We start from the raw sequence: 57,671 nt of genomic DNA on the forward strand, positions 1-57,671 counted from the left end.
GCGATTAATTTCCTAAAATTAAGAGCAAGCTGGGGTCAGGTAGGTAATCAAAGTATTAGACCATTTCAGTATCTAGCAACGATAAAATCAAATAATACTAATTATATTTTTGGTAATACCGAGGGAGCTAATAATCTTGTACCAGGGGCATATCCTGACAGATTATCAAATCCGAATTTAAAGTGGGAAACTTCTGAGCAGATTAACTTTGGTTTTGATGCGAGATTTTTAAACAATGCTTTGAATGTAACTTTTGATGTTTACAAAAAGACAAATAAAGACTGGTTAATATTAGCTCCTGTGTTAGCAACAGCAGGTGCAGAACCTCCATATATAAATGGTGGTGATGTCGTAAATAAAGGGGTTGAACTGAGTCTGAATTACCAAAACAACATTGGTGATTTTAATTACAGCATTAGTGCAAATGGTGCTTATAATAAAAATACAGTTGGAGAAATACCTACAACAGACGGTATCATTCATGGATTAAGCAATGAATTATATGATAACGCAGGTGAATTCTACAGAGCGCAAAACGGATTTCCATTAGGATATTTCTGGGGCTATAAAACGAGTGGTGTTTTCCAGAATCAGGAGCAAATTGATAATTATAAATCGGCTAATGGTGTTGTATTACAGCCTGGTGCTGCTCCTGGGGATATCATCTATGCAAACACGAATGGTGATGATAAAATTGATGCTGATGATAAAACCAGTATTGGGGATCCTAATCCTGATTTTACTTATGGATTTTCTTTATCGGCAAACTACAAAGCTTTTGATTTTTCATTGATGGCAAATGGAGTAGCTGGAAACCAAATCGTACAATCGTACAGAAATCAATCGGGAGCTTATGGAAATTATACTTCCAGAATATTAAGCCGTTGGCATGGAGAAGGGTCTTCGAATTCAATGCCAAGGGTAACGGAAGACAACAGAAACTTTACACAATTTTCAGACTTATATGTTCAGGATGGTGATTTTTTGAGAATTAACACCATTACTTTAGGATTTGATTTAGCCAAAATGAATAAATCTAAATCATTCTTTGCAAGCCAGTTCCGAATTTACTTTTCAGTGTTGAATCTTTACACTTTTACGAAATATGACGGTATGGATCCTGAAATTGGTTTCGGATCTTCAAATGATGATCAAAAATTTGCTTCAGGTGTAGATGTAGGATATTATCCAAGACCAAGAACCTATATGTTAGGATTAAATGTTAAACTTTAATAAATAAGATAATGAAAAATACATTTATATATATTTTCTGTTTGAGTTTATTGTCTTTGGGTTCATGTAGTTTAGAAACGGAACCGCTAACACAGCAAACAGATACAAATTTTTATAAAACAACTGAAGACGCCTATTCTGCATTGGTTGGTTGTTATGACGGAATGCAGGTCGCTACAGGAGCATCTGGTAAGGGGGTGCCAGTTGCAAGTGAGATCATGTCAGACGATTGTTTTGGAGGTACCGGTGCTTCCGACAAATATGATTGGGCAGCAATAGATGAGTTCGATATTTCACGAGCACCAGCTGAAGTTGATTTGTTTAATGATAATTGGAAAGCTTATTATAAAGCAATTTATCGTTGTAATATTTTCTTATCTAAAATGGATCAGATTGACTGGGAAGGGGATACTGTGTTAAGAAACACTTATGAGTCTGAGACTAAATTCATCAGAGCTTATCTGTATTTTGAAATGGTACGCTTGTGGGGAAATATACCTTTATTAACGGTTCCTTCTACAGACAATATTCCACAGGCAGCCCCTGAGGAGGTTTATAAAGTAATCGCACAGGATTTGGTTTTTGCTGCAGACAATTTACCATCAACCGCATATACAGCTTCACCAGGTGGAAGGATCACCAAATGGGCTGCAAAATCTTTATTAGGTCGTGTGTATTTGTACTATACAGGATATTATGGAAAAACAGATTTGGCAGGGATAGTAACAAAAGCACAGGCTTTAGTACATTTAGAAGATGTTATCTCATCAAGCGGTCACGGTTTGGTTGATGATTTTTCTACTTTATGGCCAGCGGCTTCGGTAGATAAATATGCTGGAGAGAGTAACAAAGAATTCATCTTTTCTATAAAATATACTTATACAAGTGATTATAACGGGAACACAGACGGTAATCACTGGATGGTAATGTTCGGAATGAGAGAGTTCTCCTCATACCCTTACGGACGTGGTTGGGGAGTTACAGTAAATTCAAAATTATATGATGCATACAATGCTAATGATACAAGACGTACTGCAACCATTATTGGAATCGAAGAAGAAGATATAGAATTCGACAAAATAAACAACCAACGAGAATATACAGGTTATTATAACAAAAAATACTCGCCAATGGTAGATAAAGACGGAAAAGATCTTCCGCTTGTTTTGGGTAGCCAGTTTTGGGATATCAGCCAGTTTCAGGATTATGTAGTATTAAGATACGCAGATGTTTTGTTAATGGCAGCTGAATTAGGCAGCGGAAGTGCCCAGTCTTATTTTGATCAGGTGAGACAAAGAGCATACAAAGCAAACTTTGCTTCATTACCAGTAACCCAGGATAATATTATGAACGAAAGACATTTAGAATTTGCTCTTGAAGGAGTGAGATACTGGGACTTATTGCGTCAAGGCATCGGAAAAGCTTCTTCGACTATCGCAGAAACTACAACTTTGTTAAGTGGTGGAGTTTCAGGAACAAAAACAATATCGGCTGCTAAAATTCAGGAAACAAAAGGATTGCAGCAAATTCCTAATACTCAGATTACATTATCGGGGAATGTTTTAAAACAAAATGCCGGCTGGTAATTTTAACTAAAAACTAAAGAAAATGAAAAATATTAAAATAGTAATTACAACATTTTTGACATTAGTACTTCTACTGTCATCTTGTTCACCAGACACTTATTCGTTAGATGCTGTGACTGATAAAGCGGATATTCATTATGATATTAAACAAGATTTTGCTGTAGATCCGGGAGGAAATACTGTAATATTAACTAATAAAACCCCAGGAGTTGTACTAACCTGGGATTATGTTACAGGAAAATCAAATAAAGCTACAGAAACTGTCAAATATGCTTTTAAAGGAAATTATACCATTAAAATCACAGCAGTTACAGGTGGGGGAATTGTTGAATTAGACCCTGTTACAGTTACAGTTACACAAGACAACCTAAACTATGTAGACGACCCTCTTTGGAATTTACTTTCCGGTGGTGTTGGAAATTCTAAAACTTGGCTTTTGGATTTAGATGCCAATGGTGTTTCGAAATATTTTATGGGACCTATGTATTTTTACGGTACTAGCAACGGATGGCTAGAAGGAGGGGATAATGGCTGTTATGGTGCAGATTGCTGGAATTGGAATCCAGAATGGAAAGGAAATACCTGGGTTGCTGCTCAGGGCGATTACGGAAGCATGACATTTAGTTTGAAAAATGGTCCATTTTTAACGACAGATCATAAAATGATGCCAGGTTATGGTCAGGAATCAGGATCTTACTTTTTAGATGCTACCGCAAAAACATTGACAACATCAAATGCGACTATTTTGCACACTAATGAATATGAAAATTGTGTAGACAATTGGTATTCTATGAAGATCATGTCTTTAACTGAAAATACATTACAGGTTGGTGTTTTAAGAAAAGGAAGTTGTGATGGAGCAGCAACATTGGTTTATAATTTTATATCAAAAGAATATAGTGATAATTGGGTACCGGCAGTTGTTGTAGATCCAAATCCTGCAATTGATCTCAACGGAGGTACTGTGGATGATTTGTTATCAACGACAACGACAACAACTAAAACCTGGGCCTTAAGCAAAGATACCCCTTTTAACTGGACAGATTTGAATGGTACATTTCTAAATAATTGGAATTCAGTTGCTGATTATGAAGCCGCAGGATGGCCAGGATATGTTTCGGGTGATCAGGCTACAGTTGTTAAAAACAAAATAAGTTTCTCAGACAATGGTAATATAAAAACTGTAGATAGCAATGGTGTTGAAAAATCAGGTACTTATTCTACTAGTACAGACGGTACTAACATTATTACATTTAACGGTATTTCTCCTTCATTTCCAATAGGCAGCTCATGGGCAACAGTTTCCACAACCGATAAGAATCAATGGAAAATTGTTAAAACTGCAAAAACAGGAAATGTAGTTACCGATATTTGGTTTGGTAAAAGAGATCCAAACAAGAGTGAATATATGGTTTTCCACTTTGTGTTAACTAATTAGTAATCTTAGGATTTTGAATTAAAACCACTTTTTTAATAATTAAGTCATCTCTAAATACAATCTTAGTACTATTTTTTTGAAAGAAAGTGTTTAGGGATGTCTTATTATTTTTTACTTTTTTGACAAAATCAAATCAGGTTAAGATTAAAAAGTACAATAATAATTATATGAAAAATGATAATTTACATGCCCAGTAATTAGTTGAAATAATTATCGGTAAATTTATTTTTGAACTAATCAAAACAAAAGATGAAACATTTGAATTTTTTAAAGACATTGCCAATTTTGGGACTTTTTGTAGTTTTTAGCTGCAATAAAAAAAATACTGATTTTGAAAACAGAAAAGTCTCTTTTAATTCAGACTGGAGCTTTCATCTTAACGATAGTATCGTCGATAAAGATACCATCGGAGCATCCACAAAATGGAGAACTTTAGACGTTCCTCACGATTGGAGTATCGAAGGAAAATTTAATGAAAAAAGTTCTGCAGGTTATGGCGGAGGATCACTTGACGGAGGTTTAGGCTGGTACAAAAAAACATTTAAAGTTGCTGCAGAAGACAGCACAAAAATAACTTCAATCACTTTTGACGGTGTTTACAAAAACAGCGAAGTCTGGGTAAACGGGCATTATTTAGGAAAACGTCCAAACGGATATATTGGTTTTCAATATGAAATTTCTCCATATTTAAATTACGGAGACAAAAACAACGAAATAATTGTTAAGGTTGACAATTCAAAACAACCCAATTCACGCTGGTATTCGGGTTCAGGAATTTTTAGAAATGTCTGGCTTGAAACAACCGATAAACTTCATGTAGGACAATGGGGAACATATATTACAACTCCAAAAGTTACTGCAGAAAAAGCTTCTGTAAGTATTGAAACAACAATTAAAAATCAATACAAAGAAGGTAAAAAAGCAAAAGTAACGACAACTATTTTTAAAGATGATACCAAAGTAACATCGGTTACTCAAGATATAACGATTAACGCCGACGAAAACCAAACTCTGAATCAATCGGCAGAAGTTGAAAATCCAATTTTATGGTCAGACGAAAAACCTGAATTGTACACAGCAGTTACCGAAATTTCGCTTGACGATAAAATCATTGACCAATACAAAACCACTTTTGGAATCAGAGATTTTAAATTTGATTTGAACAAAGGTTTTATTTTGAATGGAAAACAAGTCAAAATAAAAGGAGTTTGCATGCACCATGATTTAGGTCCTTTGGGGTCTGCAATAAATACTCGTGCCATCGAACGCCAGTTAGAGATTATGAAAGAAATGGGAGTAAACGGAATCCGAACTTCTCATAATCCGCCTGCCCCTGAACTTTTGGATCTTTGTGATAAAATGGGTTTCATTGTCATGGATGAAGCTTTTGATATGTGGAAACAAAACAAAACGAAATATGATTATGCAAATGATTGGGATAAATGGCATAAACAAGATCTAATCGATCAATTGCTTCGCGACCGAAATCATACTAGTATTTTTATGTGGAGCATTGGAAATGAAATTCCGGAACAATGCAATGAAACAGGTATCGAAATTGCAAAAGAATTAGTGGCGATTACTCGTGAATATGATAAAACTAGACCAATTACTGCAGGAATGAATCCGCCAGTAAATATGAATATTGATGATGTGACTTTGCAATTTGAGAAAAAGAATGTTTCAATTAATCCACTTGCCGGATCTGGAGTTTTAGATTTAATCGGATACAATTATGCGCATCAGACTTTTGAACATCATTTGCAAAACTTCCCGAAAACCCCTTTCATAGCAACCGAAACAACTTCAGGTTTGCAAACTAGAGGTTATTATGACGCGGTTTCAGACACCATCAAAAAATGGCCGGTTAGTTGGGATAAAAAATTTGAAGGAGGAAATCCTGGAAATACAGTTTCAGCTTACGATCAGGTACAGACACCTTGGGGATCTACGCATGAGGCGACTTGGAAAATCATTAAAAAACACGATTTCTTAGCTGGAATGTACGTTTGGACAGGTTTCGATTACATCGGAGAACCAACTCCATACGAATGGCCATCGGTAAGTTCATATTTCGGAATTGTCGATTTAGCCGGTTTCCCGAAAGATGTGTATTATATGTACCAAAGCGAATGGACAGATAAAACCGTTCTTCATATTTTCCCACATTGGAATTGGAAAGTTGGACAAACGGTTGACGTTTGGGCTTACTATAATAAAGCCGATGAGGTAGAGCTTTTCGTAAACGGAAAATCGGTTGGAAAAAGAAGTAAAAAAGGAGATGATTTACACGTCATGTGGAGAATTCCTTTTGAAGCAGGAACTCTAAAAGCAGTTTCTCGTAAAGATGGAAAAGTGGTTTTAGAAAAAGAAATCAAAACGGCTGGAGATCCTTCGCAATTGAAATTAACCGCTGATAGAAGTACCATCAAAGCTGATAAAAATGATTTGTCATTTATTACCGTTAATATTTTAGACGAGAAAGGAACGTTAGTACCCAATGCGAATAACGAAATTAATTTCTCTTTAAAAGGAAACGGAAAAATCGTAGGTGTTTGTAGCGGAGATCCAGTTAGTCATGAATCGTACAAAGGAAATAAACATACGGCTTTGGCTGGAAAATGTTTGGTCGTTGTACAATCTGGAGATAAATCTGGAAGATTGGAATTAACCGCAAAATCAAACGGATTGAAACAATCGACAATTGTAATTACAGCTGAATAATTTTTGAAATTTTAAATATAGCCACAGATTAAAAGGATTAAAAAGATTTAAATCTGCGAGAGAAAAAAAAGAAAAAAAATCCTTTCGAATCCTTTTAATCTGTGGCAAAAAAATAAAAACTAACCCATGAAAAACTCACAATTAACCGCATTAGTTTCTGCTTTTGTTTTGGGATTTCTAGCTGTGCCAAAAGCGACTGCACAAATTCAAAATGCAGATGTGCTGAACGCACCAATCGATATCAGTAAAGATTTTCAGAACTATCTGAACACTTTTTATTTTGCAGACGAATTGGCTTCTTTTGATCCTGCAACAGGAAAAGGAACAATCAAATACCTGCGATACAATTATAAAACGCGTCAGGCTTTCAACAACATGATGATGAAACCGGATGTGGAAAAAGCAAACGAATTTCCAACGACAGAATACGCAGAATCTCCTGTTCTGCCATTCGAAATTCAGTTTGTATCGGATAGAACAGTTCGTATCAAAACGACCTCTGGTCCTCAGTTTCATCCTCAGGCAGCATCTTTAATGTTGGTTGATGGCGTTGCACCAAATCATCCGGAATTATGGAAATATGCTAAAATCGAAGGCGGTCACAGCTATACAAGCAAACACGGAAAAGTGGAGATTTTGACAAAACCTTGGCATGTTAAAATTTACGATGAAAAAGGAAAAATGCTGACAAGCACACTTCACGATACCGATTTTAAAAATACCTATACCCCAACGCTTCCGTTTTCTTATGTTCGCAGAAACAGCGATTATTCAAGAAGTATGGGCGCGGCTTTCAGTTTAGAACCAGACGAAAAAATATTTGGTTGCGGTGAATCATTTACACAATTCAACAAACGCGGTTCAAAAGTAGTTTTATGGACAGATGATGCAAACGGAATCCAAAACGAAACCATGTACAAACCAATTCCGTTTTACATGAGTAGCCGTGGTTATGGAGTTTTCATGCACCATTCAACACCAATTACGGTTGATTTTGGAAAATACTTTTCAAGTGCCAACGAAATGTACATTGGAGATGATGAAGCCGATTTGTTTTTCTTTATCGGAGAGCCAAAAGAAATTTTAGATCAGTACACGAATCTGACAGGAAAAGCTGCTATGCCGCCACTTTGGTCTTTCGGTTTCTGGATGAGCCGTATTACGTATTTCTCAGAAAAAGAAGGAAGAGATGTTGCGAGAGATTTGCGTAAATACAAAATCCCAACAGACGTAATTCACTTTGATACAGGCTGGTTTGATGTAGATTGGAGAAACAACTATGAGTTTGCAAAGTCTCGTTTCCCTGACGCTACAAAAATGATGGCTGATTTAAAGAAAGACGGATTTCAAGTTTGTTTATGGCAGTTGCCTTATTTCACACCAAAGAATACTTTGTTCCCTGAAATTATGGATAAAAACTTAGCCGTAAGAGACAGAAAAGGAAATCTTCCTTACGAAGATGCGGTTTTAGATTTCTCAAATCCTGAAACAATTTCTTGGTACCAAGGAAAATTGAAAAAGTTATTTGATGAAGGAGTTGCAGTTTTCAAAGTAGATTTTGGAGAAGCAGCACCGCCAGACGGAATTTACCATTCGGGAAGAACGGGTTTCTATGAGCATAATTTATACCCATTACGTTACAATAAAGCGGTTGCAGAAATCACTCAGAAAGAAAAAGGTTATACTTTAATCTGGGCAAGAAGTACCTGGGCAGGATCGCAGCGTTATCCGTTACATTGGGGAGGAGATGCCGAAACTTCAAACGGAGCAATGTCGGCAGAATTACGCGGCGGACTTTCTTTAGGTCTAAGCGGATTCAGTTTCTGGAGTCATGACGTTGGAGGTTTTGCAACAAAATCACCTGAGAATTTATACAGAAGATGGGCGCCTTTCGGAATGTTTACTTCACACGTAAGAAGCCACGGAGAACCGCCTCGCGAACCTTGGTTGTACAGCAAAGAATTTTTAGAAGGATTTAGAAAAGCTGATAATATGCGTTACGAATTAATGCCATATATCTACGCTCAGGCAAAAGAAAGTTCTCAAAAAGGACTGCCAATGATGCGCGCTCTTTTTGTAGAATATCCAAATGATCCGGGAGCTTGGTTGGTTGATAACGAATATTTATTTGGATCAAGTATGTTGGTAGCACCGCTTTTTGAAGAAGTAGAAGAAAGAGACGTTTACCTTCCGGAAGGAACCTGGATCGATTATCAAACAAAAAAAGTGTACCAATCTGGGTGGCATAAAATCAAAGCGGGTGAAGTGCCAATTGTAGTTTTAGTAAAAGACGGAACAGCGATTCCACATATCGGTTTAGCACAGTCTACAAAAGATATGGATTGGAGCAAATTGACTTTAAAAGTATTTGTAAGCGACAAAACCACTTCGGCAGCAGCCAAAGTATTTTTACCAGAAGGCGATGCAGTTCAAGAAATAAAAGTGAACAAAAACGGAAACAGTTTTGAAGTAGCTGCAAATCCATTAAACGGAAAAACCACTTTTAAAACTGAGTGGGCAAAATAAAAAATAGTTTGCCAAAGATTGCACAGATTAAAAGGATTAAAAATTGAGGATTAAAAATCTGCTTAAATCTGTTGAATCTGCGTGAAAAAAAATATTTAAACACATAGAAACATAGTCTTTGTTTGTGAATAAAGAAAGCAAAAAGAAACTAGTTTCTAACACATAGAAAAGCTATGTGAATTTAAACAAGTGAAACGCCTTTTTTAAGTTTCCAAAGAGCTATGATTCTATGTGTTTAAAAAATATAGCCACAGTTTTAAAATTCATTTAATCCTTTAAATCTGTAGCTAAAAAAATATAATTCCAAAAACATGAAAAACTATCTAATTCTTCCAGCCGTACTGTTTTCAATAGCAGTTGGCTACAGTCAAAAAACAAAAAACGCTTACGAACTGGCATCGCCAAACGGACAAAATAAAATCAAATTTGAGCTGGTAAAAAATGCTCCAAAATACGCAGTTTCTCACGGAAAGACAGAAGTGATTTCTCCGTCTGATATGGGATTTGTATTGAAAGGAAACGAAGACTTAAGTTCAAATTTTGAAATAAAAGGAGCCAAGACTTCTACGTTTGACGAGACTTGGGAACAAGTTTGGGGAGAAAAGAAAAACATCAGAAATCACTACAATCAATTGGTGGTTGATTTAGAGCAAAAAACAGGAAACAAAAGAAAATTACAGATTCAGTTTCGTGCTTTTGACGATGGAGTAGCTTTTAGATACGTTTATCCAAAACAAAATGTAAAAGACAGTATTTTCATCATGGATGAAAAAACGACTTTCAACCTAAAAGAAGACGGAAAAGCATGGTGGATTCCTGCAAACCGACCAGATCGTGATGAATATTTATTTAAAGATGCGCCAGTAAGTACATTAGATACGGTTTTAACTCCATTAACAATCGAAAGTAAAAGCGGATTGGCTTTGAGTTTTCACGAAGCAAACCTGGTAGATTTTGCCAGTATGACTTTGGTTAATAATAAAGGAACAGAATTAAAATCAGATCTTGTGCCTTGGGCAGATGGTGTAAAAGTTCGCGTAAAAGATTCGTTTACATCTTCTTGGAGAACAATTCAAATTGGAAATAATCCAGGAGAATTGATTACTTCTTACTTGGTTTTAAACTTAAACGAACCAAACAAATTAAAAAACACAAACAGTTATTTCAAACCATACAAATATTTAGGAATTTGGTGGGGAATGCACATCGGAAAATATACTTTCTGGGAAAGCGACAAACAAGGCGCAACGACAAAACACGCCGAAGAGTATATTGATTTTACTGCAAAAGAAGGTTTCCACCATTTACTGATCGAAGGCTGGAACAAAGGCTGGACGCCAGCTTGGTATGAAAACCGTATGCACATGTTCAGCTTCACGAAAAGTGCTGACAATTTCGACTTAGAAAAAGTAGTGGAGTACGGAAAGAAAAACAATGTTGAATTAATCGGTTACCACGAAACAGGTTCCAACTTAATTAACTATTTAAAAGAAGTTGACGAAGGTTTTGCTTTGTACAAAAAACTAGGAATCCACACAGTCAAAATTGGGCATGTAGGTTCTAAACTGAATATGAAACAAATGCACTTCGGGCAATTTGGAGTAAACTATTTCAGATACATTTTAGAAAAAGCAGCGCAATATGATTTAGCCGTTTTATATCATGAATCAATTAAAGATACAGGAGAAAGAAGAACTTTCCCAAACATGGTTTCGAGAGAAGCAGCACGTGGACAAGAATATAACGCTTGGAGCGAAGGAAATCCGCCAAACCATTTGACTATTATTCCTTTTACAAGATTACTTTCTGGTCCAATGGATTTTACGCCTGGAATTTTTGATGTTGAGGTAAAACAAGGTTATCCAGGAAAAAGAATTCAGGGTACTGTGGGGCAGCAATTGGCATTGTATGTGGCGCTTTACTCTCCAATTCAAATGTTGGCAGATCTTCCTGAAAACTACGAAGGAAAACCTGCTTTACAATTCTTAAAAGATGTTCCAACAGATTGGGAAGACACTAAAATCTTAGAAGGAAAAATTGGTGAATACATTACAACAGCAAGAAAAGACAGAAACAGTGCTGATTGGTATTTAGGAACTTTGACTAATGAAAAAACAAGAAATGTAGAGGTTTCATTATCATTCTTAGATCCAAATGCCACTTACGAAGCACAGATTTATGTCGATGCAGAAGGAACAGATCAAACACATAATCCGGAAGCAGTGGCCATTTCGAAAAAAACGGTAAAAACTTCGGATAAATTGCAATTGAAATTAGGAGGAGCTGGCGGTGGAGCAGTAAGATTCAAGAAATTATAATCCACAAAGATTTTCTGTAGAGACGCACTGCAGTGCGTCTAACATATAGTTAGAAAATAAAATATTTAGTCACAGATTAAAATGATTAAAAAGATTTTTATGTTCTCGCAGATTTAGCAGATAACGCAGATTTTTTATTCTAATTCTGTGTAAATAAAATATGCACACAGTTTAAAAAGATTTAAATCTGCATGATCTGCTAAATCTGCGAGAGTAAAAAAAGAAAAAAATCCTTTCGAATTCTTTTAATCTGTGGCAAAAAAATAAATAAAACCATTTCCAGATGAAAAAACTTTTAATAGCAGCAGTTTTATTTAGTTCAGTCCATTTGATGGCACAAAACCGAACGATAAAAGTGGATTATAAAAAAGAAGCAGGAAAATTAAACACCATGTTCAAAGAATGCATTGGAGCTGGAAGAGCAAATGAAGGTCTTCGTGCAGACTGGCAGCAGCAATTGAGATTGGTAAAAAAAGAATGCGATTTTAAATACATCCGTTTTCATGGTTTATTGACCGATGACATGGCAGTTTACCGTGAAGACGAAAAAGGAAATCCAGAGTACAATTACCAATATGTAGACGTTTTGTTCGATTACATTGTGAGTCTGAAAATGAGACCATTTGTAGAATTAGGTTTTATGCCGAATGCTTTGGCGAGCGGAAAAGAAACTATTTTTTGGTGGAAAGGAAATGTAACGCCTCCGAAGGATTATAAGAAATGGGAAGATTTAATTAAAAACTTAACCCAGCATTTCATAGAAAGATACGGAGCAGAAGAAGTAAAAACATGGTATTTTGAAGTTTGGAACGAACCGAATTTATCACCGGGATTTTGGACAGGAACGCAGACAGAATATTTTAAATTATATGAATATAGCGCTCGCGCAATAAAAAGTGTAAACAAAGCTTATAAAGTCGGCGGCCCTGCAACAGCAGGAGCGGCTTGGGTTCCTGAAACAATTGATTTTTGTGCAAAAAACAATGTGCCAATGGATTTTGTTTCAACACATACTTATGGTGTAAAACATGGATACTTGGATGAATTTGGGACTTCAGGAACGATTTTAAGTCAGGATGAATTCAGCGTAAGCGGCGATATTTTAAATTCAAGAAAACAAATTGCAGCTTCGGCAAAACCAAATTTAGAATTGCATTATACAGAATGGAGTACCTCGTATACGCCAGCAGATCCAATTCATGACAGTTATCATTCGGCAGCCTATATTCTGCAAAAAATAAAGCAAGTCGGCAATGCAGCAAACTCAATGTCGTATTGGGTTTTTACGGATATTTTTGAAGAAGCGGGGCCAAGATTTACACCTTTTCACGGCGGTTTCGGATTACTGAATACACAGGGGATTAAAAAACCGGCTTATTTCGCGTATTATTTTTTAAACAAATTAGGAGAAACAGAACTGCAAAATACAGATAAAGCTTCATGGGTGACTAAAAATACAAAAGGCGATGTGCAGGTTTTATTGTGGGATTTTACGAATACCCATCCGGGAGATAAAGAACTGAATCAAACGTATTACGTAAAAGACCTTCCATCAAAAGAAAAAGGAACAGTAAAAGTGGAAATTGATGAAATGCAGAAAGGAAAATATCTTTTAGAAATTTATAAAGTGGGTTACAAAGTAAATGACGCTTATGCGGATTATTTAGCGATGAATAAGCCAAGTCAGTTAACGCGCCAGCAGGTTAATTCAATAAAAGAAAAAAATAACGGCGCGCCAATTTCAACAGAAAAAATAACGATAGGTGTTACGGGAACTTTTAGTAAAAAAATTAACGTGAATGAGAATGATGTTGTTTTGTTAAATTTTATAAAACAATAATTAAATAATTGATTTATATACAATTAAAAAAAGCAGGTAATGAAAAATGCAATAAAATATTTTGTTATAGCAACTTCAATTTTTGGATTGGTAGATAGTAACGCTCAGGTAAACAAATCAAAAGTGGCACAAAATACATACATAGGGAAAGATATGAAAAACGATAACGATGCCGAAATAGATAAGTTAATTTCGCAAATGACGCTTGAGGAAAAAATTGGTATGTTGCACGGTAATAGTATGTTTACTTCGGGAGGTGTTGCACGTTTAGGAATACCGGAATTAAAAATGGCTGATGGTCCATTAGGAGTTCGTGAAGAAATTTCCCGTGATAATTGGTCACCGGCCGGGTGGACTAATGATTTTGCGACCTATTATCCTGCGGGAGGTGCTTTGGCAGCAACCTGGAATGATGATATGGCTTATATTTTTGGGAGTAGTTTAGGAGAAGAATTACGTGCCAGAGATAAAGACATGCTGCTTTCACCGGCAATCAATATAGTAAGGACACCACTTGGAGGAAGAACTTATGAGTATATGTCTGAAGACCCGTTTTTGAATAAAAAAATTGCGGTTCCTTTAATTGTTGGTTTACAAGACAAAGATGTTATGGCGTGTGTGAAACATTATGCGGCTAATAATCAGGAGACGAATCGTGATTTTGTAGATGTGCAAATTGATGAACGTGCGCTACGCGAAATCTATCTTCCTGCTTTTAAAGCGTCTGTTAATGAAGCCAGAGCTTATAGCATAATGGGCGCTTACAACAAATTCAGAGGTGAATATTTGTGTGAGAATGATTATATGCTGAATAAAATACTTCGTGACGAATGGGGCTTTAAAGGGATTGTAGTTTCAGACTGGGCAGCAGTACATTCAACAGGAAAAGCTTTAAAAAATGGTTTAGATATCGAAATGGGAACACCAAAACCTTTCAATGAATTTTTCTTAGCCGATAAATTAATTGCAGCAGTTAAATCAGGAGAAGTTTCAGAAACAGAAATTAACCTGCATGTAAAACGTATTTTACGAACTCTGTTTCAGGTAAAAGCAATGGGAGGCGGAGAACGTGCAAAAGGAAGTATCGCAACAGAAGTACATTATCAGGATGCATACAAAATTGCAGCAGAAGCAATAGTATTATTAAAGAACGAAAATAATGCCCTGCCGTTAAAAGTGGATGGAATAAAATCAATTGCAGTAATCGGAAACAATGCAACCAAGAAAAATGCATTGGGTGGATTTGGTGCAGGGGTAAAAACCAAAAGAGAAATCACTCCGTTAGAAGGTTTGAAAAACAGATTGCCTTCATCAGTTAAAATTAATTATGCAGAAGGATATTTAGAACGTTACGAAGAAAAAAACAAAGGGAACTTAGGAAACATTACTTCAACAGGTCCGGTAACAATCGATCAGTTAGACCCGGCAAAATTACAAGAAGCTATAGAAGCAGCTAAAAATTCAGATGTAGCTGTGGTTTTTGCAGGTTCAAATCGTGATTACGAAACAGAAGCTTCTGACCGCAGGGATTTAAAATTACCATTTGGACAGGAAGAATTAATTCAAAAAGTATTAGCTGTTAATCCAAATACCATTGTGGTTATGGTTGCCGGAGCTCCGTTTGATATTGACACAGTAAGCAAAAAAACGAAAGCCTTGGTTTGGACCTGGTTTAATGGTTCCGAAGGAGGAAATGCTTTGGCAGATGTATTGTTAGGAAAAGTAAATCCATCAGGGAAATTACCTTGGACAATGCCTAAAAAATTAATGGATTCACCTGCTCATGCAACCAAGAGCTTTCCAGGTGATAAAGTCGTTAAATACAAAGAAGGAATTTTGGTAGGATATCGCTGGTTTGATACTAAAAAAATTGAACCATTATATCCTTTTGGTTACGGATTGTCATACACCAATTTTACTTTAGATAATGCTAAAACAGATAAAGATTCTTATAGTTTAACAGATAGAATTGTAGTTTCTGTTGATGTTAAAAACACTGGAAAAGTGGATGGAAAAGAAGTAGTACAATTGTATGTATCTAAACCAGATTCAAAAGTTCTCCGTGCAGCACAGGAATTAAAAGGTTTCCGGAAAGTGGATGTTAAAACAGGGGAGACTACTACGGTAAAAATTATTCTTGAGGTTAATGAGTTAGCCTATTATGACACGGAATCAAAAAAATGGGTGCTGGAACCTGGAAAATATACTTTGAGACTTGGGAATTCTTCTAGGGATATCCAAAAAGAAATTGTAATAACCATTAAATAAAAACTCACATTAGATTTAAATGTATTTAGTGTAAAACAAAAACAACTTTATTAACTATAACAACCAAATTAAAATGAAACAAATAGTGAAAAGATACTTGCTAAGCACAATATTGTGTTTATTCTGTATAAGTTTCTGGTCCTGCAGTTCAGATAAGGAAGCCCCTGAAGAGACAGAGCCAATAGTAAAAACCCTTACCGTTGATGTCAATAAAGTTGACCTTGATAGCAAAGCTAACAGTGCAGATGTAATTATAGCAACAAACACTACAGCCTGGTCAGTAAGTACATCAGATGCAACCTGGATAAAATTTACACCCGGAACAGGGGTTTCGGGCAGAACAACAGTTACGATTTCTGTTTTAGAAAATACCAGTTCTGTAACAAGAACGGCAGATGTTACAATTAGCTCCAGTGATGTGGCTTCTGTAAAAATAACAGTTACTCAAACAGGAAAAACAAGTTTGTATCCGAGCTATAATACGAATCCAATTGCGGCAGATGCAACAGGTATGAGCAGTACTGCAGTGCAATTGGCTGCTAAAATGAAACTGGGCTGGAATATCGGAAATACATTAGAAGTAACACCTGGAAGTGAAACAAGCTGGGGAAATCCAAAAGTTACTAAGGCCTTGATTGATCTGGTTAAAGCTAATGGATTCAACGCCATCCGAATTCCTTGCTCCTGGAATCAGTATGCTAATGGTACAACAGCAAAAATAACTGATACCTGGTTAGCCAGAGTAAAAGAAGTGGTAAAGTATTGTACAGATAATGATATGTACGTAATTGTAAACATCCACTGGGACGGAGGATGGCTAGAAGAAAACTGTATTGAAGCCAAAAAAGAAGCAAACAATGCGAAACAAAAAGCATTTTGGGAACAAATAGCAACTAACCTGCGTGATTTTGATGAGCATTTGCTTTTTGCTAGCGCAAACGAACCTCACGTAGATGATGCGACTGAAATGGCAGTGTTAAATTCGTATCACCAAACTTTTATCGATGCGGTACGTTCTACAGGGGGTAAAAACGCTTATCGTACGTTGATCGTTCAGGGGCCAGCTACAGATATAGAAAAAACAGCTAAACTGATGACTACTTTGCCTACCGACAAAGTTGCAAACAGAATGATGGCTGAGGTACACTTTTATCCGTATCAGTTTACACTTATGGATAAAGATGCAGACTGGGGTAAAATGTTTTACTATTGGGGAGCAGGAAATCATTCAACTACAGATACTGCACACAATCCTACCTGGGGAGAAGAGGCGTTTGTAGATGAAGTTTTTTTATCAATGAAAACGAAGTTTGTAGATAAAGGAATTCCGGTAATTTTAGGAGAGTTTGGTGCAATCAGACGTGATTTAACCGGGGATGCGTTAACATTGCATTTAAAATCTAGAGCTGCTTTTTTAAAATATGTTGTAAAACAGTCCAAAGCAAACGGTTTAGTTCCTTTTTACTGGGATGCTGGAAATTTAGGGACAAATACAATGTCTTTATTTGACAGAAGCAATAATACCGTATATGATTCTCAGGCATTAACAGCGTTGCAGGACGGATTGAAATAAAAAATGTTTTTAGTATCTGCAGTTGGTTTTATATATTGAAATTTTAAAATAAAAAATATTTTTCGATAGATAAAATTAACTGCAGATTCCTTTTTTAGTATCATTTTAAAATACCAAAAAATAACAGATTCCAGTTGAATTAAGTTTTTATTATTTTAATGTTTAAGAGAAAATTAAATAGTATGAAAAAAGCATTTATGGATTGCCAAATAACAGTTTTTCTGTGTTTGCTTTTATTAGCAAATTTATCCTGCAGTAATGATATCCCTGAGCAAAAAATCGCAGCAGATACAAATTCAGTTGTTCAGGTCTCAACGTCAAAACTACCTAATTATAATACAAGTCCATTGCCTGCAGATCCTTCAGGTATGGGGAGTGATGCCAAAACAATTGCATCAAAAATTAAAATAGGATGGAATATCGGTAACACTATGGAAGCCACCGGAAGTGAAACTGCCTGGGGAAATCCAAAAGTTACCAAAGCATTGATAGATTTAGTAAAAACAAAAGGCTTCAATGCGGTACGTATCCCGTGCTCATGGAATCAATACCTAGCCAATTCAACTACGGCTCAAATAAAATCAGACTGGATGAACAGGGTTAAGGAAGTGGTAAAATACTGCAACGATAATGCAATGTATTGTATCGTAAATGTACATTGGGACGGCGGATGGCTGGAGAATAATGTTACTGTAGCAAAACAAGCTGAAAACAATGAAAAACAAAAAGCATTTTGGGAGCAGATTGCAACAAATCTTAGGGAGTTCAACGGATTGTTACTTTTTGCAAGTGCCAATGAACCTAATGTAGAAAATGCAGAACAAATGGCTGTACTCAAATCGTATCATCAGACTTTCATTGATGCGGTGCGTTCTACCGGAGGAAGAAATGCCTACAGAACTTTGATCATTCAGGGACCGGGAACAGATATTTTAAAAACAAACCAATTGATGACTTCTTTACCTACCGATAAATTAGCGGGACGCATGATGGTAGAAGTACATTATTATGCACCATGGCAATTTGCCGGCCTGACTCAGGACGAAAGCTGGGGCAAAATGTTTTACTATTGGGGAAATGGCTATAAATCTACAACTGATACAGGCAGAAATGCAACCTGGGGAGAAGAGGCAGCAGTAACAGCCGATTTTAAATTGATGAAAACTCAGTTTGTAGATAAAGGAATTCCGGTAATTTTAGGAGAGTTTGGAGCTATTAGACGTTCGTCATTAACAGGTGATAATCTGACGAAACATTTAGAATCACGTGCTTATTATTTAAAATTTGTTGTTCAACAGGCTAAGGCCAATGGTCTGGTGCCATTTTATTGGGATGAAGGCAGTATATCAAATAATGGATTTGGAATCATTAACAGAACTAACAATACTGTTTTTGACACCAAAGCACTTACGGCTTTAATGGATGGTTTAAAATAGATTTATAAAAATTGAAATGAAAAAAAACATAGTAACCTTCATATTGTTTTTTTCTGTACTAGCAAATGCTAATGTCAGAATGCCTTTGCTGTTTTCTGACGGAATGGTGCTACAGCGCAATAAGGAAATTCCGGTCTGGGGCTGGGCTGATACCAATGAAAAAGTAACGATTCATTTTAATAAACAAACCAAAACCATTCAGGCTGATAAAAACGGGAAATGGATGGTTAAATTAGATTCTGAAAAAGCTGGTGGTCCTTTTGAGTTAACTATTGCCGGAAAAAACAAAATTGTTATCAAAGATGTTTTGGTAGGAGAAGTATGGATTTGCAGCGGACAATCGAACATGGAATTTCAGATGTATAAATTGCCCGATTTTGAAACTAAAAAAGAGCAGGCTAATTATCCGATGATTCGTCAGTTTGGAGTTGTGCAAGATTTAAGTGGGACTCCAAAAGAAGATTTAAAAGCCGGAAAATGGGCGGTTTCTAATAAAGAAAATATTCGTGATTTTACTGCGGCAGGTTTCTTTTTTGCGAAAAAATTATATGATGAATTAAAAATCCCAATAGGAATTATTAATACTTCCTGGGGCGGAACCTGTGTAGAAACCTGGACAAGCCGTGAAGCATTCGAAAAAAGTACTGCTTTTAAAGATATGATTGCCGAAGTTCCAACTGTAAATATGGATGAAATTTTCGAAAATTATAAAAAATCACTTTTAGGAAATATTAAAAAGATTCAGGGTTTTGATGTAACACTGGACAACGAAGATCAGTTTAAAGCATTTGAATTTAATGATACCAATTGGCCTGAAATTAAAGTGCCTTCCCTTTGGGAAAACCAGCAAATAGGTAATATTGACGGAATTGTCTGGATGCGAAAAACAGTTGTTTTAACTGCTGAACAGGCGAAAAGGAATGCTGTTTTACATCTGGCAAAAATTGATGATGAAGATATAACCTACATCAACGGAGTTCAGGTTGGGACTAACAATATTTGGGAAAAACTAAGAGTGTATAAAATTCCGGCTGGTGTTTTAAAAGAAGGAAAAAATGTAATAGCTGTCCGAATTACCGATTATACCGGAGGTGGCGGAATTTACGGAGATTCTACCGATTTAAAAATTCAATTTAAAAACAGCAACGTAGCACTTGAAGGACTTTGGAAATTCAATGTCGTTCAGGTAAAAATTTCAGTTTCGCCAAACAGTTATCCGTCACTATTATACAATGCTATGGTAAATCCGTTGGTTCCGTATGCGATTCAGGGTGTTTTGTGGTATCAGGGTGAAGCAAATGTATGGAGGGCAAATCAATACAAAAAAGCTTTTCCTTTGATGATTCAGGATTGGAGAACAAAATGGAATCAGGGTAATTTTCCTTTTTATTTTGTACAATTATCAACTTTTGATGAATTTGGCGGGAATAGTAAAAAAGGAAGCCGTTGGGCAGAACTTCGCGAAGCACAATTTGAAACTTTAAAAGTATCCAATACCGGAATGGCTGTTACTACCGATATCGGTAACGCAAAAGACATTCATCCAACTAACAAGCAAGACGTTGGATTTCGTTTGGCAGCAATCGCATTAAATAATGTGTATGGTAAAAAACAGGCTTTTAGTGGACCAATATATAAATCTCAGGAAATAAAAGGAAACCAAGTCATTCTGACTTTCGATAGTGTAGGAGGCGGACTTACAACACCAAATATTACTGCATTAAGAGGTTTCGAAATCGCCGGTGCCGACAAAGTTTTTTATTCTGCAAAAGCGATAATTAAAGAAAATAAAATAATTGTTTCCGGGGAAAATGTTCCAAATCCGGTTGCAGTTCGTTACGGATGGGCAGATGATGATACAGAAATCAATCTTTTTAATAAAGAAAAATTTCCGGCATCGCCCTTTAGAACCGACAATTGGGAAATGATTACGGCCAATGAAAAATATAAAATAAATCCGTAGGTAGAGACGGGTTTGAAACCCGTCTCTACAAAACCCGTCTGTACTGAATGTCTATATGAATTCGTCTGTTCGGTAAAAAATAAAAGTTTATGAAATTTCTAAAATCAAAAATCCAGTTGTTATTGTTTTTCTTATCGCTTATCGTAAATGCGCAACAACAAAAGGACAATATAAAAGACGGATTTTATCAAAACCCGATATTTGTAGGTGATTATCCTGATCCGTCTATAATAAGAGATGGTGAGGATTACTATATTGTACATTCGTCATTCAATTATTATCCCGGATTGTTAATCTGGACATCAAAAGATCTGATTAACTGGAAACCTGTTACACATGCGCTCAAAAAAAGCGTGGGTTCAGTCTGGGCGCCAGATTTGGTGAAAATCAATAATAAATTTTACATCTATTTTCCGGCAAACGAAACCAATTATGTCATTTGGGCTGATTCGATAAACGGTCCGTGGAGCGATCCCATAGATTTGAAAATCGGAAATATCGATCCCGGACATTTTACAGACGAAAAAGGAAATCGTTATTTGTATTTCAGTAACGGAAGTTATGTTCCGCTTTCAAAAGACGGTTTAGCAGTTTCGGGAGCAAGCAAACACGTTTACGATGGCTGGAAAATTCCGTCAGAATGGTCGATCGAGTGTTTCTGCATGGAAGGGCCAAAAGTTTTTAAAAGAGGCGATTACTATTATTTAACAACAGCCGAAGGAGGAACCGCCGGACCGGCAACAAGTCATATGGTAATTTCGGCAAGGTCAAAATCGCCTTTAGGTCCTTGGGAAAATTCGCCTCATAACCCAATTATAAGAACAAACAGTGCTTCTGAAAAATGGTGGTCAAAAGGGCATGCAACTTTAATTGATGATGTGAAAGGCAATTGGTGGATGGTTTTTCACGGCTACGAAAACGGTTATTACAACATGGGGCGCCAAACGTTATTGCAACCAGTAGAATGGACAAAAGACGGCTGGTATAAAATGAAGGAAGGCATTAAAACCGAAGAGCAAATTAAAAAACCGGCAGGCGAATCTGCAAAAAATAATTTCACACTTTCTGATACTTTTACTGGAGCAGAGCTTAATCCGCAATGGCAGTTTTTTGATGAATACGATTCCAGAAGAGCCACATTCTCTGCAAACGGAATAAAAATTATAGGAAAAGGAACGGGCATCGGTCAAAGTTCGCCCTTGTTATGTACACCTTCGGATCATTCATATACGGCTGATGTAGAAGTTGAAATCGAAGGTAATGCATCAGCTGGATTAGTTCTTTTCTATGATACTAAATTATTTACAGGAATCGCTTTTGATAAAGAAAATATCATGGCAATCCTTAGAGTATGGCAATTTCCTACTGTAAAAGGAGTCAATAAAACACATTTGTTTTTACGTTTGGAAAAAAAGGAACAGGTAGTCAATATGTTTTACAGTCTCAATGGAAAGGACTGGCTAAAAATCGAAAACTCGGCTGAGGTAAGCTCTTTTAATCATAATGCACTAAGTGGTTTTATGAGCCTTCGTTTAGGGCTTTCAGCTGTTGGAGAAGGTTCGGTGATATTTAGAAATTTTGTTTATTTACCTATAAAATAAATAATATGGTTAAATTTCAAGCGAAATATCGAATAGAATCTGCCAGAGCTAAATGGTGGAGTTATGAAAATCCAGGAGATTATTTTATCACAATTTGCACCAAAAATAAAACCCATTTATTTGGACAAATAAAGGATGGTGAAATGATATTGAATGAATATGGGCAGATTGTATTAGATTGTTGGCTGGATTTACCGAATCACTATAATAATATTATTTTGGGAGAATTTCAGATAATGCCGAATCATATTCATTGTATCGTTGGAGTGAATGATTCAAAAATAATGATTCCCGATCCGGATAGCGTAGAGACGGGTTTGAAACCCGTCTGTACTGAACCCGTCTGTACCGCAGATAATGCTACGAATGGAAATCCCATTAAAAAAAATCACGGGGTATTTGAATTTATTAGGGCATTAAAATCATTTTCATCCCGGAGAATAAATGAAAAAAGAAATTCAAGAGGAGTTACAAATTGGCAGGAAAGATTTCACGATCATATTATCAGGAATGAAGCAGAATATGATAGAATTAGAAATTATATCATAAATAATCCTAAAAAATGGGATGAGGATTGTTTTTTTAATAGATGATTGTAGAGACGGGTTTCAAACCCGTCTTTATGGATGAATTGAAAAAGGAATCCTGTTTGTACCCGAAGTAGAATTTTTAGATTAAAATCATATTTTTTATGAAAAAGTTATATTTAGTTTTTGTCATTTCCATTTTTTGTGGAAAAATTATAGCACAGTCCAGTCATGTTTTGTGGTACAATCAGCCTGCTGAATATTTTGAAGAAAGCCTCGTTTTAGGAAACGGAAAAATGGGCGCAACCGTTTTTGGCGGAGTGAATTCAGATAAAATTTATCTAAACGATATTACGCTTTGGTCGGGCGAGCCTGTAAATGCAAACATGAATTCCGAAGCATATAAAAATCTTCCGGCAATTCGTGAAGCACTTCAAAATGAAAATTACAAGCTGGCTGAGGAACTCAATAAAAAAATACAGGGAAAAAACTCAGAGAAATACGCACCTTTAGGAACAATAGAAATTACCAGTTCCAAGAAAGGAAAAGCAATCAATTATCATAGAGAACTGGATATTTCGAATGCAATTTCAAAAGTAACTTATGAAATTGACGGTGTAAAATTTACAAGAGAATATTTTATTTCTGCACCAGACCAAATTATGATTATTAAATTGATCAGCAGCCAAAAGGGGGCTTTAAATTTTGATATCAATTTGAGCAGTTTACTAAAATCAAATGTTGAGGTTAAAGACAATGTTTTGTCATTGAACGGAAGGGCGCCAATAAATGAACATGCAGGTTATACTGTTCTTCCAAAATATCTTGAAATAAAAGAAAGAGGAACACGATTTACAACTTTGATGAAAATCAAAAATACGGATGGAGAAATTACTACTTCTGACAAGACATTAGGTATAAAAAATGCGAGTGAAGCTGTAATTTACGTTTCGATTGCCACAAGTTTCAATGGTTTTGATAAAAATCCTGCTACAGAAGGTGTAAACGACAAAGCAATTGCATCAGAAAATCTTAAAAAAGCTTTCACAAAACCATTCGATAAATTAAAACAATATCATATTGCCGATTACCAGAAATTTTACAATCGGGTAACATTAGACTTAGGGAAAACAACTGCTCCGGATTTGGCTACAGACGAACGTTTGTTGCGTTACGCTGACGGAAAGGAAGACAAAAACCTTGAAATTCTGTATTTCAATTTCGGACGTTATTTGCTCATCAGTTCTTCGAGAACCTTAGGTGTTCCTGCAAATTTACAGGGACTTTGGAATCCGTATTTGAGTCCGCCATGGAGCAGTAATTACACGATGAATATTAATCTGGAAGAGAATTACTGGCTGGCAGAAAACACCAATCTTTCAGAAATGCATCTGCCATTGCTGAGTTTCATTAAAAACCTTTCGGTAACCGGAAAAGTTACGGCTAAGACTTTTTATGGAGTTGATAAAGGCTGGGCAGCAGGACATAACTCAGACATCTGGGCAATGACGAATCCGGTTGGTCAATTCGGAAAAGAAGAACCAATGTGGGCTTGCTGGCCAATGGCAGGAGCATGGCTGAGTACTCATATTTGGGAACATTATATTTTTACTCAAGATCAAAATTATTTAAAAAATGAAGGTTATCCGTTAATGAAAGGTGCGGCCGAATTTTGTATGGGATGGCTGGTAGAAGATAAAAACGGAAAGTTAATCACTTCGCCATCAACGTCGCCTGAAAATCAGTATAAACTGTCGGATGGTTTTGTTGGAGCAACCTTATACGGAGGGACAGCTGATTTAGCTATGATTCGTGAATGTTTTGATAAAACAATTAAAGCTGCTAAGATTTTAAACGTTGATGCCGATTTTGTAAAAAAACTAGAATCTGATTTGGCCAATTTACATCCGTATCAAATAGGTAAAAAAGGAAATCTGCAGGAATGGTATTTTGATTGGGAAGATAAAGATCCAAAACACCGTCACCAATCGCATTTATTCGGACTTTTTCCTGGAGATCACATTACGCCTTTGAAAACTCCGGAATTGGCAGAAGCTTCGAAGAAAACATTAGAAATAAAAGGCGACGAAACCACAGGCTGGTCAAAAGGCTGGCGAATTAATCTTTGGGCAAGACTTTGGGACGGAAATCGTGCTTATAAAATGTATCGTGAATTACTTCGTTACGTAGATCCGGACGGAAAAAAAACCGAAAAGCCAAGAAGAGGAGGAGGAACGTATCCGAATTTATTTGATGCACATCCGCCATTTCAAATCGATGGCAATTTTGGAGGGTCTGCTGCTGTAGCCGAAATGCTGGTTCAGTCTGATGAAAACGAAATCAGATTATTGCCGGCTTTACCTGATGCCTGGGAAAGCGGTTCTGTAAAAGGAATCTGTGCTCGTGGCGGTTTCGAAATTGAAATGACATGGAACAATAAAAAGATTCAAAAAATGATTATTTCTTCTAAAAAAGGAGGAAAGACAACATTAATCAACAGTGATAAAAAACAAACTATTACTTTGAAAAAAGATCAAAGGCAGGAAATTAACTGGTAGATAAAATGTTTAAAAATACTTAAACCCGACAGGTTTCAAAAATCTGTCGGGTTTGTTTTTAATAAAGCTATTAACTAAATCAATCCAATTTGTAATTATATCCAATTTGCAAATAAAAAGGAACCAAAGGAGAAGTCCTGAAATCCTCGGTCATTACTTTTCCTGCTCTTATAGTCAGGTCGCTTCTGTTAAACGAATAACCACCCTGAATTCCGAAATTGAAGTTTCCTCCAGTCGTAGGTTCGTACCAGCCATTTTTTACTTCAGGATAAACGTTTTTGTAAATATCCTTATGTTTAAAATGTGTAACAATGGCCTGGTCAAAACCAAATTCACCTGCTGAAAACCATTTAGGTTTGTAATAACCGATTATTGCCGTTGCATCTGCACCAAAATTTTGTAAAGTGACCAACGGATTTCCATAGTGCCTGTAAATTCCGTGAACAGCCACATTAAAATGGAAATTTTCAATCTGGTACAGGTTAATTTGTCCGCCTATTTTGGTTTTAAAATCATCAAATATTACTTCGCCTGAAGCAAAAGAAATAGCGCTTTCCAGTACAATTGGTATTTTGGTTTCTAATTTATAGCCATATCCTATTCCGTATACGAAACCATATTCCCAGCCTGCATTTGCATTCAGGATGTGTTTTTGTTCCTTTTGAATGCTTTTCCAGTTAATAGTCTGTGAGTGTAAAATGTTGAATGTAAAAAGTGAAATGAGAAATGTAATGAGTGTCAATATTGCTTTCATTGCAGGTTATTTTAAATCGTTTAAATAATTCAATACTAAGGGGTGTACATTCTCCCATTTAAAATATATCATTTCGTGTCCGGTACCTTTCACTTCAGCAATCTCTGAGCTTGGAAAAAATGCAGCTTCTTTTTGAGCAAAATGCAAACCGTAGGACTTATTTTTCTCTCCGTATAAAAACAAAACTTTGGTTTTATATTGGCTTAAATTGGTCGTAAAATCAAAACCGTCATTTTCGGCAATACCAATAAAACTATTTAATACTGCTGTGCCCATTCTCCAGAAAGGCGAGGGGCCTTCAATTCCCTCTTCGTTTCCTTTGGCATAAGAAAAACTGGTAGAAATTCCCATTTTATAATCTAGGACTTCATGTTCGTTTTCTTTTCCGGTTAAGAACTGATCCATGTAAAATAAGTCACTTGTGGCTTCAGAAAATAAATTTAATTTTCGGCTTGATTCCCCATATTCATCCAATAACTTTTTATTGAGTCCGCCGGGTTCTGCCAGAATAACTCCGTTTATAAGGGTTGGATAAGAATTTACATAAGCCGCAGCAAGCATGGCGCCCCAGGAATGTCCAAACAGAAACACCTTTTGAGTATTAGAAGTACGGTAATGTGAGATGACTTCTGTAAGATCGTCAAGAACCAACTGAATGGAATAACTGTTTTGGTTGTGCCTTTTGGATAATCCGGAACCTCTCTGGTCGTAAAAAATGATATAATAACCATCGTTTGCCAGTTCTTTTGCATTTAGTGAACTGCGATAATCAGAACCTGGACCACCGTGTAGAAATACCACCATTGGATTGTTCGGGTTTCCGAAAGTTTCAGCGTGCAACTGCGTACCATTAACAAAAATAGAAGGCAGAGATACATTCTGATCTACTGTTTTTGGAACCAGATTTCCGAGTTGATTGGTGTACTTTTCTTCTTCACATCCTAAAAAAAAGAAAAGAGAAAAAGCGATTGCTATCGAATAGAATACTTGATTTTTCATTGCATAGTTTTTTAAAATTTTATGCAAAGATGTATTCTGAAAGGGTATCGGTCGCCCCAACTTGTAAGGTGGTTCTCTTTTATTTCAAATATTCTGATGGAGAAAGACCTGTTACTTTTTTGAAATTGCGGTTGAAAGCAGTTTTAGAATTAAAGCCACATTCAAAAGCTAAAGAAAGCAAAGTAAATTTTTGGTTTTCCGGAAGTGTAATGATTTTTTTAAATTCTTCTACCCGCTGATAATTGATGTAATCATAAAAGTTTCTTTGCTCCACAGAATTAATTACTTGTGAAAGTATGTTGGGATGCACTTTTAATTTTTGGGATAATTCGGCTAACGTCAACTCAGCGTTTTTGTAAAGTTTTTCATTCTCCATGAGGTTAGTTAGATTTTTGTGAATTGCCAAAAGTTCTGTACTATCTAATCCTGATTTTTCATATTTAATTTTCTCCGCTTGAGGTTCCGTCGGAATGTTTTCTAATGCAGAAACTACAGTTTCATTATTTTCAGAAGCAGGTTTATTAGTAAAAATTCCAACCTGTTTTATTCCGAAATAACCAATAAAAAACAAATACAACACAACGGTAGAAAATATATACGGATCATCGCAAAAAATAACTACTACCCAGATCACACCGGATCCTAAGATTAAATAACTCAGCCATCTCAGGTTAATTTTTTCGGTAAAGGAAAATTGCTCGGTAATGTTTTTGCGGTGTTTCGAAAGTTTTTGCAAAGAAAGCAACGCATATAAAATTCCTGAAATAATCACTGTGATGTATACAATGAGAAGTAATTGTTCGTAACCCTTGCCTTCATTTTTATAAATATCTATTTTTTCATCAGAAGACAATCCAAAAAACGGAATGAGTAGCAGTATGGCAATTATAAAAGGGATAAAATGAAGCAGGCTGTATTTTTTATTCTGATTCTGATTCGTTAAAGCTGAAGTATATAAGTATAAAAAAGGTCCCTGAACCAATGGCATCGGAATTTCGAATCCGAGTAAAAAAGGGAATTTTATATGTTCATTATTAAAATGGAGGTAGAATAAAATCAGGTGAAAGCCTGTAAAAAATAACCAAAGCGCTAAAATTTTATCAGCTTCGCTTTTGTTTTTTTTGCTGGTTAAAATAATAACTAAAAAAAAGGTAATTATAATTCCCGTTAAGTAAAGCATACTGTTGTAAGGCTTTTGATTAAACAACTCTTAAGACGAAGCAATATAATTTATTTATACCGGATAATAGTTTTGAAAAGGTAAAATGTTGAACAAAGCATCTCATTAGCAAAACAATAGAATTGATGATTGCAGAACAATCTAATTTTGCTAACTTTGATAAATATATTTTATAGTTATGTCTTACAATCCAACAACAGTTGCGAATTATTTTATAGGGAAATATTCCAAAACCGGAAATCTTACTCCTATGAAAATAATCAAGCTAACTTATATTGCGTATGGCTGGTATCTGGCGCTGACAGATAAACAACAACGCCTGATTGATGAAAACCCGATTGCATGGGATTTTGGCCCTGTTTTTCCATCTTTGTATTACAGTATAAAACAATACAAGAAAGAAAAAATAACAGAAAAAATTCCAAATCCGACTAAGAACGAAAAAATCTCACCTGAAGACGAAAAATTTCTTGATAAAATATGGGATCTTTACGGGAGATATGATGGGATTTATTTAAGTGCATTAACCCATATTGAGGGAACTCCGTGGCAAAAAGCATATCAAAAGGATTCTAATATTATGATATCCGATGATGAGATTTATGAGCACTATAAAACCAAACTAAAACCACTTTCTTAAGATGTCAGCATCATTTGACTTAAGCCGTATCTCAATCGAAAACACTCCGGCAGTTACACCGGAAGATATCACAAATGCCCGTGCACAAAATCAGATTCTTGAAGATCGGCTTGGGAGTGCTAAAATTGGCAGGTTTTTGGAAGATACCCGTTTGAGGAGGTATCTTACCTATATTTTTTCATTTATTATTTTTCTTTGGCTTTCAGCAGTTATTTCGATTTTGTATTTTAATAATAACGTTTTGAATTTGAAATTACCCGAAAACGTTTTGATTACTTTGCTGACAACAACATCAATAAATGTAATCGGGATGATGCTGATTATTCTGAAAAATTTATTTCCCCAAGTACCGAATCAGGATTAATAAACGGTAAAAATTAAAGAAAATGTCAGGCTGAGCGGAGTCGAAGCTTCTCAAATAGGATGAATTATTCTTTTTCTACAGACTTTTCAGCATTAGCTTTTTTTAAACTTTCATATCCTTTTTCAATCGAAGGATATATAAAAGCGGCTACTTTTTTAATTGGATTATAAAAAATATAGTTGTCTAAAGTTTCTTTTTTAGCAAAAGTGTGATTGAAATTAATTTTTTCAAACAGTGCTATAAAAATACTTACGATCAAAACAGTTTTCAAAACCCTGAAAAAGCCCCCGCCTAACTTATTCGGTAATCCTAAATAAGCAAAATCAGCTATTCCGGTTAAAATTTTTGCTAAGAAATAAACTCCGATGACTACTAAAATAAAAGTCAGGATAAAAGCGGTAACCTGAACTGTGTTCGGATTCCAGGAAACATATTTGACAATGATGTTTTTTAGAAAAGAAGAGAATTTAATAGCTATATAAATTCCTAATAGTAAAGAAATAAAAGAAGCAACTTCTACAAAAAGACCATTTTTGATGCCTTTGTACAGGCTGAAGGCCAAAAGTGCCCCTAAAATTATGTCGAAAAAACTCATATTTACAGTTGTTTTAATGAGGCGCAAATATAAAAGAATTTATCAGGGATATGTTCTCAAATTTCAACTCCGTATCTTTGCAAGCTAAATTTTATGGTTTAATTCACAATTCATAATTTATAATTTTTAAAAATGTCAAGGGATACACAACTAAAAGAGCGTTGGGAAAAGCTCGTCGATATATTGTCCAACCAGTTTTCGCAAGGCGAAGATTTAGATTTGGACTCCATAATTTACCTGATCGGAGTTCAGGAACTGGGGAAAGTACATCGTGAATTTAAAAAAGACGAAAAATTAAACTTAATGCATATTGCCATTTGCAGATTATTAGAACCTTACGGGTTTTATGAATTCGAATATTTTGACGCAGAGGGCTGGCCACATTATAAAGTAAAAGAACAGCTGCCTGCATTAAAAGCCGGTGAACAATCGGTTTTGATGAAAGAAGCGATTGTAAATTATTTTTTAGAGAGACAACTTATTGATTAAAAAAAAGATATTAAAGAGAAGATTTTAGATTTTGGTCTGAAAATATAACAGAACTTTAGAAATACTTCTGACTTCTCACACCTAATATCTGACTTTTTTCCTTAAATTTGTACCCTCAATTGAAGAATGAAAATGATAGACAAGATAAAAGAACATATCGAGGAAGCTAAAGCCTTTAATGATAAAAATAAAGAATCTTTAGAGAAGTTCCGTGTTAAATATTTAGGAAGTAATGGTTTGTTGAGGGAACTTTTTACAGAGTTTAGAAATATCCCAAACGACCAGAAAAAAGATTTTGGACAGGTAATAAATACTTTAAAAGCAGTAGCTGAAGAAAAAGTAAGATCTATTCAGGAAGAATTGGAAAGCAAAGAAGAGGTAAAAAGCTTTTTTGGAGACTTAACGCGTTCACCTGAGCCTGTAATTATTGGTTCGCGTCATCCTATTTCGATTGTTAAAAATCAAATTATAGATATTTTTGCCAACATCGGCTTCAACGTTTCCGAAGGTCCGGAAATAGAAGACGACTGGCATAATTTTACTGCACTGAACTTGCCTGAATACCATCCGGCGCGTGATATGCAGGATACGTTTTTTATCCAGACCAATCCTGATGTGCTGTTGCGTACGCATACATCATCTGTTCAGGTGCGTTATATGGAAAACCACAAACCGCCAATTCGTACGATTTCTCCGGGACGCGTGTTTCGTAACGAAGCGATTTCGTCTCGTTCGCACTGTATTTTCCATCAGGTAGAAGGTTTGTACATTGATAAAGATGTTTCTTTTGCCGATTTAAAACAGACGTTGCTTTATTTTACAAAAGAAATGTTCGGGAAATCTAAAATCCGTCTACGTCCATCATACTTTCCGTTTACAGAACCAAGTGCCGAAATTGATATTTACTGGGGTTTAAAAACCGAAACCGATTACCGTATCACAAAAGGAACCGGATGGCTGGAAATTGGAGGCTGCGGAATGGTAGATCCAAATGTTTTGAAAAACTGTGATATCAACCCGGACGAATACAACGGTTTTGCTTTCGGAATGGGAGTAGAGCGTATCGCAATGCTTTTATATCAAATTGGGGATATCCGTATGTTTTACGAAAATGATGTTCGCTTCTTAGAGCAATTCAAAGCAAATATTTAAAAAATAAGTTATTAGTAAATAGTGATTAGTAAAGAGCTTTCTTTCTAATCACTATTTACTTTTTACTATTCACTAAAAAATGAAAAAAGATATAATAATTCCCGAAGTTGAAAACGTATTCTTAGCCGCCGTTCAGGAATGGAGCGACGATTTTATGGAAAAAGTGTGGTACGCTTATCTGGTAAACGACAGCGATTTTAACTTAGATAGTGTAATGGTGGTTTCGAAAGCATTTGGAACTATTGATGGCGAAATGAAAAAAACATCTATCCTTCGACATGCTTTTGTTGAGGTTCCTGCGGTTTCAGTAGTAAAAATCGAAATGATTGAAAAGAGTCTTTTAGTTTTAAACAACGAGTTTATGGTAACTTTCTTCATCGGAAACACTTTATATGACAAGAAATTTATCTTCAAATCAAACTTAATCAACGAAAACAATACCGAAGAAGTGCCGATTCTTTTTGTTGAAGGAATTATGGTGAAATAATTTTCTAAAACCTATAAACCTTCTCCGGCGTTACACAATAATCTAGTTTGATATCCGATTCAAAAACATCATCAATCTGCGCTACAGCTTCAAAAAAAGAAAGCCCTATTTTGATGGTTTCAGGTTTGCATTCGGCTAAAAATTTATCGTAAAACCCTTTTCCGTAGCCAATACGGTTTCCAAAAATATCAAACGCCAAAAGTGGCACAAAAACTACTTCAATAGTTTGAGAAGGGACAGACAAACCATTCATAGGCTCGGGAATATTGTATTCGTTTTTTTTGATTTTGGTATTGTCTGTCAATAAAAAATGAGACATAATCCGGGTTTCAAAATCACTTTTTGAAATCACGATTTCTTTATCTTTTCCAGAAAGCAGATGCAAAATAAACTCAGTATTCACTTCTTTTTGTTCTTCGATAGGAAGAAAAACATGATAATACGTTTTATCCCAAATTGGTAAGGAGATTAACTGATTGCTTATTTCAAGGCTTTTTTCTTCAATATTTTTCTCAGTAAGTTCTTTTCGTAGACTTTTATAGTGTAATCGAAGTTCTTTTTTATTCGTCGGCATTTTTATCAATATTTTTAGAGATATGGTAAATAGCATCACCCTGATAAACTATAGGAGAATGATTGGCGTTGATGACAAAGCCGTCATGAGGTGCCTTTACTTTTTGTTCAAATTTACCAAAAGGGTCTGTAATTATGGCCAAAATAGTTCCTTTGGTAACAAATTGGCTTACCATATTATAATCGTGCAGCAGTCCGGATTGTTTTGCACGCAACCAAACGGAATTTTTAATATAAATAGAAGGATCTTCAGCTTCTTCTGCAATATGTTTTGGACTGAGCATGTTGAGATAATGCAGTAAACGTTTGACACCTTTTATGCCTTCATTAGCAATAGAATCGTTTATATCCAAAGATTTTCCGCCTTCAAAAAGTAGCATTTTGACATTTGCTTTTTCAGAAGTACTTCTAAAAGAACCACTGATATTTTTAGAGTATAAAGTAAACGGAGCGTTAAAAATATCCGCAAGAAGTTTTAATTCGGAATTATTTTGTGTAATTCGGATTTGAGGAGCGTTAAACCTGCTTGCTCCGCCGGCATGAAAATCGACTGCATAATCAATAATAGGTAATATTTGATTCGTAATATGAAAGGCGAAACGACTGGCAAGAGACCCTTTTTTACTTCCCGGAAAAACGCGGTTCAGGTCACGTCCATCAGGGAATTCTCTAGCCTTATTTACAAAACCGTAAATATTGATAATCGGAATGCAGATAATGGTTCCTCTTGTTGGGCGGTTTATTTTTTTGCTGATAATCTGGCGTACAATTTCGACGCCATTTATTTCATCGCCATGAATTCCGGCCGAAAACAAAACTACCGGTCCTTCAATTTTAGATCTTCGAACAATAATTGGGATATTAAGTTTGGTTGTGGTGTGTAATCTGGCGATTTCTACATTTATCGTTTTGTTTTCTCCGGGCAAAATCGATTCGCCAAAAAGAACCATTGGGGCATTGTTTTTCATGTCGAATTTTAAACAGGTCCTAAATATAGAAATTATTCTTTTGATTTTGTAAATTTGAAAAGAATTCAATGTTAAGCTTTTCTAATGTAAATTGGAATGTTATTGACAATGATATTTTTACATTCTTCAGAAATAAAACAGCATGCCAATACCGTCATTAGAACTTCAGATTCAGACCCTGCCGGATAATCCCGGTGTTTATCAGTATTATGATAAAGACGGAAAGATTTTATACGTAGGAAAAGCCAAAAACCTGAAAAAAAGGGTTTCGTCATACTTTAATAAAATTCATGATACGGCAAAAACCAATGTGCTGGTAAAAAAAATCATTACCATAAAACACATTGTTGTCCCTACCGAAACCGATGCGCTTTTGTTAGAAAACAACCTGATCAAAACTTTGCAGCCACGTTATAATGTGCTGCTTCGTGATGATAAAAGCTACCCTTGGATTTGCATTAAAAAAGAACCTTTCTCGAGAATATTTCTGACCAGAAGAATGGTGAAGGACGGATCTGAATATTTTGGTCCGTATACCAATTTCAAAATGGTTCATACGATTTTAGATTTAATCAAAGAACTATACCCGCTTCGAACTTGTAATTATGATTTGAGTGAATCCAATATCAATTCGGGTAAATTTAAAGTTTGTCTCGAATATCATATTGGCAATTGTAAAGGTCCTTGTGAAGGTTTGGAACCTTTGGAAGAATACCAAAGACAAGTCAATGCCATTCGCGAAATCCTGAAAGGGAATTTTAAAGAAAGTTTAAAGGATTTCAAAAAATTAATGAATAATTATGCGCAGAATTTACAATTTGAAGAAGCGCAGAAAATCAAAGAAAAAATAGAAGTTTTAGAAAATTATCAATCCAGATCTACGATTATCAATCCGAAGATTACCAATATTGATGTTTTTTCGATTGTGTCTGATGAAAGCGCAGCCTATGTCAACTTTTTACAAATTTCGCATGGATCAATCATTCGTTCGCATACTTTAGAAATGAAAAAAAAGCTGGATGAAAGTGACGAGGAATTATTAGAATTGGCGATTGTAGAATTACGGGAACGTTTTCAGTTATTATCAAAAGAGATTATTGTTCCTTTTGAACTGGACTTAGGCGAAAACATAAAAATAACCGTTCCCCAGCTTGGAGACAAAAAGCAGATTTTAGATCTATCAATTCGGAATGCCAAATTCTACCGAATTGAGCAACTGAAACAATTACAGATTGTAGATCCGGACAGACATGTAAACCGAATTATGGCCCAGATGCAGAAAGATTTACGTCTTCCGTCTGAGCCCCGGCATATTGAATGTTTTGATAACTCAAATATTCAGGGAACAAATCCGGTAGCAGCCTGTGTCGTTTTTAAGGATGGAAAACCAAGCAAGAAAGATTACCGTCATTTTAACGTAAAAACCGTGGAAGGTCCGGACGATTTTGCCTCAATGACCGAAATAGTATATCGTCGTTACAAAAGACTGCTGGACGAAAACGAACCACTTCCACAGCTTATTATTATTGACGGAGGAAAAGGGCAGTTATCGGCAGCTCTCAAAAGTATTGATGAATTAGGACTACGTGGTAAAATTGCTATTATCGGAATCGCAAAACGTCTTGAAGAATTGTTTTACCCCGGTGATTCGATTCCGCTGTATCTCGATAAAAAATCCGAGACATTAAAGGTTATTCAACAATTACGAAATGAAGCTCACCGCTTCGGAATCACTTTTCACCGTGATAAACGAAGTAAAGCTGCTCTCAATTCGTCTGTAGAAAGTATTCCCGGAATTGGAGAAAAAACAATGCTTACATTAATTCAGTATTTCAAAAGTGTTAAAAGATTGAAATTGGCTACAGAAAAAGAAATTTCTGATGTAATCGGAGCATCAAAAGCCAAAAAAATTGTCGACTTTTACAAAACCAATTAGTATTTTTTTATGCGCCTAATCCAGCTGTACATTTCAAACACTCGGTCAAAAAGCTTTTTTTCTGATGCAAAAAAAGGAGCTTCTATGGTCGCTCTTTTTTTACAGGAAAAAATAGTTTTTTGTTTCTCGTTTTTTTTCATTTCCATCTGGGGCAGGACGTTAGTATGTCTAATGATACTGTCGATTTTTCCGCAAAACTCGTTTTCACAAGAGATAAAACAGGATAGTGTCAAAAGACCAAAAATAGGTTTGGTGCTGAGTGGAGGAGGAGCCAAAGGATTTGCTCATATCGGAGTTTTAAAAGTACTCGAAGAAGCCGGAATAAAAGTTGATTATATTGGCGGAACCAGTATGGGAGCCATAATCGGAGGGCTTTATGCAACAGGATATAATGCGTCACAAATTGATTCCATTTTTAAAAGAACCAATTTTGACGAACTGATTAATGATTATATTCCAAGGGCGTCTAAAAATTTCTACGGCAAACGAAATGATGAGTTGTATGCGCTTGTGCTTCCATTTAGTAACTTTAGAGTCGGAATTCCGGAAGCGCTTTCAAAAGGAATGTATAATTATAACTTGTTGAGTAGTCTGACCCGTAATGTACGCCATGTACGCGATTTTAATCAGCTGCCGACCCCTTTTTTATGTATCGGGACAGATATAGAAACCGGTAAAGAAGTATTGCTGAACAAAGGAAATCTGGCTCAGGCTATGGTAGCCAGTGCGGCTTTCCCATCCTTATTTTCGCCAGTTGAAGTAGACGGAAAATTATTGGTTGACGGTGGTGTCGTAAATAACTATCCGATTAAAGAAGTTCGTGATTTGGGAGCAGATATTATTATTGGGGTTGATGTACAGGATGACTTACTGACAAGAAAAAACCTAAAAAATGCTACAAGGATTTTAGTTCAGATTACTAATCTTCAGTCTATCGAAAAAATGAAGGCAAAAAGAGAAGATACTGATATTTACATAAAACCTGATATTCGTGATTTTGGCGTTATTTCATTTGATAGGGGTGGAGAAATAATCAGAAGAGGAGAAGATGCCACATTTGAGTTATATGAAAAAATCAAAGCACTGGCAAACGAACAGAATTTTTATAAAAAACCTAAATTAAAATTAGCTGCCGATACACTTGAAATCAAGAAAATAAACAATACTAAACTCGAGGATTATACGAAAGAATATATAACAAGTAAACTTCGGTTCAAACCGGGGAGTACAATAACTTATGATGAGCTTAAAAGGGGAATTAATAATATAAATTCGACACAAAATTTTAGTGCCATTTCATATTCGCTTGACCCGAACGGAGACAAGGAAGATTTGAATCTTACCCTGAAAGAAAACCCAACGCATACCTATCTGAAGCTGGGATTGCATTATGACGGACTTTATAAAAGTGCTGTTCTGTTAAATCTGACACACAGAAAAACATTTTTGAAAAATGATAATACTTCTCTGGATATTATTTTAGGAGATAACTTTAGGTATGATTTTAATTACTATGTAGAAAACGGATTTAATATCAGTTTTGGGTTTAATTCAAGGCTTAATCAGTTTAATAGGAATATCACACAGAGTATTAATGACCAATCTGAAGGGAATGATGATAATTTGATTAATGTTGACTTTATGGATATTACCAATCAGGCCTATTTTCAAACCATTTTTGTGCAAAAATTCCTTATGGGAGGTGGTCTGGAACATAAGTTTCTTAAAATTAAATCACCAACATTGGAAACAAACTCAACAATTGATGAGAGTAATTATTTTAGTGTTTTCGGATATTTAAAATATGACTCTTATGATAATAAAAGTTTTCCAAGGTCAGGCTGGTATTTTTCCGGAGATGTTCAGACCTATCTGGCTTCGTCTGATTATACAAATCAGTTTAATCCTTTTTCTACAGCAAAAGCAGAGATTGGAATTGCTAAAACTGTTTTTAACAAAGCAACAATAAAATTTCAGTCTGATGTGGGATTTGCTTTCGGTAATGACAGCGTACCTTTTTTTGATTATATTCTGGGAGGATACGGTTATCAGAAAATAAATAACTTCAATTATTTCTACGGGTATGATTTTTTAAGTATCGCAGGAGATAGTTTTATAAAAGCTGCAATAACTTTTGATTATGAGATATTTAAAAGAAACCATCTTAATTTTTCTGCAAATTATGCCAATTTGGGCGATGATCTTTTCAGTACGGTAGACTGGATTGATATGCCAAAATATTCAGGTTATGCCGTAGGATATGGCTTAGAAACCATTATTGGCCCTATTGAAGTTAAATATTCATGGTCGCCTGAAAATCCAAAAGGGTATACCTGGTTTAACATCGGATTTTTGTTCTGATTTTTAATTTAACTCAATAAAAATTACGATATTTGTTGTGATGAAAACAAAATGGACAGGTTTATTAGAGTATCTTCAATTCCTCATCAAGAGAAATCCTGAGTGAAAACGGCCGAATTGGGATAATTAGTCAATGATACAATTGAGCTGATTGTCTGTTCACACAATTCAAATTTTTCGAATTATCTAATTTATAAATTATCTAATTGAAAAGCCATGCCACTATATCACAAACTCGGAAACTTTCCACAAAAGAGACACACCCAATTCGAAAAACCTGAGGGTGGTTTTTACTACGAACAATTGTTTGGTACCGAAGGTTTTCATGGACATTCTTCCTTGTCTTATCATATTCACAGACCTACACAGGTCAAAGAAATTTTAAACTCGTATTCGGTTGAACCAAAAATTGCAATCGGAAAAAATATAAAATCATTATTGTTTAAAGGTTTTGAATTGAAACCTGAAAATGACTTTTTGGACAGCCGAAAAGCAATGCTGGTCAATAAAGACTGTATTATTGGATTGGCAGCCCCAAAAGAATCACTTCGAAACTATTTCTACAAAAATGCCGATGCCGATGAAATGCTGTTCATTCACAAAGGCAAAGGAAAATTAAGAACAATGCTGGGAAATATTCCGTTTGAATATGGCGATTATTTAATTATTCCGCGTGGTATTATTTACCAAATCGAATTCGACTCTGAAGAAAACAGACTTTTTTACGTAGAATCCTATTCTCCTTTTTATACTCCGAAACGTTATAAAAACCAATCGGGTCAGCATTTAGAACATTCGCCATTTTGTGAGCGCGATTTTATTTTGCCAAACGAACTGGAAACGCATGACGAAAAAGGTGATTTTTTAATTAAAATCAAAAAAGAAGGAATGATTCATGAGGTGGTTTATGCCACACATCCATTTGATGTTGTAGGCTGGGACGGTTACAATTTTCCATATGGGTTTTCGATTCACAATTTCGAACCTATAACTGGTCGCGTTCATCAACCGCCTCCGGTACACCAAACTTTTGAAACGGCAGCTTTTGTCGTTTGTTCATTTTGCCCAAGACTTTACGATTATCACCCAAAAGCGATTCCGGCGCCATATAATCACAGCAATATAGATTCTGACGAAGTACTCTATTATGTTGATGGCGATTTTATGAGCCGTAATAATATTGAGCAAGGCCATATTACTTTACATCCGAAAGGAATTCCACACGGTCCGGCACCTGGTGCAATGGAACGCAGTATTGGCCACAAAGAAACTCAGGAATTAGCCGTTATGGTGGATACTTTCAGACCACTTATGGTTACAGAAGAAGCTATGGGGCTTGATGATGGTCAGTATTACAAGTCGTGGACAGAATAATTAGTCAATGTGCCAATTTGATAATTAGAAAATGCTTTTAAAACCTCACAAGTGAGAAAAATTAAATAATTATTTATGTAAATTTAAACCTACAATTAAATTATTTAATTATCACATTTTCTAATTAACTAATTAAAGAAATGACTTTCAACGAAAAATATAAAGATAACGCTCTTTTAATTAAAACTTTCAATTTCGCATTAAACATTATTGATTATACAACAGAACTTCAAGAACAAAAAAAGTTTGTTATTGCGAATCAATTATTAAAAAGCGGTACATCAATTGGAGCAAATTCAAAAGAGTCTCAAAATGCAGAAAGTAAAGCAGATTTTATTCATAAATTAAAAATTGCAATTAAGGAGGCAGACGAAACGGAGTATTGGTTATTCTTATGTGATGCACATAAAGCGTATCCTGATTGCAAGGATTTATTAAATGAATTATCAGAAATTTTAAAAATTTTAAATAAAATAATATCAACATCTAAGAAGAATTAGAAAATTAGTGAATGTGTCAATTAGAAAATTATTTTAATTGTCGAATTTTCAAATTATCTAATTGATAAATTATCTAATTATGAAACAAGTAAAATCAGTAGAATACGGATTAGAGAAAATATTTGAAGGAGCACAGGATTTCCTTCCATTATTAGGAACAGATTATGTAGAGTTTTATGTGGGGAATGCCAAGCAATCTGCACATTATTATAAAACAGCTTTTGGTTATCAGTCATTGGCCTATGCCGGATTAGAAACAGGAGTAAAAGACAGAGCATCTTATGTTTTGAAGCAGGATAAAATCAGAATTGTTTTGACAACGCCTCTTACGGCAGATTCTCCAATCAATGAACATTTAAAAAAACATGGTGACGGTGTAAAAGTCGCAGCACTTTGGGTTGAAGATGCAACAAAATCTTATGAAGAAACTATAAAACGTGGTGCGCGTTCTTTTATGGAGCCAACTGTTGAAGAAGATGAATTTGGTCAGGTAGTGCGTTCCGGAATTTATACATACGGTGAAACCGTTCACATTTTTGTAGAGAGAAAAAATTACAACGGAGTCTTTCTTCCGGGTTACAAAGAATGGAAATCAGACTACAATCCGGAGCCAACCGGATTAAAATACATTGACCACATGGTTGGAAATGTAGGCTGGAACGAAATGAATACTTGGGTAAAATTCTACGAAGACGTAATGGGATTTGTAAACTTTTTATCATTCGATGACAAGCAAATCAATACAGAATATTCAGCGCTGATGAGTAAAGTAATGTCAAATGGGAACGGAAGGATTAAATTCCCAATCAACGAACCAGCAGAAGGAAAGAAAAAATCACAAATTGAAGAATATTTGGATTTCTATGGAGGGCCAGGAATTCAGCATATTGCCATTGCGACAGACGATATAATTAAAACCGTTTCGCAATTAAAGGCAAGAGGAGTTGAATTTTTATCTCCGCCTCCTCATACTTACTACGAAGCAGTTCCGGAAAGATTAGGCGTTCACATGGATATGATGAAAGAAGATTTAAACGAAATCGAAAAACTGGCTATCATGGTCGATGCTGATGAAGACGGGTACTTATTACAGATATTTACAAAGCCGGTTCAGGACAGACCAACGCTTTTCTTCGAAATTATTCAAAGAATGGGTGCAAAAGGCTTTGGCGCAGGTAACTTTAAAGCTCTTTTTGAGTCAATTGAAAGAGAACAGGAGTTAAGGGGAACTTTGTAAAATTAAGTTTTTTTTACATTATGTAAAAAAATCCCCTGTAAATTGATGATTTTAATGCAAATGTTTTGTTAAACTCACTTTTTGCTATTTATTATTTAAACTTTGTATCTATCTTTGCACTCGCAAATCAGGAAGGGGTGGTTTCCTTCCGAATTGATATAAATTTTCATAATTTATAGTTTTTTGGTTAGTTAATAGCATAAAAACTCAGTCATTCCTTGACTGAGTTTTTTTGTTTTGGTACATTTGGAATAAAATTTGCTTTTATTGCTTCGTAAATAGTAAATACCTTATTATGAAAAAACTAGCTCTATTCATATTCATACTCTCCACCTTAAGTTTTGATACCTTTAAAGAAGATGCCTTTGATGTGGGTGAATATTTTAAACTCAGGATTCACTACGGAATTGTTAATGCAGGTTATGCCACTCTTGAAGTGAAAGAGGCAGTTGTAAACAATAAAAGAGTTTTTCATGCAGTGGGTAAAGGTTACACGACCGGAATGTCTAAGTTCTTTTTTAAAGTAGAAGATTTATATGAGAGCTATTTTGATAAAGAAACGGGCGGGCCTTATCGATATATCAGAAAAATAAATGAAGGCGGTTATACTAAAAATCAGGAAGGTTTTTTTAATCAGTCTCAAAACAGGGTTTTGGTAAAAGACTACAAACGAAAGACCGAAAAAACGATTGTAGTTACTGAAGAGGTGCAGGATATTATTTCATCTTTTTATTATTTGCGTAATCATCCCAACATCGATAAATTAAAATCAGGTGAATCAATTGCAATTGATATGTTTTTTGACGATGAGATCACAAAATTTAAGTTAAAATATATAGGTCGTCAGGATATTACAACTAAATTTGGCACCGTTGCAACTATGGTCTTTAAACCCATGGTACAAACAGGGCGTGTTTTTAAAGAAAAAGAAAGTGTAACGCTTTGGATTACAGATGACAATAACAAAGTTCCGGTGAGAATAAAAGCAGAATTAGCTGTAGGTTCGCTTAAAGCCGATCTTGATGAATACAAAGGATTAAAATATCCATTTAAAGTAAAAAAATAATGAATACCACAGACAATTCTGAATCAATCTTAAAAGAAATAGATCTTAAATTTCAGGCGATAAATCAAAAAACCGATGTGCAGTTAGAAGGGCTGCTTTGGTCCAAGCCAATTACATACTGGGATTATATTCAGACTGATGCTCTTTTAAATCTGCAAATACAAAGAACAACGCTTCCTGACGAAATGGTCTTTATAATGTATCATCAGGTAAACGAGCTTATTTTTAAAATGATTCTGTGGGAAATTGATCAAATTGCCGATACAGAAAATATTCAGGTTGATTTTTTTAGTGAAAGGCTTTCAAGAATTACGCGTTATTTCGATATGCTGACAAATTCATTCAGCATTATGGAAAACGGGATGGAAGTGGACCAGTATATGAAATTCAGAAATACACTTACACCTGCGAGCGGTTTCCAGAGTGCGCAATACAGAATGATTGAATTTGCTTCAACAGATGTTATCAATTTGACAGATAGAAGATATAAAGCTAATTTTGATGAAAACACCGATTTAGAAACTTCTTTTGAACATCTTTACTGGCAGGCAGCAGGTAAAGATTATCAAACAGGTGAGAAATCATATTTGCTTCAGGAATTTGAAAAGAAATATAAAGGACAGTTCCTGCGCCAGATGTCAGATTTTAAAACTAAAAATATCTGGAAAAAATTTACTCAGTTACCGGTAGAAGACCAGCAAAATCCTGAATTGATTAATGCAATGCGTCATTACGATCATACCGTAAATATTACCTGGGTAATGCAACATTTAAATACAGCTATAAAATATATTTTAGAAAGCGGAAAAGGAAACGGTGAAGCAACCGGTGGAAGCGACTGGCAAAAATATATGCATCCAAAATACCAAAGACGCATCTTTTTTCCTAAATTGTGGACCGAAGAAGAATTGTCCAATTGGGGAAAAGAGCCTACAGCTTAGATTTCCAGAAAAAATTAAAAGTTTGAAAAGAGTATTCGTAATTATAATTATCTTATTTTCAATTGTTTCATGTAATAAAACCGAAGAAAAAGTTGAAATTAAAATTAGTAAACCAAAAACTAAAAAGGTAGAATTTGGATTTAATTACGCCGATTTTAATGTAATTCATGATACTGTACAAAAAGGAGATTCTTTCGGATCAATTGTTCAAAGTCAAAATATTGGAAATAAAGAGGTTTATAAAATTGTTGAACAGGTAAAAGATTCTTTTAATGTAAGGACTATTCGATATAATAAACCTTTTACACTTCTCAGAGCAAAAAATAAAACCAATAATCTACAGGTTTTTATATATCAGCCTGATGCACTTACCTATTATGTAGTAGATTTCAGGGATAGTATTGCAAAAGCTTACAAAAAAGTAAAACCTGTTACTTTAAAGCGAAAAATGATTGGCGGTGTTTTAAAAAGTTCACTATCTGAAACTTTAGGAAATAACAGTGTAGAAGCCGCTCTCGCAAGTAGAATTACAAAAGTTTTTTCATGGTCTATCGATTTCTTTAAACTTAAAAAAGGGGATCGTTACGGATTAATTTTTACCGAACGATTTATAAACGGTAAAACATATGATGGAGTAGAAGATCTTGAAGCTGCTTTTTTTGAATACAAAGGAAAAATTATTTATGCTTTTCCGTTTGAAAAAGATACTATTTCAGGTAAAATCGAATATTATGATGACGAAGGTAAGACACTGAAAAATTTCTTCTTAAAAACACCAATTAAATTTAGCAGAATTACCTCGAGATTTACTATGAATCGTTATCATCCTGTACAGCATACCTGGAAAGCCCACAAAGGAACTGATTATGCTGCTCCAAGAGGAACCCCGATTTCAACCACTGCTTCAGGAGTTGTAGAGGCTACAGGTTATACAGCGGGTAACGGAAACTTTGTAAAAGTAAAACACAACGGTACGTATTCGACTCAATATTTACACATGTCTAAAATTCTGGTTCGTCGCGGACAGCGCGTTACGCAAGGACAGACTATCGGACTTGTGGGAAGTACAGGCTTGGCTTCAGGACCTCATGTTTGTTATCGTTTCTGGAAGAATGGCGTTCAGGTAGATGCGCTTCGTTTAAATCTTCCAACAGGAGAATCTTTGACCGGAAATGACAAAAACCGTTTTTCTAAACAAATCGAACCATTAAAAAGAGAGTTAGACAGTATTGGGAATCTTTAATCAACTGTGAAAAATGAAAAACAAACGCATTAAAGAAATTCTTGATGAGACTTTTTCAGATTTAAAGCTATTTTACAGAGATACGAATCTTCCCGAAAACCTGATTTTAAATTATAAAATTGGCCAGATCATTAAAGAAAAAGGTTTTACTGATATGACCAGTATGGGTGGTGGTCTTTTTGGAAATTTCAGGTATTTAATCGCCAGCGCTAATGCAAAAGATTTATCGAAATTCAATCCTGATTCTTCAAAAATCGGGCATTTTCTTTTAGATGAAATTTCATTTTTTAAAGTTTTGGATATTCAGAAAATAGAAAATAAAACACAAGTTTTTTTGCTCCATATTCCCGATAATTCGCTTTCTCTTTTTAAAAATTCAAGTTCTAATCTTGAAGAAGAAATATCTGAAAAGGCAAGACAAAAATTTACTGCTAAAATCAATTCGGCTCTAATTCCGGAATTACAAACCGAAAACTGGAAAGAAAAAACAAAATCACCAATCGGAATGAATGATCAGGGTGAAATGTTCTTCGATGATTCAACCATAAAAATAGAGCAACCAAAAAGAATTGAAGTTAATAAGCATAAAAAGATTATTGAAATTAATAAAAGACCATGGTGGAAAATCTGGTAATTGTATTGATGAAACTTATCCAAAGTTTTTTTGTTTTAATTATTTGTTTTGTATTTGTGTCTTGTAAAACCGACGAAGGACGAACTGGGACAAAAAAGATATTTCTGGAGCCTATTGAGCTTTCTTATGATTGGCAATTAGTAGGTGTAAAAAATGGCATGTCTGAAGATTCTGTTTTATCGAATGATATTGAATTCATTAATGATTCAATTCTTAAAGGAAAATTCAAATTAGACATTTCAAAGTATGAAATTGAAAATAGAAAGAAAGAATGTTATCCTATTAGACTTCAGAAGAAATTGTTCGATGAATTTTACAACGAGGGATTTAATAATTTAGGTGATTTAAATGGAGACAAAAAAGCAGATTCGGTATTCGTTTTGCATGCACTGAATTATTGTGAAGAAGGTGATTCTTATTATTTTACAGATAACACAATTCCACGAATTTTAACCGATTCAAATTGTTGCCATCCATATAGTATTGTAAATATTGGGGATATTGATGAAGATGGAAAAAGCGAAATAGCAGAGTATTATTCTTCATGTGCAAGCAGATACAAAGCCATTACGATATATAGTTTAAAAGAATCCACGTGGAAAGAAATCAAATCATTCTCTTTTGTTTTAAATGATAAGTATTTTATTGAAAAGGACTTTAAAAAACTATTTAGAAAAACATCTAAAAATCACCTTGAATATTATGAAATTTCAGATGTAAATATTGAAGGTGAGGTAGTTGCTAAATGGGAAAAAATAAAAATAGAATAGTTTTATACTTTATAAATCACATAAAACGTTTTCGTAACTAATTGCCCTGCAAAGAAGTATTAAAAGCTAATTTCAGTATTTTTGTGTTTCTAAAAAAACTACAATCTTATTAAAATGGCTTTAAACAAAACAAATCCAACCGGGACTGAAGCGTGGAAAAATCTTCAAAACCACTTCAACGCAATTCAGCAAACTACGATACAGGAACTATTTCAGCAGGATACTGCACGTGTTGAGAAATTCAACCTGCAATGGAATGATTTTTTGGTAGATTATTCTAAAAACAATATTAGTGAGGAAACTATTTCGCTTTTGCTGGAATTGGCGAATTCAGTTGGATTAAAAAATGCGATTGCTGATTATTTTGGAGGAGAAATCATCAATCAGACAGAAAACAGAGCGGTTTTGCATACGGCTTTGCGTGCGCCTGAATCGGCAGTTATAAAAGTAGACGGAGCGAATGTAATTCCGGAAGTTTACGAAGTAAAAAATAAAATTAAAAAGTTTACAAATGAAGTAATCTCTGGAGAAAGAAAAGGTTTTACAGGAAAAGCGTTTACTGATATCGTAAATATTGGTATCGGAGGTTCTGACCTTGGTCCGGTTATGGCAGTTGAAGCTTTACAGTTTTATAAAAATCATTTAAATGTACATTTTGTTTCTAATGTAGACGGTGATCACGTTAATGAGGTAATCAAAAAATTAAACCCTGAAACTACTTTATTTTTAATTGTTTCTAAAACATTCACGACTCAGGAAACCTTATCTAACTCAGAAACTATAAAAGAGTGGTTCTTGAAATCAGCTTCTCAGGAAGATATTGCCAAACATTTCGTGGCAGTTTCAACTAACATTAAAAAAGTAACCGAATTCGGAATTAATCCTGACAACATTTTCCCGATGTGGGACTGGGTTGGAGGAAGATTTTCTTTATGGAGTGCAGTTGGTTTAAGTATCGCTTTGGCTGTTGGTTTTGATAATTATAACGAATTATTAAAGGGTGCTAATGAAATGGATGAGCATTTCAAATCGGCTGAATTTGATCAGAACATTCCGGTAATTTTAGCTTTGTTAAGTGTTTGGTACAATAATTTTTATGGTGCAGAAAGTGAAGCTTTGATTCCATACACACAATATTTACAAAAACTGGCTCCATACCTGCAACAGGCAACGATGGAAAGTAACGGAAAAAGTATTGGTCGTGACGGGAAACCGGTTAACTATCAAACAGGAACCATTATCTGGGGAGAACCGGGGACAAACTCTCAGCATGCTTTCTTTCAATTGATACATCAGGGAACAAAATTGATTCCGACAGATTTTATCGGATTTGTAAAACCATTATACGGCAATAAAGATCATCACGATAAACTGATGTCAAACTTTTTTGCCCAGACAGAAGCGTTGTTGAATGGGAAAAAGGACGCACAGGTTCAGGCAGAATTTGACAAACAAGGACTTTCTGCTGAAAAAGCATCTTATTTATTGCCATTTAAAGTTTTTGCCGGAAACAAACCAACTAATACTATTTTGATTCAAAAGCTGACTCCAAAAAGTTTAGGATCTTTGATCGCTTTGTACGAGCATAAAATATTTGTTCAGGGTATTATCTGGAATATTTTCAGTTATGATCAATGGGGAGTAGAATTAGGGAAACAACTGGCAAATTCTATTTTGGATGAAATAAATACCAAAACAGTAAAAACTCACGATAGTTCTACTACTTTTTTACTTAACCATTTTTTAAAATAAGGAAGGAGTTTTTGTTAACTTTTTATAAAATGCAAACGTCTTGATTTTTCTAAATCAAGACGTTTTTTTGTTTAAATTGTAAGATTAATACAGATTAAATGCTTGTTTTTGTAACTTTAACACATTTTAATCTTGTTTATTTTTATGTTTTTAACAAAAATAGGCGGTTTAAATTTAAAAAACCATTATTTAATTTAATGAAAATAAAAAAAATCATTTTAATGCTCAACAGAATGCATAAAACTTCTGTTTCTTAACACTTTGATAACATTATCTGATTAATTTGTTATAATTTTGCCAAAAACAAATAACGAAACAAACGCAAAAATGAAAAAAATTATTTTTATTTTGATTATTTTTCTAACGGCTCTTGGACATGCTCAGGTAACTGGATCAGCTATGTCGGGAAAAGTTAAATCAAACAAAGGAGAAGCTCTTCCAGGAGCAACAGTGGAGATTATTCACAAACCAACTGGAACAAAGTATTTTTCTACAACTGATTTTGACGGAGGATATTCTGCACAGGGTTTAAGACCGGGTGGACCGTATACTGTTAAAGTAAGTTATGTTGGTTATAAAACAACAGAGATTACTGAAATTAATGCTGCTTTAGGTAGTAATTTGACTGTGAACATTGTGATTGACGAAGAGTCTAACACATTAGAGGAAGTTGTAGTTACTACAAAATCAAAAGGAAATTTTAATAAAGGACGTACAGGTGCTTCTCAACAATTTACAAATAGAGAGATAGCAGCTGTTCCTGTTTTAGGGGCTCGTTCAATTAATACCGTTACAAAATACAATGCGAATGCAGGTGCTAATGGTACTTTTGGAGGGCAGGATTCCAGATTAAACAATTTTACTATCGACGGTTCTGTTTTTAATAATGGATTTGGTTTAGGAAGTGATTCACAAGCTGGTGGTAGAACTGGATCAACAGCAATTTCATTAGATGCTATCGAACAATTGCAGGTAAACATTGCACCTTATGATGTGCGTCAATCAGGATTTTTAGGTTCTGGGATTAATGCTGTAACAAGAAGTGGAACAAACGAATTTGAAGGGTCTGTTTATCACTCTTTTAGAAATAATAAAAAAGAATTTATAGGTACTCATGCCGGAGATGTAACAATTAAACCAGGTAAATTTGATGAGACAATATGGGGAGCACGTATTGGAGCTCCAATTATCAAAGACAAATTGTTCTTTTTTGGTAATTTTGAAACTCTTGAAAATATCAGCCCGGCAACAACCTGGACATCTACAGGATCACCTAATTCTAGCGGACAAATTTCTGCTCCAACTTATGAAGAAATGGCAACTCTTTCTGCTTTTATGAAAGAAAAATTTGGTTACGAAACAGGGCCTTGGGAAAATTATGATGCTGCAAAAACTTCAAAAAAATTCTTAGCCAGAATTGACTGGAATATTAATGATAACCATAAACTTAGTGCTCGTTACGTATTTCATGACTCTTCATCTGATGAGTTAACTTCAAATTCAAATTCATTAGGATTTGGTAATAGAAGGACAAGTGCACTTGCAATGTCTTTTCAAAATAGTGGTTATACTATTATGGATAATACAAGATCTATTGTATTAGAGTTAAATAGTAAGTTAAGCAATTCATGGCATAATAACTTTATTGCTGGTTACGACAAACAAATCGAAGACAGAGGTTTACAAGGAGGAGGTTTGTTTCCTACGATAGATATAAAACAAGGAACAGCTACTTATATTTCAGTTGGATTAGATCCTTTTACACAAGGAAATAAACTTAGTTATTCAACCTTGCATTTTACAGATAATTTAACCAAAACTATTGGAAAGCATTCTTTGGTATTTGGCGCAAACTTTGAGTATTTCAAATCAAGTAATTTGTTTTTCTCTGGATCAAACGGAGTTTATATATTCAACTCTTTGACTGATTTTTATGCCGCTGCTAATGAATCTGTAGCAAATGGAGGGGCACCTTCTTCTGCAACAACAACATCTCCTGCTCGTTTTCAATACAGATATTCTGCTTTGCCAGGTGGAGAAGATCCAATGCAGATAATGAAATCTAATAAATTGGATATATATGCTCAGGATGAGATGAGATTGAGCGACAGATTTAAATTAACTGTTGGATTAAGAGCTACTAGGGTATGGTACGCAGATACGGCAATTGAAAACCCAGTTGTTACTGCTATGACTTTTGCAAATGGAGAAAAATTTAATACGGCTGATATGCCAGATCCTGCATATTTATTCGAGCCTAGAATTGGATTCAATTTAGATTTGAACGGAAATGCTTCGACAATAGTTCGAGGAGGATCAGGGATTTTTACGGGTAGATCTCCAGGGGTATACATATCAAATCAAATTGGAAATAATGGTGTGCTTACGGGATTTGTTGATGTAAGTGGTGCTGCTTTAGCTGCAGGAGGATATGGTTTTACTCCAAGACCAGCAGATTATTTTACTCCGGCGACACCTACAGCTCCATCTTCTTATGATTTATCTTTTAATGATAAAAAATTCAAATCTCCACAAGTATGGAAAACTACTATGGCAGTTGACCAAAAACTTCCTTTTGGATTTGTTGGAACTGTTGAGGGGATTTTGCAAAAAAATATCAATGCAATTCAGTATTATAATGCAAACTTCGATGCTCCAGTAGGTACATTTGGAGGGCCAGATAATAGACCAAGATTTGCACGTAATGACGCTGGTGTGAGAGTAAATGATAATGTTTCAAACGGAATTGTGTTAACTAATTCTGACGATGGATATTTTTATTCTACAACATTTAAGTTAGAGTATCCTTATCAAAGAGGTCTTTGGGGGTCATTCGCGTATACACACTCAAGAGCTACAGATTTGATTTCTCCTGGATCAGTTGCTTCTGGTTCCTGGACTGGTGCAAGATCAGTTAATGGTAATAATGATTTAGAAGTTTCTGCTTCAAATAATAATACTCCACATAGATTGGTTGGGGTTATTGGATATAAAATTGAGTATGGTAAAGGATTAGGAGGAGCAACTTCTATCAACTTAGGATATATTGGAGAACAAGCAAATCCATTTACTTACGCTTATGGAGGAGATATGAATGGAGACAGAATTAATGGAAATGACCTAATTTATGTTCCTAATAGTGCTAACGAACTTCGTTTTGCACCATTATCAGTAACAAATGTTGTTAACGGAGCAAATGTAGTAACTGTATATAGTGAAGCAGACCAACGAGCAGCATTTGATGCTTATATAGATCAGGATAAATATCTTCGTGACAGAAGAGGTAAATATGCTGAAAGAAATGGTGCAATTTTGCCAATGTTACACAGATTAGATTTGTCTGTTACACAAGATATTTATATTAAGATTGCTGGTAAAAAGAACGCATTTCAGGTTAGAGCTGATATCTTGAATTTTACAAATATGTTAAATAGAGACTGGGGTGTAACACAAAGAGCAACAAATGCAAACGTGTTAGCTTATAGCTCAACAGCTACAGGTAATATCCCTGTTTATCAATTAGCTACACAAACGGATGTAAATGGAACTAAAACTTTAATTAAAGATACTTTCCAGAAAAACTCTTCTACATCTGATGTTTGGCAAGCACAATTTACGCTTAGATACACATTTGGTAACTAATATTTGCTAAATAAGAACCAAAATAAATAATAAAAAGCGGCATTGACTTTTAGTTTAATGCCGCTTTTTTTTAACCTTTTTTGTTATATTTGTTTCAAACAAAAAAATAATCTATGTATCATTTTCTACAAAAGTTCCACTCTGGCTGGGCTTATCTGGCATTGCTGCTTTTATTAGTTGCAGTTGTAAATGCTGTACTTGGTTTTACTTCAAAAAAAGAATTTACAGCCAAAGACCGCAAAATTGCCTTATTTGCTTTAATCGGAACTCATACACAATTATTAATCGGATTGATACTTTATTTTGTATCTCCGTTAGGAAAAGATTCTTTTGGTCAAATGTCTAACGCAGCACTTCGATTAACTTCTTTAGAACATCCGCTAATCAATATCATCGCTATTGTGTTAATTACAATAGGATGGTCAAAACATAAAAAGCTAGTCAACAGCGAAGCAAAATTTAAAACTTTTGCTATTTTTTATAGTTTAGGATTGCTACTGATATTAAGTAGAATTCCGTGGAGCCTTTGGTTCCAGTAAATACCAATTAAAGCCCTCCTACAGGGCTTTTTTTATCTCGGCATATTATTTGTACAAACTCCCCAAGTCTGAAAAAAAATAAATTATGAAGAATAAAAAAAATATTATACTTTCTATTCTTTCGGTGACTTTATTTAGTTGCTTTACCTACATTACAAGCCAAAGTAAACAAGTTGAAAATAAAGTGTCTCAGGATACTTTAAAAACTGATATTTTGAAAATTACAACCCCTGTCGACTCTATTTTTAGTGTTAAGGGTTTAAAATTAAAATTGTATAAAAAATCGGCCCATGCTTCCTACTACCATGATCGTTTTAATGGAAGAAGAACTGCAAACGGCAGCAGGTTCAATAATAATAAATACACAGCAGCCCATAAAAAACTCCCTTTTGGAACAAAAGTAAAAGTAACAAACGAAGCGAATGGAAAATTTGTTATTGTTGAGATAACTGACAGAGGCCCATTTGTAAAAACAAGGGATATCGATTTGTCTAAAAGGGCTTTCATGGAAATTACCAGAAGCAAAGGAGCAGGAGCAATGACTGTGACAATAGAAACTATTGAGAAATAAAAAATCCGAAAGTTCTAAACAAACTTTCGGATACTAAATATAATTCCGGTATGGGTACCTTCATGGTAATTATTGAAAGACAATGCATCTTCAACGTTTCGAAGTGTAAAACCCATACTTGTTGTGTATTCTGTATAATTTAAGAAAATTTTATCCGAATAATCTTTTTCGGCCTGATGTAATGTCTCTGAAAGCAATCTTCTGATTTCATCAACTTCTGCTTGTGAAACATCGCCTTCCGGTTTGGATCCTTTTCTATATTTGGTAATAAATTCTTCAGAAACTTTGGATGGCAAACCCGATAGTTTATAAACTAAACTTTGCTGTGCAGATACACAATGAGCTATATTCCAAATCAAATTGTTGTTGAATCCCTGAGGGATTTTGTTTAGTTGTTCTAATGAATGATTGTCTAAAACTTTCAGAAAAATTTCCCTGATTGTTTTTTGTACTTCGAAAACTGAATTCATAAATTTATTTTTTTTAATAAAATTAGGCAATTTTAAGTCGCAATGAATTTTCTTTGTACTGAAATAAATTAAAATTATGAACAAAATATACTACCTGGCATCTTGTGATACGTGCCGAAAAATTATTAAAAGTCTTCCTGAAAATCATAATCTGGTTTTTCATGATATCAAACAAAATCCGATTACTGAGGCTGAACTGGAAGAAATGTATAAACTTTCTGGAAGTTACGAAGCGTTATTCAGCAGAAAAGCACAATTGTATAAATCGATGGATTTGAAAAACAAAGCTTTAACTGAAGCTGATTTTAAAAAATACATTCTGGAGCATTATACTTTTATAAGCCGTCCGGTCTTTATCATCGATGGTAAAATTTACATTGGGAACAGCCAGCAGAATATTTTGCAGGTTATGAAAGCTTTAGAAGGAAAGTAAACCCGAAATTTCTTCAGGACTCGGGTTTGCGTTAGGGATAATAGCGGAAATCCTTTTTTTGAGCTTTTTTGCTCAAAATAAAGATTGGGAGCGGATAGCCCGGCCTTTAGGCAACGCCCATATTTTAAAATTTAGACGTAATAAAACCATAAAACTTCACTGTAAAGTTTTTTAGTATCTTTGCGCCTTTATACTCAATTATATGATACAATCGATGACAGGTTTTGGCAAGGCTTCTTTGCAATTGCCAACGAAAAAAATTACTGTAGAAGTAAAATCCTTAAACAGTAAAGGTTTAGATCTGAACGTAAGAATGCCATCGCTTTACCGCGAAATGGAATTGGGTCTGCGAAATCAAATTTCGACAAAACTTGAAAGAGGGAAGGTTGATTTTGCAATTTATGTAGAAACTACTGCAGAACAGACATCGACGAAAGTAAATGTACCGGTTGTAAAAATTTACATTGCCCAGCTAAGAGAAGTTTATGCCGAGGCAGATGAAACCGAATTGATGAAAATGGCTGTTCGTATGCCGGATGCTTTAAAAACGGAACGAGAAGAAATTGATGAAAACGACTGGGAGCAGATTCAGGTTATTATTGATGAAGCGTTACAAAATATTTTGAGTTTCAGAAAAGACGAAGGGGAATCGCTTGAAAGAGAATTCAATCTTCGAATTGGAAATATCCGTCAGTATATGAACGATGCCCTGGCATTAGACCCGGAACGTATTCAGGCCATAAAAGAACGTTTACAGACGGCAATTTCTGAATTAGAAGTTAATGTTGATGAAAACCGTTTTGAGCAGGAATTGATTTATTATTTGGAGAAATTAGACATCACAGAAGAGAAAGTTCGTTTAACCAATCATCTGGATTATTTTCTTGAAACCTTAAACGGAAACGAAGCAAACGGTCGTAAACTTGGTTTTATCACTCAGGAAATGGGAAGAGAAATCAATACGATGGGTTCAAAATCGAATCATGCGCAGATGCAGAAATTGGTGGTGATGATGAAAGATGAGTTGGAGAAGATTAAGGAACAGGTTTTGAATGTTTTGTAAATTTAAGAATCTTTGTTCTAATAAATTCTTTTAGAATAAAATCTATCCTTGAAATTATGAAAAACATCTCCTTATTAATCTTCATAATACTTCTAACGAACAGTTGTAGTTTTCAGACTAAGGAATTTACTGTTATAGGAAAATGGAAAGCGATAGAATCAAGCGGACTTGATGTATCCAAAATGTTTCATATTGATATTGAAGATGGGGAAGAAATAACTTTTGAGAAAGGAAACATTGCAATTGATCATCTAAAAAATAAAGGCACATATGAAGTTTTTGAAGATAATCTTCATATTGTCTTTCCAAAAGACGAATACTATTACATCATTCATCGTCATGAAACTGACCCTGAAAAAATGTATTTACAACCAGTAGATGAATATGGTCAAATTATGTGCGATGAAGGCTGTTCTACGTTATACAAAAAAATACAATAAACGATCTCAATATAAAATTATATATTGAATAAAGCTGAAAGCATATAGCCGAAAGCCTAAAGCATAAACACACAATGAACAAAGGAAAATTAATTGTTTTTTCGGCGCCATCAGGATCTGGAAAAACAACTATCGTAAAGCATTTATTAGGGCAAGAAGATTTAAACTTAGAATTTTCAATCTCAGCAGCTTCACGTGCACCACGCGGGGAAGAAGTCAACGGAAAAGATTATTATTTTATTTCGCTGGAAGAATTCAAAAAACATATTAAAGCAGAGGATTTCCTAGAATGGGAAGAAGTATACCGCGATAACTTTTACGGCACTTTAAAATCTGAAATTGAAAGAATCTGGGCTTTAGGAAAAAATGTCATTTTTGATATTGATGTTGCTGGCGGACTCCGAATCAAACATAAATTTCCAGAGCAGACTTTAGCTGTTTTTGTAAAGCCTCCAAGTGTTGACGAATTAAAACGAAGACTAAAAGAGCGTTCTACAGAAAGCGAAGATAAAATCAATATGCGTATTGCTAAAGCTTCTGTAGAATTAGCAACAGCTCCTCAATTTGACGTGATTATCAAAAACTATGACTTGCCTGTAGCTTTAGAAGAAGCACATCAGCTTGTAAAAGATTTCGTAAATAAATAATTTTTATTCCGCAGAGATTCACAAAGACAAACGCAAAGATTCGCAAAAGGTTTTTTAAACTTTGCGAATCTTTGTGCTATCTTAGCGACTCTCTGTGAAACTTTAGAAAATGAAAATAGGTCTTTATTTCGGCACATATAATCCCATTCATGTTGGTCATTTAATCATTGCCAATCATATGGCAGAATATGCCGGTTTAGATCAGATTTGGATGGTGGTTACGCCTCATAATCCTTTAAAAAAGAAAGCGACTTTGTTAGACGATCAGCAGCGACTGCAAATGGTTTATCTGGCTACAGAGGATTTTCCAAAAATTAAACCTTCGGATATTGAGTTTAAATTGCCACAGCCCAATTACACTGTGAACACACTGGCTCATTTACAGGACAAATATCCAAACCATGAATTTTCATTGATTATGGGCGAGGATAATTTAAAAACACTTCACAAGTGGAAAAATTACGAAGTGATATTAGCTCACCATGATATTTATGTTTACCCGCGTATTTCAAATGAACCGGAAAATATTGAACTAAAATCACATCCAAAAGTTCATGTTATTGACGCACCAATTGTAGAAATTTCATCTACTTTTATTCGGGACAATATTAAAAAAGGAAAAAACACCCAGCCACTTTTACCTTCAAAAGTCTGGGAATATATTGACCATAATAATTTTTACAAGAAATAAAAAAGTCTGAATTTCATCAATTTCAGACTTTCAGTTTTTAAGCGATTAAATTTATTTTACTTCAGTTCCTTCAAACTTTATTCTCGGATCATTTACATTAACTAATTCGTCCAGTTCGTAGATGTTTTTATAACCGTATCCATAAAGATTGATGTGTGTTGGAATGTTTAGTGCCAGTATAACCGGTTTTCTGTTCGATAGAATTTGTGTTTCTGGATTACTCTTAGGTTTAGCCATTTTAGAAGCAAAATCTATAGGATCTCCATTAAAATTATTATTGCAGTAGATCAATATTCTGGTATTCGGATCCGGAATTAATTCTAAAAGATTTTCCTGTGTGAAATCGGTAAAATCTAAATGAATTGCACCTTTTAAATGTTTTCTGTTGAAACGGAAATCAGAACGTGAGTCTAAGATTACGGTGTTTTTTTCTTTTGCCATTTGTAGAAACACATCCAGACTAACTAAGCGCTCGTCACGTTTTTTTTCTAATTCGCTGACCAGATTTTTAAAATCATCATAATCAACCAATGCTTTTGGATAATGATCTTTTTCCTCTTTCATCTTTTTCTTTGATGCTTGCGAAAGAATAATGCCGGTTATTAAACAGCATCCGGCTAAAATTATAAGGGCTGTGATTTTCATAGTTTATATTTTAGTGTATTATTTACTCTGTTTTATAACCGGCATTTTTAATGTTATGCCTCAACAATTATGTTTGCACTTACAAGCGTTCTGATTTCACTTAGTGATTGATCAACCAAAAGTTTTCCATCTCTAAAAACTTCTTTCAATTCACCTTGTTTTTCTTCTTCCCAAGAAACATTATCAGTTAAATGATACTTGCCGTCGATCAAATCAATTTTCATCAATCCTTTGGCAGATTTTTTAGTTCCATCGTCTGTAATTGGATCTTTGAAGATGGCTCTTCCCTCTCCGTTTACTTCACCGTAAGTCGCTTTCATCGCAAAACCAAAAGTATCTCTGGTATTATATTGATATGTGAAAGATCCGATTCCTAAAACCACATTGGTAGAAGCGAATCCTTTTTCTTTTAATCTTTCGCAAATTTGAGTTGCTCTGGCTACCGTAATACTGTCACCGTAAATAGCTCCGATTTGCGGCACCAGTTCTTTAAATCCTTTTGCATTTGTTGTTCCTCCAAAAACATCCCAAAGCAATTCGATAACACCTTTTTTCTCTTGTTCTGTTTTTCCATTTGGATTTCCGCAGATAATATCAACCGGATCACCACTGTCAGGACGAATTACAACTTTACCTTCTCTTAAAATGATTTCTTCTTTCAATCCTGGCAGATAATCAGTTAAAACTTTCCATAAATCCCAGGTATCAGAAACGATAGAAACGATTCCTTTTGGATAAACTTCTGTAATTAATCTCTTGAAAGTTTCATACTCTCCTTCTGTTGTTCCCATACACATTACAGAATGTTCTGTAGCGGCAACTGAACCTGCCACTAATTCCTGATCTGAATTGGCTTTGTAATATTCTTCTAAGAAATCTATTGCTGGAATCGTATCAGATCCTGTAAAACTCAATAAATGTCCT

General features: G+C 34.8%; 47 protein-coding genes (2 of these 47 cut by a window edge). 38 read left to right on the forward strand and 9 right to left on the reverse strand.

Features of this window, described 5'->3' with window-relative positions:
• The 14 genes from GWR14_RS15120 to GWR14_RS15185 form a co-directional block, all read left to right on the forward strand.
• Positions 1–1,233, forward strand: the end of a protein-coding gene (locus GWR14_RS15120; RefSeq protein ID WP_163409916.1) for a SusC/RagA family TonB-linked outer membrane protein. It extends 1,905 nt beyond the left edge of the window; the window shows 1,233 of its 3,138 coding nt (coding positions 1,906–3,138); its start codon lies off the left edge, out of view; its stop codon occupies positions 1,231–1,233.
• An 11-nt stretch (positions 1,234–1,244) separates the two neighbouring features.
• On the forward strand, positions 1,245–2,819 hold the full coding sequence (locus GWR14_RS15125; protein WP_163409917.1) for a RagB/SusD family nutrient uptake outer membrane protein: 1,575 nt from the start codon (positions 1,245–1,247) through the stop codon (positions 2,817–2,819).
• A gap of 22 nt (positions 2,820–2,841) precedes the next feature.
• Positions 2,842–4,257, forward strand: coding sequence for a hypothetical protein (locus GWR14_RS15130; RefSeq protein ID WP_163409918.1), 1,416 nt, complete (start codon positions 2,842–2,844; stop codon positions 4,255–4,257).
• Positions 4,258–4,506: 249 nt separating this feature from the next.
• Positions 4,507–6,981, forward strand: a complete 2,475-nt coding sequence (locus tag GWR14_RS15135; RefSeq protein WP_163409919.1) for a glycoside hydrolase family 2 TIM barrel-domain containing protein — start codon at positions 4,507–4,509, stop codon at positions 6,979–6,981.
• A 126-nt stretch (positions 6,982–7,107) separates the two neighbouring features.
• Positions 7,108–9,507, forward strand: coding sequence for a glycoside hydrolase family 31 protein (locus GWR14_RS15140; protein ID WP_163409920.1), 2,400 nt, complete (start codon positions 7,108–7,110; stop codon positions 9,505–9,507).
• A gap of 311 nt (positions 9,508–9,818) precedes the next feature.
• Positions 9,819–11,825 (forward strand): glycoside hydrolase family 97 protein, encoded by a 2,007-nt coding sequence (locus GWR14_RS15145; RefSeq protein WP_163409921.1) that lies wholly within the window; start codon positions 9,819–9,821, stop codon positions 11,823–11,825.
• Between the two features lie 283 nt (positions 11,826–12,108).
• On the forward strand, positions 12,109–13,665 hold the full coding sequence (locus tag GWR14_RS15150) for a GH39 family glycosyl hydrolase (protein ID WP_163409922.1): 1,557 nt from the start codon (positions 12,109–12,111) through the stop codon (positions 13,663–13,665).
• A 39-nt stretch (positions 13,666–13,704) separates the two neighbouring features.
• Positions 13,705–15,933: a glycoside hydrolase family 3 C-terminal domain-containing protein gene (locus GWR14_RS15155; protein WP_163409923.1), complete on the forward strand. Its 2,229-nt coding sequence runs from the start codon at positions 13,705–13,707 to the stop codon at positions 15,931–15,933.
• Between the two features lie 73 nt (positions 15,934–16,006).
• The gene (locus GWR14_RS15160) at positions 16,007–17,506 is read left to right on the forward strand and encodes a cellulase family glycosylhydrolase (protein ID WP_163409924.1); all 1,500 of its coding nucleotides are present in this window, start codon (positions 16,007–16,009) and stop codon (positions 17,504–17,506) included.
• 182 nt (positions 17,507–17,688) lie between these two features.
• Positions 17,689–18,942, forward strand: coding sequence for a glycoside hydrolase family 5 protein (locus GWR14_RS15165; protein WP_223150976.1), 1,254 nt, complete (start codon positions 17,689–17,691; stop codon positions 18,940–18,942).
• Positions 18,943–18,958: 16 nt separating this feature from the next.
• On the forward strand, positions 18,959–20,905 hold the full coding sequence (locus GWR14_RS15170; RefSeq protein WP_163409925.1) for a sialate O-acetylesterase: 1,947 nt from the start codon (positions 18,959–18,961) through the stop codon (positions 20,903–20,905).
• A gap of 89 nt (positions 20,906–20,994) precedes the next feature.
• Complete coding sequence (locus GWR14_RS15175; RefSeq protein ID WP_163409926.1) at positions 20,995–22,506, forward strand: family 43 glycosylhydrolase; 1,512 nt, start codon at positions 20,995–20,997, stop codon at positions 22,504–22,506.
• Between the two features lie 5 nt (positions 22,507–22,511).
• Positions 22,512–23,099 carry a transposase gene (locus GWR14_RS15180; RefSeq protein ID WP_163409927.1) on the forward strand — a complete coding sequence of 196 codons (588 nt, stop codon included), beginning with the start codon at positions 22,512–22,514 and terminating at the stop codon, positions 23,097–23,099.
• A 98-nt stretch (positions 23,100–23,197) separates the two neighbouring features.
• Entirely contained in the window at positions 23,198–25,591 is a 2,394-nt protein-coding gene (locus tag GWR14_RS15185; RefSeq protein ID WP_163409928.1) for a glycoside hydrolase family 95 protein, read from the forward strand.
• A 79-nt stretch (positions 25,592–25,670) separates the two neighbouring features.
• Here the strand turns inward: GWR14_RS15185 and GWR14_RS15190 are convergent, their stop codons facing one another.
• The 3 genes from GWR14_RS15190 to GWR14_RS15200 all read right to left on the reverse strand — a co-directional run bounded on the left by GWR14_RS15190 (position 25,671) and on the right by GWR14_RS15200 (position 28,524).
• Entirely contained in the window at positions 25,671–26,345 is a 675-nt protein-coding gene (locus GWR14_RS15190) for a hypothetical protein (protein WP_163409929.1), read from the reverse strand.
• Between the two features lie 6 nt (positions 26,346–26,351).
• Positions 26,352–27,344 (reverse strand): alpha/beta fold hydrolase, encoded by a 993-nt coding sequence (locus GWR14_RS15195; protein ID WP_163409930.1) that lies wholly within the window; start codon positions 27,342–27,344, stop codon positions 26,352–26,354.
• A 79-nt stretch (positions 27,345–27,423) separates the two neighbouring features.
• On the reverse strand, positions 27,424–28,524 hold the full coding sequence (locus GWR14_RS15200) for a helix-turn-helix domain-containing protein (protein ID WP_163409931.1): 1,101 nt from the start codon (positions 28,522–28,524) through the stop codon (positions 27,424–27,426).
• A 178-nt stretch (positions 28,525–28,702) separates the two neighbouring features.
• Between GWR14_RS15200 and GWR14_RS15205 the strand changes: the two genes are divergently transcribed.
• On the forward strand, positions 28,703–29,164 hold the full coding sequence (locus tag GWR14_RS15205) for a Panacea domain-containing protein (protein WP_163409932.1): 462 nt from the start codon (positions 28,703–28,705) through the stop codon (positions 29,162–29,164).
• A 1-nt stretch (position 29,165) separates the two neighbouring features.
• A complete protein-coding gene (locus tag GWR14_RS15210) occupies positions 29,166–29,528 on the forward strand; it encodes a hypothetical protein (protein WP_163409933.1) in 363 nt (120 codons plus the stop codon).
• 64 nt (positions 29,529–29,592) lie between these two features.
• On the opposite strand, the gene GWR14_RS15215 is transcribed toward GWR14_RS15210, so the two are convergent.
• The gene (locus GWR14_RS15215; protein ID WP_163409934.1) at positions 29,593–30,123 is read right to left on the reverse strand and encodes a CvpA family protein; all 531 of its coding nucleotides are present in this window, start codon (positions 30,121–30,123) and stop codon (positions 29,593–29,595) included.
• A gap of 132 nt (positions 30,124–30,255) precedes the next feature.
• On the opposite strand from GWR14_RS15215, the gene GWR14_RS15220 reads away from it, so the two are divergent.
• The 3 genes from GWR14_RS15220 (at position 30,256) to GWR14_RS15230 (ending at position 32,251) form a co-directional block, all read left to right on the forward strand.
• Positions 30,256–30,612: a hypothetical protein gene (locus GWR14_RS15220; protein WP_163409935.1), complete on the forward strand. Its 357-nt coding sequence runs from the start codon at positions 30,256–30,258 to the stop codon at positions 30,610–30,612.
• 132 nt (positions 30,613–30,744) lie between these two features.
• Positions 30,745–31,764, forward strand: a complete 1,020-nt coding sequence (gene pheS, locus GWR14_RS15225) for a phenylalanine--tRNA ligase subunit alpha (protein WP_163409936.1) — start codon at positions 30,745–30,747, stop codon at positions 31,762–31,764.
• Between the two features lie 79 nt (positions 31,765–31,843).
• Positions 31,844–32,251 carry a hypothetical protein gene (locus GWR14_RS15230; RefSeq protein ID WP_025572189.1) on the forward strand — a complete coding sequence of 136 codons (408 nt, stop codon included), beginning with the start codon at positions 31,844–31,846 and terminating at the stop codon, positions 32,249–32,251.
• Between the two features lie 4 nt (positions 32,252–32,255).
• On the opposite strand, the gene GWR14_RS15235 is transcribed toward GWR14_RS15230, so the two are convergent.
• Both GWR14_RS15235 and GWR14_RS15240 read right to left on the reverse strand, forming a co-directional pair.
• Positions 32,256–32,825 (reverse strand): 5-formyltetrahydrofolate cyclo-ligase, encoded by a 570-nt coding sequence (locus tag GWR14_RS15235; RefSeq protein WP_163409937.1) that lies wholly within the window; start codon positions 32,823–32,825, stop codon positions 32,256–32,258.
• Positions 32,812–33,792 carry a succinylglutamate desuccinylase/aspartoacylase family protein gene (locus tag GWR14_RS15240; protein ID WP_163409938.1) on the reverse strand — a complete coding sequence of 327 codons (981 nt, stop codon included), beginning with the start codon at positions 33,790–33,792 and terminating at the stop codon, positions 32,812–32,814. The genes GWR14_RS15235 and GWR14_RS15240 overlap by 14 nt, the downstream gene beginning before the upstream one ends.
• Before the next feature lie 142 nt (positions 33,793–33,934).
• Here GWR14_RS15240 and uvrC point away from each other — a divergent pair, with 142 nt between their 5' ends.
• The 14 genes from uvrC to GWR14_RS15310 all read left to right on the forward strand — a co-directional run bounded on the left by uvrC (position 33,935) and on the right by GWR14_RS15310 (position 52,358).
• Positions 33,935–35,728 carry an excinuclease ABC subunit UvrC gene (gene uvrC / locus GWR14_RS15245; RefSeq protein ID WP_163409939.1) on the forward strand — a complete coding sequence of 598 codons (1,794 nt, stop codon included), beginning with the start codon at positions 33,935–33,937 and terminating at the stop codon, positions 35,726–35,728.
• A 171-nt stretch (positions 35,729–35,899) separates the two neighbouring features.
• A complete protein-coding gene (locus tag GWR14_RS15250; RefSeq protein ID WP_246236328.1) occupies positions 35,900–38,089 on the forward strand; it encodes a patatin-like phospholipase family protein in 2,190 nt (729 codons plus the stop codon).
• Between the two features lie 216 nt (positions 38,090–38,305).
• Complete coding sequence (locus GWR14_RS15255; RefSeq protein ID WP_163409941.1) at positions 38,306–39,463, forward strand: homogentisate 1,2-dioxygenase; 1,158 nt, start codon at positions 38,306–38,308, stop codon at positions 39,461–39,463.
• Between the two features lie 140 nt (positions 39,464–39,603).
• Positions 39,604–39,963 (forward strand): four helix bundle protein, encoded by a 360-nt coding sequence (locus tag GWR14_RS15260; RefSeq protein WP_163409942.1) that lies wholly within the window; start codon positions 39,604–39,606, stop codon positions 39,961–39,963.
• A 76-nt stretch (positions 39,964–40,039) separates the two neighbouring features.
• The gene (hppD, locus tag GWR14_RS15265; RefSeq protein ID WP_163410150.1) at positions 40,040–41,200 is read left to right on the forward strand and encodes a 4-hydroxyphenylpyruvate dioxygenase; all 1,161 of its coding nucleotides are present in this window, start codon (positions 40,040–40,042) and stop codon (positions 41,198–41,200) included.
• A gap of 295 nt (positions 41,201–41,495) precedes the next feature.
• Positions 41,496–42,266, forward strand: coding sequence for a DUF3108 domain-containing protein (locus tag GWR14_RS15270; RefSeq protein WP_163409943.1), 771 nt, complete (start codon positions 41,496–41,498; stop codon positions 42,264–42,266).
• On the forward strand, positions 42,266–43,207 hold the full coding sequence (locus GWR14_RS15275) for a tryptophan 2,3-dioxygenase family protein (protein ID WP_163409944.1): 942 nt from the start codon (positions 42,266–42,268) through the stop codon (positions 43,205–43,207). Before GWR14_RS15270 ends, GWR14_RS15275 begins: the two co-directional genes overlap by 1 nt.
• Before the next feature lie 22 nt (positions 43,208–43,229).
• A complete protein-coding gene (locus tag GWR14_RS15280; protein ID WP_163409945.1) occupies positions 43,230–44,450 on the forward strand; it encodes a M23 family metallopeptidase in 1,221 nt (406 codons plus the stop codon).
• 13 nt (positions 44,451–44,463) lie between these two features.
• A complete protein-coding gene (locus GWR14_RS15285) occupies positions 44,464–45,084 on the forward strand; it encodes a hypothetical protein (RefSeq protein ID WP_163409946.1) in 621 nt (206 codons plus the stop codon).
• The gene (locus GWR14_RS15290) at positions 45,066–45,854 is read left to right on the forward strand and encodes a hypothetical protein (RefSeq protein ID WP_163409947.1); all 789 of its coding nucleotides are present in this window, start codon (positions 45,066–45,068) and stop codon (positions 45,852–45,854) included. The genes GWR14_RS15285 and GWR14_RS15290 overlap by 19 nt, the downstream gene beginning before the upstream one ends.
• A 114-nt stretch (positions 45,855–45,968) precedes the next feature.
• Entirely contained in the window at positions 45,969–47,606 is a 1,638-nt protein-coding gene (gene pgi, locus GWR14_RS15295; RefSeq protein WP_163409948.1) for a glucose-6-phosphate isomerase, read from the forward strand.
• A gap of 327 nt (positions 47,607–47,933) precedes the next feature.
• Positions 47,934–51,248 (forward strand): TonB-dependent receptor, encoded by a 3,315-nt coding sequence (locus GWR14_RS15300; protein WP_163409949.1) that lies wholly within the window; start codon positions 47,934–47,936, stop codon positions 51,246–51,248.
• Between the two features lie 113 nt (positions 51,249–51,361).
• Positions 51,362–51,787: a hypothetical protein gene (locus GWR14_RS15305; protein ID WP_163409950.1), complete on the forward strand. Its 426-nt coding sequence runs from the start codon at positions 51,362–51,364 to the stop codon at positions 51,785–51,787.
• Between the two features lie 85 nt (positions 51,788–51,872).
• Positions 51,873–52,358: a septal ring lytic transglycosylase RlpA family protein gene (locus GWR14_RS15310; RefSeq protein WP_163409951.1), complete on the forward strand. Its 486-nt coding sequence runs from the start codon at positions 51,873–51,875 to the stop codon at positions 52,356–52,358.
• A 14-nt stretch (positions 52,359–52,372) separates the two neighbouring features.
• On the opposite strand, the gene GWR14_RS15315 is transcribed toward GWR14_RS15310, so the two are convergent.
• On the reverse strand, positions 52,373–52,828 hold the full coding sequence (locus tag GWR14_RS15315) for a DinB family protein (protein WP_163409952.1): 456 nt from the start codon (positions 52,826–52,828) through the stop codon (positions 52,373–52,375).
• Between the two features lie 76 nt (positions 52,829–52,904).
• Here GWR14_RS15315 and GWR14_RS15320 point away from each other — a divergent pair, with 76 nt between their 5' ends.
• The 5 genes from GWR14_RS15320 (at position 52,905) to nadD (ending at position 56,102) form a co-directional block, all read left to right on the forward strand.
• Positions 52,905–53,261 carry an arsenate reductase family protein gene (locus GWR14_RS15320; protein ID WP_163409953.1) on the forward strand — a complete coding sequence of 119 codons (357 nt, stop codon included), beginning with the start codon at positions 52,905–52,907 and terminating at the stop codon, positions 53,259–53,261.
• 202 nt (positions 53,262–53,463) lie between these two features.
• Positions 53,464–54,324, forward strand: a complete 861-nt coding sequence (locus GWR14_RS15325) for a YicC/YloC family endoribonuclease (RefSeq protein WP_163409954.1) — start codon at positions 53,464–53,466, stop codon at positions 54,322–54,324.
• Positions 54,325–54,380: 56 nt separating this feature from the next.
• Positions 54,381–54,764, forward strand: a complete 384-nt coding sequence (locus tag GWR14_RS15330; protein ID WP_163409955.1) for a hypothetical protein — start codon at positions 54,381–54,383, stop codon at positions 54,762–54,764.
• Positions 54,765–54,838: 74 nt separating this feature from the next.
• Complete coding sequence (gene gmk / locus GWR14_RS15335) at positions 54,839–55,411, forward strand: guanylate kinase (protein ID WP_163409956.1); 573 nt, start codon at positions 54,839–54,841, stop codon at positions 55,409–55,411.
• A gap of 109 nt (positions 55,412–55,520) precedes the next feature.
• Entirely contained in the window at positions 55,521–56,102 is a 582-nt protein-coding gene (gene nadD / locus GWR14_RS15340; RefSeq protein ID WP_163409957.1) for a nicotinate (nicotinamide) nucleotide adenylyltransferase, read from the forward strand.
• A gap of 51 nt (positions 56,103–56,153) precedes the next feature.
• On the opposite strand, the gene GWR14_RS15345 is transcribed toward nadD, so the two are convergent.
• Both GWR14_RS15345 and GWR14_RS15350 read right to left on the reverse strand, forming a co-directional pair.
• Positions 56,154–56,747: a rhodanese-like domain-containing protein gene (locus tag GWR14_RS15345; protein ID WP_163409958.1), complete on the reverse strand. Its 594-nt coding sequence runs from the start codon at positions 56,745–56,747 to the stop codon at positions 56,154–56,156.
• 53 nt (positions 56,748–56,800) lie between these two features.
• On the reverse strand, positions 56,801–57,671 hold the 3' portion of the coding sequence (locus tag GWR14_RS15350) for a nicotinate phosphoribosyltransferase (protein WP_163409959.1). 599 nt of this gene lie beyond the right edge of the window; the window shows 871 of its 1,470 coding nt (coding positions 600–1,470); its start codon lies beyond the right edge, outside the window; the stop codon is at positions 56,801–56,803.

It is taken from the genome of Flavobacterium ajazii (assembly GCF_010614725.1).
Taxonomy (GTDB): Bacteria; Bacteroidota; Bacteroidia; order Flavobacteriales; family Flavobacteriaceae; genus Flavobacterium; species Flavobacterium ajazii.

Excerpts from the sequence above, each read along its gene's own strand:
- GWR14_RS15125 (WP_163409917.1), top strand. The coding sequence starts at position 1,245 with ATGAAAAATACATTTATATATATTTTCTGTTTGAGTTTATTGTCTTTG.
- GWR14_RS15130 (WP_163409918.1), top strand. The coding sequence starts at position 2,842 with ATGAAAAATATTAAAATAGTAATTACAACATTTTTGACATTAGTACTT.
- GWR14_RS15135 (WP_163409919.1), top strand. The coding sequence starts at position 4,507 with ATGAAACATTTGAATTTTTTAAAGACATTGCCAATTTTGGGACTTTTT.
- GWR14_RS15140 (WP_163409920.1), top strand. The coding sequence starts at position 7,108 with ATGAAAAACTCACAATTAACCGCATTAGTTTCTGCTTTTGTTTTGGGA.
- GWR14_RS15145 (WP_163409921.1), top strand. The coding sequence starts at position 9,819 with ATGAAAAACTATCTAATTCTTCCAGCCGTACTGTTTTCAATAGCAGTT.
- GWR14_RS15150 (WP_163409922.1), top strand. The coding sequence starts at position 12,109 with ATGAAAAAACTTTTAATAGCAGCAGTTTTATTTAGTTCAGTCCATTTG.
- GWR14_RS15155 (WP_163409923.1), top strand. The coding sequence starts at position 13,705 with ATGAAAAATGCAATAAAATATTTTGTTATAGCAACTTCAATTTTTGGA.
- GWR14_RS15160 (WP_163409924.1), top strand. The coding sequence starts at position 16,007 with ATGAAACAAATAGTGAAAAGATACTTGCTAAGCACAATATTGTGTTTA.
- GWR14_RS15165 (WP_223150976.1), top strand. The coding sequence starts at position 17,689 with ATGAAAAAAGCATTTATGGATTGCCAAATAACAGTTTTTCTGTGTTTG.
- GWR14_RS15170 (WP_163409925.1), top strand. The coding sequence starts at position 18,959 with ATGAAAAAAAACATAGTAACCTTCATATTGTTTTTTTCTGTACTAGCA.
- GWR14_RS15175 (WP_163409926.1), top strand. The coding sequence starts at position 20,995 with ATGAAATTTCTAAAATCAAAAATCCAGTTGTTATTGTTTTTCTTATCG.
- GWR14_RS15180 (WP_163409927.1), top strand. The coding sequence starts at position 22,512 with ATGGTTAAATTTCAAGCGAAATATCGAATAGAATCTGCCAGAGCTAAA.
- GWR14_RS15185 (WP_163409928.1), top strand. The coding sequence starts at position 23,198 with ATGAAAAAGTTATATTTAGTTTTTGTCATTTCCATTTTTTGTGGAAAA.
- GWR14_RS15190 (WP_163409929.1), bottom strand. The coding sequence starts at position 26,345 with ATGAAAGCAATATTGACACTCATTACATTTCTCATTTCACTTTTTACA.
- GWR14_RS15195 (WP_163409930.1), bottom strand. The coding sequence starts at position 27,344 with ATGAAAAATCAAGTATTCTATTCGATAGCAATCGCTTTTTCTCTTTTC.
- GWR14_RS15200 (WP_163409931.1), bottom strand. The coding sequence starts at position 28,524 with ATGCTTTACTTAACGGGAATTATAATTACCTTTTTTTTAGTTATTATT.
- GWR14_RS15205 (WP_163409932.1), top strand. The coding sequence starts at position 28,703 with ATGTCTTACAATCCAACAACAGTTGCGAATTATTTTATAGGGAAATAT.
- GWR14_RS15210 (WP_163409933.1), top strand. The coding sequence starts at position 29,166 with ATGTCAGCATCATTTGACTTAAGCCGTATCTCAATCGAAAACACTCCG.
- GWR14_RS15215 (WP_163409934.1), bottom strand. The coding sequence starts at position 30,123 with ATGAGTTTTTTCGACATAATTTTAGGGGCACTTTTGGCCTTCAGCCTG.
- GWR14_RS15220 (WP_163409935.1), top strand. The coding sequence starts at position 30,256 with ATGTCAAGGGATACACAACTAAAAGAGCGTTGGGAAAAGCTCGTCGAT.
- pheS (WP_163409936.1), top strand. The coding sequence starts at position 30,745 with ATGATAGACAAGATAAAAGAACATATCGAGGAAGCTAAAGCCTTTAAT.
- GWR14_RS15230 (WP_025572189.1), top strand. The coding sequence starts at position 31,844 with ATGAAAAAAGATATAATAATTCCCGAAGTTGAAAACGTATTCTTAGCC.
- GWR14_RS15235 (WP_163409937.1), bottom strand. The coding sequence starts at position 32,825 with ATGCCGACGAATAAAAAAGAACTTCGATTACACTATAAAAGTCTACGA.
- GWR14_RS15240 (WP_163409938.1), bottom strand. The coding sequence starts at position 33,792 with ATGAAAAACAATGCCCCAATGGTTCTTTTTGGCGAATCGATTTTGCCC.
- uvrC (WP_163409939.1), top strand. The coding sequence starts at position 33,935 with ATGCCAATACCGTCATTAGAACTTCAGATTCAGACCCTGCCGGATAAT.
- GWR14_RS15250 (WP_246236328.1), top strand. The coding sequence starts at position 35,900 with ATGATACTGTCGATTTTTCCGCAAAACTCGTTTTCACAAGAGATAAAA.
- GWR14_RS15255 (WP_163409941.1), top strand. The coding sequence starts at position 38,306 with ATGCCACTATATCACAAACTCGGAAACTTTCCACAAAAGAGACACACC.
- GWR14_RS15260 (WP_163409942.1), top strand. The coding sequence starts at position 39,604 with ATGACTTTCAACGAAAAATATAAAGATAACGCTCTTTTAATTAAAACT.
- GWR14_RS15270 (WP_163409943.1), top strand. The coding sequence starts at position 41,496 with ATGAAAAAACTAGCTCTATTCATATTCATACTCTCCACCTTAAGTTTT.
- GWR14_RS15275 (WP_163409944.1), top strand. The coding sequence starts at position 42,266 with ATGAATACCACAGACAATTCTGAATCAATCTTAAAAGAAATAGATCTT.
- GWR14_RS15285 (WP_163409946.1), top strand. The coding sequence starts at position 44,464 with ATGAAAAACAAACGCATTAAAGAAATTCTTGATGAGACTTTTTCAGAT.
- GWR14_RS15290 (WP_163409947.1), top strand. The coding sequence starts at position 45,066 with ATGGTGGAAAATCTGGTAATTGTATTGATGAAACTTATCCAAAGTTTT.
- pgi (WP_163409948.1), top strand. The coding sequence starts at position 45,969 with ATGGCTTTAAACAAAACAAATCCAACCGGGACTGAAGCGTGGAAAAAT.
- GWR14_RS15300 (WP_163409949.1), top strand. The coding sequence starts at position 47,934 with ATGAAAAAAATTATTTTTATTTTGATTATTTTTCTAACGGCTCTTGGA.
- GWR14_RS15305 (WP_163409950.1), top strand. The coding sequence starts at position 51,362 with ATGTATCATTTTCTACAAAAGTTCCACTCTGGCTGGGCTTATCTGGCA.
- GWR14_RS15310 (WP_163409951.1), top strand. The coding sequence starts at position 51,873 with ATGAAGAATAAAAAAAATATTATACTTTCTATTCTTTCGGTGACTTTA.
- GWR14_RS15315 (WP_163409952.1), bottom strand. The coding sequence starts at position 52,828 with ATGAATTCAGTTTTCGAAGTACAAAAAACAATCAGGGAAATTTTTCTG.
- GWR14_RS15320 (WP_163409953.1), top strand. The coding sequence starts at position 52,905 with ATGAACAAAATATACTACCTGGCATCTTGTGATACGTGCCGAAAAATT.
- GWR14_RS15325 (WP_163409954.1), top strand. The coding sequence starts at position 53,464 with ATGATACAATCGATGACAGGTTTTGGCAAGGCTTCTTTGCAATTGCCA.
- GWR14_RS15330 (WP_163409955.1), top strand. The coding sequence starts at position 54,381 with ATGAAAAACATCTCCTTATTAATCTTCATAATACTTCTAACGAACAGT.
- gmk (WP_163409956.1), top strand. The coding sequence starts at position 54,839 with ATGAACAAAGGAAAATTAATTGTTTTTTCGGCGCCATCAGGATCTGGA.
- nadD (WP_163409957.1), top strand. The coding sequence starts at position 55,521 with ATGAAAATAGGTCTTTATTTCGGCACATATAATCCCATTCATGTTGGT.
- GWR14_RS15345 (WP_163409958.1), bottom strand. The coding sequence starts at position 56,747 with ATGAAAATCACAGCCCTTATAATTTTAGCCGGATGCTGTTTAATAACC.